The sequence below is a fragment of the Synechococcus sp. LTW-G genome, from assembly GCF_054459035.1.
This window is the reverse complement of sequence record NZ_JBTKYW010000001.1, coordinates 53,388-106,826: the sequence shown is the minus strand read 5'-3', so window position 1 is coordinate 106,826 and position 53,439 is coordinate 53,388. Positions and strand designations below refer to the sequence as shown.

At 62.1% G+C, this 53,439-nt stretch carries 62 protein-coding genes and 1 tRNA gene (2 of these 63 running past the window's edge); 34 read left to right on the top strand and 29 right to left on the bottom strand.

Annotation, left to right across the window (positions count from 1 at the left end):
* Positions 1-42, bottom strand: partial view of a M61 family metallopeptidase gene (locus ACXIQ9_RS00635; RefSeq protein ID WP_459014952.1) — the start only. It extends 1,689 nt beyond the left edge of the window; only the first 42 of its 1,731 coding nucleotides appear in the window; its start codon is at positions 40-42; its stop codon lies beyond the left edge, outside the window.
* 10 nt (positions 43-52) lie between these two features.
* On the bottom strand, positions 53-397 hold the full coding sequence (locus ACXIQ9_RS00630; protein ID WP_010317057.1) for a DUF1257 domain-containing protein: 345 nt from the start codon (positions 395-397) through the stop codon (positions 53-55).
* A 39-nt stretch (positions 398-436) separates the two neighbouring features.
* Between ACXIQ9_RS00630 and purN the strand changes: the two genes are divergently transcribed.
* Positions 437-1,075 carry a phosphoribosylglycinamide formyltransferase gene (purN, locus tag ACXIQ9_RS00625; RefSeq protein ID WP_459014950.1) on the top strand — a complete coding sequence of 213 codons (639 nt, stop codon included), beginning with the start codon at positions 437-439 and terminating at the stop codon, positions 1,073-1,075.
* Here the strand turns inward: purN and argC are convergent.
* Positions 1,066-2,130: an N-acetyl-gamma-glutamyl-phosphate reductase gene (gene argC, locus ACXIQ9_RS00620; protein WP_296415084.1), complete on the bottom strand. Its 1,065-nt coding sequence runs from the start codon at positions 2,128-2,130 to the stop codon at positions 1,066-1,068. The genes purN and argC overlap by 10 nt on opposite strands.
* A gap of 118 nt (positions 2,131-2,248) precedes the next feature.
* Between argC and ribBA the strand changes: the two genes are divergently transcribed.
* Entirely contained in the window at positions 2,249-3,838 is a 1,590-nt protein-coding gene (ribBA, locus tag ACXIQ9_RS00615) for a bifunctional 3,4-dihydroxy-2-butanone-4-phosphate synthase/GTP cyclohydrolase II (RefSeq protein ID WP_424162946.1), read from the top strand.
* Positions 3,839-3,872: 34 nt separating this feature from the next.
* Here ribBA and ACXIQ9_RS00610 read toward each other — a convergent pair whose 3' ends face one another.
* Positions 3,873-4,313: a peptidylprolyl isomerase gene (locus ACXIQ9_RS00610; RefSeq protein WP_010317065.1), complete on the bottom strand. Its 441-nt coding sequence runs from the start codon at positions 4,311-4,313 to the stop codon at positions 3,873-3,875.
* Positions 4,314-4,382: 69 nt separating this feature from the next.
* Between ACXIQ9_RS00610 and ACXIQ9_RS00605 the strand changes: the two genes are divergently transcribed.
* Entirely contained in the window at positions 4,383-5,294 is a 912-nt protein-coding gene (locus ACXIQ9_RS00605; RefSeq protein WP_459014947.1) for an S-methyl-5'-thioadenosine phosphorylase, read from the top strand.
* Here ACXIQ9_RS00605 and murQ read toward each other — a convergent pair.
* Genes murQ through dnaK form a run of 4 tightly spaced genes read right to left on the bottom strand, consistent with a single transcriptional unit; the run spans position 5,291 to position 9,898 of the window.
* Positions 5,291-6,208 (bottom strand): N-acetylmuramic acid 6-phosphate etherase, encoded by a 918-nt coding sequence (gene murQ, locus ACXIQ9_RS00600; RefSeq protein WP_459014945.1) that lies wholly within the window; start codon positions 6,206-6,208, stop codon positions 5,291-5,293. The genes ACXIQ9_RS00605 and murQ overlap by 4 nt on opposite strands.
* A complete protein-coding gene (locus tag ACXIQ9_RS00595) occupies positions 6,205-6,645 on the bottom strand; it encodes a DUF3110 domain-containing protein (RefSeq protein WP_296420912.1) in 441 nt (146 codons plus the stop codon). Before ACXIQ9_RS00595 ends, murQ begins: the two co-directional genes overlap by 4 nt.
* 29 nt (positions 6,646-6,674) lie before the next feature.
* Positions 6,675-7,631 (bottom strand): DnaJ domain-containing protein, encoded by a 957-nt coding sequence (locus ACXIQ9_RS00590; protein WP_459014943.1) that lies wholly within the window; start codon positions 7,629-7,631, stop codon positions 6,675-6,677.
* A 17-nt stretch (positions 7,632-7,648) separates the two neighbouring features.
* Positions 7,649-9,898 (bottom strand): molecular chaperone DnaK, encoded by a 2,250-nt coding sequence (dnaK, locus tag ACXIQ9_RS00585; RefSeq protein ID WP_459014941.1) that lies wholly within the window; start codon positions 9,896-9,898, stop codon positions 7,649-7,651.
* A 93-nt stretch (positions 9,899-9,991) separates the two neighbouring features.
* Here dnaK and pstC point away from each other — a divergent pair, with 93 nt between their 5' ends.
* Genes pstC through pstB form a run of 3 tightly spaced genes read left to right on the top strand, consistent with a single transcriptional unit; the run spans position 9,992 to position 12,696 of the window.
* On the top strand, positions 9,992-10,945 hold the full coding sequence (gene pstC, locus ACXIQ9_RS00580) for a phosphate ABC transporter permease subunit PstC (protein WP_247478518.1): 954 nt from the start codon (positions 9,992-9,994) through the stop codon (positions 10,943-10,945).
* 3 nt (positions 10,946-10,948) lie between these two features.
* Entirely contained in the window at positions 10,949-11,830 is an 882-nt protein-coding gene (pstA, locus tag ACXIQ9_RS00575; RefSeq protein WP_010317072.1) for a phosphate ABC transporter permease PstA, read from the top strand.
* 32 nt (positions 11,831-11,862) lie between these two features.
* A complete protein-coding gene (gene pstB / locus ACXIQ9_RS00570; protein WP_371820530.1) occupies positions 11,863-12,696 on the top strand; it encodes a phosphate ABC transporter ATP-binding protein PstB in 834 nt (277 codons plus the stop codon).
* A gap of 51 nt (positions 12,697-12,747) precedes the next feature.
* On the opposite strand, the gene ACXIQ9_RS00565 is transcribed toward pstB, so the two are convergent.
* Positions 12,748-12,834: transfer RNA gene (locus ACXIQ9_RS00565), tRNA-Ser, on the bottom strand.
* Between the two features lie 118 nt (positions 12,835-12,952).
* Here ACXIQ9_RS00565 and ACXIQ9_RS00560 point away from each other — a divergent pair.
* From ACXIQ9_RS00560 to ACXIQ9_RS00535, 6 genes are all read left to right on the top strand, one after another.
* Complete coding sequence (locus tag ACXIQ9_RS00560; protein WP_296415096.1) at positions 12,953-13,318, top strand: 2Fe-2S iron-sulfur cluster-binding protein; 366 nt, start codon at positions 12,953-12,955, stop codon at positions 13,316-13,318.
* A complete protein-coding gene (locus ACXIQ9_RS00555) occupies positions 13,315-14,217 on the top strand; it encodes an inositol monophosphatase family protein (protein WP_459014938.1) in 903 nt (300 codons plus the stop codon). The genes ACXIQ9_RS00560 and ACXIQ9_RS00555 overlap by 4 nt, the downstream gene beginning before the upstream one ends.
* A 28-nt stretch (positions 14,218-14,245) precedes the next feature.
* Positions 14,246-15,412 carry an ATP phosphoribosyltransferase regulatory subunit gene (locus tag ACXIQ9_RS00550; RefSeq protein ID WP_247478525.1) on the top strand — a complete coding sequence of 389 codons (1,167 nt, stop codon included), beginning with the start codon at positions 14,246-14,248 and terminating at the stop codon, positions 15,410-15,412.
* Between the two features lie 54 nt (positions 15,413-15,466).
* Positions 15,467-15,691 (top strand): indolepyruvate ferredoxin oxidoreductase subunit alpha, encoded by a 225-nt coding sequence (locus tag ACXIQ9_RS00545; RefSeq protein ID WP_010317082.1) that lies wholly within the window; start codon positions 15,467-15,469, stop codon positions 15,689-15,691.
* A gap of 81 nt (positions 15,692-15,772) precedes the next feature.
* Positions 15,773-15,955 carry a hypothetical protein gene (locus ACXIQ9_RS00540; RefSeq protein ID WP_029626309.1) on the top strand — a complete coding sequence of 61 codons (183 nt, stop codon included), beginning with the start codon at positions 15,773-15,775 and terminating at the stop codon, positions 15,953-15,955.
* A gap of 69 nt (positions 15,956-16,024) precedes the next feature.
* Positions 16,025-16,291, top strand: a complete 267-nt coding sequence (locus ACXIQ9_RS00535) for a hypothetical protein (RefSeq protein WP_247478527.1) — start codon at positions 16,025-16,027, stop codon at positions 16,289-16,291.
* Between the two features lie 274 nt (positions 16,292-16,565).
* Here the strand turns inward: ACXIQ9_RS00535 and ACXIQ9_RS00530 are convergent, their stop codons facing one another.
* Positions 16,566-17,402 carry a DUF3598 family protein gene (locus ACXIQ9_RS00530; RefSeq protein ID WP_459014935.1) on the bottom strand — a complete coding sequence of 279 codons (837 nt, stop codon included), beginning with the start codon at positions 17,400-17,402 and terminating at the stop codon, positions 16,566-16,568.
* A 153-nt stretch (positions 17,403-17,555) separates the two neighbouring features.
* Here ACXIQ9_RS00530 and htpG point away from each other — a divergent pair, with 153 nt between their 5' ends.
* From htpG to ACXIQ9_RS00500, 6 genes are all read left to right on the top strand, one after another.
* Positions 17,556-19,457 carry a molecular chaperone HtpG gene (htpG, locus tag ACXIQ9_RS00525; RefSeq protein WP_459015770.1) on the top strand — a complete coding sequence of 634 codons (1,902 nt, stop codon included), beginning with the start codon at positions 17,556-17,558 and terminating at the stop codon, positions 19,455-19,457.
* Positions 19,458-19,612: 155 nt separating this feature from the next.
* Entirely contained in the window at positions 19,613-21,076 is a 1,464-nt protein-coding gene (ggpS, locus tag ACXIQ9_RS00520; protein ID WP_459014933.1) for a glucosylglycerol-phosphate synthase, read from the top strand.
* A gap of 5 nt (positions 21,077-21,081) precedes the next feature.
* The gene (locus tag ACXIQ9_RS00515; RefSeq protein WP_459014931.1) at positions 21,082-22,338 is read left to right on the top strand and encodes an ABC transporter substrate-binding protein; all 1,257 of its coding nucleotides are present in this window, start codon (positions 21,082-21,084) and stop codon (positions 22,336-22,338) included.
* On the top strand, positions 22,339-23,229 hold the full coding sequence (locus ACXIQ9_RS00510; protein ID WP_459014929.1) for a carbohydrate ABC transporter permease: 891 nt from the start codon (positions 22,339-22,341) through the stop codon (positions 23,227-23,229).
* On the top strand, positions 23,229-24,020 hold the full coding sequence (locus ACXIQ9_RS00505) for a carbohydrate ABC transporter permease (RefSeq protein WP_010317097.1): 792 nt from the start codon (positions 23,229-23,231) through the stop codon (positions 24,018-24,020). Before ACXIQ9_RS00510 ends, ACXIQ9_RS00505 begins: the two co-directional genes overlap by 1 nt.
* A gap of 31 nt (positions 24,021-24,051) precedes the next feature.
* A complete protein-coding gene (locus ACXIQ9_RS00500; RefSeq protein ID WP_459014927.1) occupies positions 24,052-25,095 on the top strand; it encodes an ABC transporter ATP-binding protein in 1,044 nt (347 codons plus the stop codon).
* 6 nt (positions 25,096-25,101) lie between these two features.
* Here the strand turns inward: ACXIQ9_RS00500 and ACXIQ9_RS00495 are convergent, their stop codons facing one another.
* Complete coding sequence (locus ACXIQ9_RS00495; RefSeq protein WP_296421520.1) at positions 25,102-26,622, bottom strand: hypothetical protein; 1,521 nt, start codon at positions 26,620-26,622, stop codon at positions 25,102-25,104.
* A gap of 79 nt (positions 26,623-26,701) precedes the next feature.
* Between ACXIQ9_RS00495 and stpA the strand changes: the two genes are divergently transcribed.
* Together stpA and ACXIQ9_RS00485 are read left to right on the top strand one after the other, a co-directional pair.
* Positions 26,702-27,907 (top strand): glucosylglycerol 3-phosphatase, encoded by a 1,206-nt coding sequence (gene stpA, locus ACXIQ9_RS00490; RefSeq protein ID WP_459014925.1) that lies wholly within the window; start codon positions 26,702-26,704, stop codon positions 27,905-27,907.
* Positions 27,908-27,969: 62 nt separating this feature from the next.
* Positions 27,970-29,718: an alpha-amylase family glycosyl hydrolase gene (locus tag ACXIQ9_RS00485; protein ID WP_296421522.1), complete on the top strand. Its 1,749-nt coding sequence runs from the start codon at positions 27,970-27,972 to the stop codon at positions 29,716-29,718.
* Here the strand turns inward: ACXIQ9_RS00485 and ACXIQ9_RS00480 are convergent.
* A complete protein-coding gene (locus tag ACXIQ9_RS00480; RefSeq protein WP_459015768.1) occupies positions 29,628-31,190 on the bottom strand; it encodes a glycerol-3-phosphate dehydrogenase/oxidase in 1,563 nt (520 codons plus the stop codon). The two genes, ACXIQ9_RS00485 and ACXIQ9_RS00480, sit on opposite strands and share 91 nt — an antisense overlap.
* Entirely contained in the window at positions 31,171-32,685 is a 1,515-nt protein-coding gene (locus ACXIQ9_RS00475; protein WP_296415116.1) for an FGGY family carbohydrate kinase, read from the bottom strand. Before ACXIQ9_RS00475 ends, ACXIQ9_RS00480 begins: the two co-directional genes overlap by 20 nt.
* A gap of 100 nt (positions 32,686-32,785) precedes the next feature.
* Here ACXIQ9_RS00475 and ACXIQ9_RS00470 point away from each other — a divergent pair, with 100 nt between their 5' ends.
* From ACXIQ9_RS00470 to ACXIQ9_RS00460, 3 genes are all read left to right on the top strand, one after another.
* Positions 32,786-33,826: a mechanosensitive ion channel family protein gene (locus ACXIQ9_RS00470; protein WP_296415117.1), complete on the top strand. Its 1,041-nt coding sequence runs from the start codon at positions 32,786-32,788 to the stop codon at positions 33,824-33,826.
* A gap of 63 nt (positions 33,827-33,889) precedes the next feature.
* Positions 33,890-34,126: a 50S ribosomal protein L28 gene (rpmB, locus tag ACXIQ9_RS00465; protein WP_010317109.1), complete on the top strand. Its 237-nt coding sequence runs from the start codon at positions 33,890-33,892 to the stop codon at positions 34,124-34,126.
* Positions 34,127-34,158: 32 nt separating this feature from the next.
* The gene (locus ACXIQ9_RS00460) at positions 34,159-34,713 is read left to right on the top strand and encodes a peroxiredoxin (protein WP_371820488.1); all 555 of its coding nucleotides are present in this window, start codon (positions 34,159-34,161) and stop codon (positions 34,711-34,713) included.
* Here ACXIQ9_RS00460 and ACXIQ9_RS00455 read toward each other — a convergent pair.
* Positions 34,702-34,878: a hypothetical protein gene (locus tag ACXIQ9_RS00455; protein ID WP_459014922.1), complete on the bottom strand. Its 177-nt coding sequence runs from the start codon at positions 34,876-34,878 to the stop codon at positions 34,702-34,704. The genes ACXIQ9_RS00460 and ACXIQ9_RS00455 overlap by 12 nt on opposite strands.
* Before the next feature lie 188 nt (positions 34,879-35,066).
* On the opposite strand from ACXIQ9_RS00455, the gene ACXIQ9_RS00450 reads away from it, so the two are divergent.
* The 3 genes from ACXIQ9_RS00450 to ACXIQ9_RS00440 are packed head-to-tail and all read left to right on the top strand — an operon-like array spanning position 35,067 to position 38,394.
* Entirely contained in the window at positions 35,067-36,506 is a 1,440-nt protein-coding gene (locus tag ACXIQ9_RS00450; protein WP_424162875.1) for a circularly permuted type 2 ATP-grasp protein, read from the top strand.
* Positions 36,500-37,537 carry an alpha-E domain-containing protein gene (locus tag ACXIQ9_RS00445; RefSeq protein WP_459014920.1) on the top strand — a complete coding sequence of 346 codons (1,038 nt, stop codon included), beginning with the start codon at positions 36,500-36,502 and terminating at the stop codon, positions 37,535-37,537. The genes ACXIQ9_RS00450 and ACXIQ9_RS00445 overlap by 7 nt, the downstream gene beginning before the upstream one ends.
* Entirely contained in the window at positions 37,522-38,394 is an 873-nt protein-coding gene (locus tag ACXIQ9_RS00440; RefSeq protein ID WP_247478557.1) for a transglutaminase family protein, read from the top strand. The genes ACXIQ9_RS00445 and ACXIQ9_RS00440 overlap by 16 nt, the downstream gene beginning before the upstream one ends.
* A 4-nt stretch (positions 38,395-38,398) precedes the next feature.
* On the opposite strand, the gene ACXIQ9_RS00435 is transcribed toward ACXIQ9_RS00440, so the two are convergent.
* From ACXIQ9_RS00435 to ACXIQ9_RS00405, 7 genes are all read right to left on the bottom strand, one after another.
* Complete coding sequence (locus tag ACXIQ9_RS00435) at positions 38,399-38,875, bottom strand: redox protein (RefSeq protein WP_459014917.1); 477 nt, start codon at positions 38,873-38,875, stop codon at positions 38,399-38,401.
* A 119-nt stretch (positions 38,876-38,994) separates the two neighbouring features.
* Entirely contained in the window at positions 38,995-40,197 is a 1,203-nt protein-coding gene (locus ACXIQ9_RS00430) for a glycosyltransferase family 2 protein (RefSeq protein ID WP_459014915.1), read from the bottom strand.
* A complete protein-coding gene (csaB, locus tag ACXIQ9_RS00425) occupies positions 40,188-41,234 on the bottom strand; it encodes a polysaccharide pyruvyl transferase CsaB (protein ID WP_459014913.1) in 1,047 nt (348 codons plus the stop codon). Before csaB ends, ACXIQ9_RS00430 begins: the two co-directional genes overlap by 10 nt.
* Before the next feature lie 43 nt (positions 41,235-41,277).
* Complete coding sequence (locus tag ACXIQ9_RS00420) at positions 41,278-41,424, bottom strand: hypothetical protein (protein WP_247478564.1); 147 nt, start codon at positions 41,422-41,424, stop codon at positions 41,278-41,280.
* A gap of 127 nt (positions 41,425-41,551) precedes the next feature.
* On the bottom strand, positions 41,552-41,863 hold the full coding sequence (locus tag ACXIQ9_RS00415) for a thioredoxin domain-containing protein (RefSeq protein ID WP_424173992.1): 312 nt from the start codon (positions 41,861-41,863) through the stop codon (positions 41,552-41,554).
* A gap of 24 nt (positions 41,864-41,887) precedes the next feature.
* The gene (locus ACXIQ9_RS00410) at positions 41,888-42,070 is read right to left on the bottom strand and encodes a hypothetical protein (RefSeq protein ID WP_247478567.1); all 183 of its coding nucleotides are present in this window, start codon (positions 42,068-42,070) and stop codon (positions 41,888-41,890) included.
* Positions 42,071-42,322: 252 nt separating this feature from the next.
* The gene (locus tag ACXIQ9_RS00405) at positions 42,323-43,108 is read right to left on the bottom strand and encodes a PAS domain-containing protein (protein ID WP_459014910.1); all 786 of its coding nucleotides are present in this window, start codon (positions 43,106-43,108) and stop codon (positions 42,323-42,325) included.
* 56 nt (positions 43,109-43,164) lie between these two features.
* Between ACXIQ9_RS00405 and ACXIQ9_RS00400 the strand changes: the two genes are divergently transcribed.
* Positions 43,165-43,965 carry an ABC transporter ATP-binding protein gene (locus ACXIQ9_RS00400; RefSeq protein WP_459014908.1) on the top strand — a complete coding sequence of 267 codons (801 nt, stop codon included), beginning with the start codon at positions 43,165-43,167 and terminating at the stop codon, positions 43,963-43,965.
* 83 nt (positions 43,966-44,048) lie between these two features.
* On the opposite strand, the gene ACXIQ9_RS00395 is transcribed toward ACXIQ9_RS00400, so the two are convergent.
* A complete protein-coding gene (locus ACXIQ9_RS00395) occupies positions 44,049-45,596 on the bottom strand; it encodes an alpha/beta fold hydrolase (RefSeq protein WP_459014906.1) in 1,548 nt (515 codons plus the stop codon).
* A gap of 29 nt (positions 45,597-45,625) precedes the next feature.
* Here ACXIQ9_RS00395 and ACXIQ9_RS00390 point away from each other — a divergent pair, with 29 nt between their 5' ends.
* Positions 45,626-46,063, top strand: coding sequence for an NUDIX hydrolase (locus ACXIQ9_RS00390; RefSeq protein WP_459014904.1), 438 nt, complete (start codon positions 45,626-45,628; stop codon positions 46,061-46,063).
* Here ACXIQ9_RS00390 and ACXIQ9_RS00385 read toward each other — a convergent pair.
* The 5 genes from ACXIQ9_RS00385 to ACXIQ9_RS00365 form a co-directional block, all read right to left on the bottom strand.
* A complete protein-coding gene (locus tag ACXIQ9_RS00385; RefSeq protein ID WP_459014902.1) occupies positions 46,033-46,659 on the bottom strand; it encodes a hypothetical protein in 627 nt (208 codons plus the stop codon). The genes ACXIQ9_RS00390 and ACXIQ9_RS00385 overlap by 31 nt on opposite strands.
* Positions 46,652-47,143 carry a WbuC family cupin fold metalloprotein gene (locus ACXIQ9_RS00380; RefSeq protein WP_459014900.1) on the bottom strand — a complete coding sequence of 164 codons (492 nt, stop codon included), beginning with the start codon at positions 47,141-47,143 and terminating at the stop codon, positions 46,652-46,654. The genes ACXIQ9_RS00385 and ACXIQ9_RS00380 overlap by 8 nt, the downstream gene beginning before the upstream one ends.
* A gap of 177 nt (positions 47,144-47,320) precedes the next feature.
* Complete coding sequence (locus ACXIQ9_RS00375; RefSeq protein ID WP_459015766.1) at positions 47,321-48,073, bottom strand: sulfite exporter TauE/SafE family protein; 753 nt, start codon at positions 48,071-48,073, stop codon at positions 47,321-47,323.
* A 17-nt stretch (positions 48,074-48,090) separates the two neighbouring features.
* Positions 48,091-49,062, bottom strand: coding sequence for an SDR family NAD(P)-dependent oxidoreductase (locus tag ACXIQ9_RS00370; RefSeq protein ID WP_459014898.1), 972 nt, complete (start codon positions 49,060-49,062; stop codon positions 48,091-48,093).
* Positions 49,063-49,144: 82 nt separating this feature from the next.
* Positions 49,145-49,333: a hypothetical protein gene (locus ACXIQ9_RS00365; RefSeq protein WP_010317193.1), complete on the bottom strand. Its 189-nt coding sequence runs from the start codon at positions 49,331-49,333 to the stop codon at positions 49,145-49,147.
* Between the two features lie 112 nt (positions 49,334-49,445).
* Here ACXIQ9_RS00365 and ACXIQ9_RS00360 point away from each other — a divergent pair, with 112 nt between their 5' ends.
* The 5 genes from ACXIQ9_RS00360 to ACXIQ9_RS00340 all read left to right on the top strand — a co-directional run bounded on the left by ACXIQ9_RS00360 (position 49,446) and on the right by ACXIQ9_RS00340 (position 52,380).
* Positions 49,446-49,604 carry a hypothetical protein gene (locus ACXIQ9_RS00360; protein WP_010317195.1) on the top strand — a complete coding sequence of 53 codons (159 nt, stop codon included), beginning with the start codon at positions 49,446-49,448 and terminating at the stop codon, positions 49,602-49,604.
* Between the two features lie 8 nt (positions 49,605-49,612).
* Positions 49,613-50,188 carry a PCC domain-containing protein gene (locus ACXIQ9_RS00355; RefSeq protein WP_459014895.1) on the top strand — a complete coding sequence of 192 codons (576 nt, stop codon included), beginning with the start codon at positions 49,613-49,615 and terminating at the stop codon, positions 50,186-50,188.
* A gap of 148 nt (positions 50,189-50,336) precedes the next feature.
* On the top strand, positions 50,337-50,747 hold the full coding sequence (locus tag ACXIQ9_RS00350) for a hypothetical protein (protein WP_232197301.1): 411 nt from the start codon (positions 50,337-50,339) through the stop codon (positions 50,745-50,747).
* Positions 50,744-51,289, top strand: coding sequence for a rhomboid family intramembrane serine protease (locus ACXIQ9_RS00345; protein ID WP_459014892.1), 546 nt, complete (start codon positions 50,744-50,746; stop codon positions 51,287-51,289). Before ACXIQ9_RS00350 ends, ACXIQ9_RS00345 begins: the two co-directional genes overlap by 4 nt.
* Positions 51,286-52,380: a zinc peptidase gene (locus tag ACXIQ9_RS00340; RefSeq protein WP_459014890.1), complete on the top strand. Its 1,095-nt coding sequence runs from the start codon at positions 51,286-51,288 to the stop codon at positions 52,378-52,380. Before ACXIQ9_RS00345 ends, ACXIQ9_RS00340 begins: the two co-directional genes overlap by 4 nt.
* Positions 52,381-52,383: 3 nt before the next feature.
* On the opposite strand, the gene ACXIQ9_RS00335 is transcribed toward ACXIQ9_RS00340, so the two are convergent.
* The gene (locus tag ACXIQ9_RS00335; protein ID WP_010317200.1) at positions 52,384-52,542 is read right to left on the bottom strand and encodes a hypothetical protein; all 159 of its coding nucleotides are present in this window, start codon (positions 52,540-52,542) and stop codon (positions 52,384-52,386) included.
* 80 nt (positions 52,543-52,622) lie between these two features.
* Positions 52,623-52,823 carry a Nif11-like leader peptide family natural product precursor gene (locus tag ACXIQ9_RS00330; RefSeq protein ID WP_010317201.1) on the bottom strand — a complete coding sequence of 67 codons (201 nt, stop codon included), beginning with the start codon at positions 52,821-52,823 and terminating at the stop codon, positions 52,623-52,625.
* A 253-nt stretch (positions 52,824-53,076) separates the two neighbouring features.
* Between ACXIQ9_RS00330 and ACXIQ9_RS00325 the strand changes: the two genes are divergently transcribed.
* Positions 53,077-53,439, top strand: partial view of a bifunctional orotidine-5'-phosphate decarboxylase/orotate phosphoribosyltransferase gene (locus tag ACXIQ9_RS00325; protein ID WP_459014887.1) — the 5' end (the start) only. It continues 1,113 nt past the right edge of the window; the window shows 363 of its 1,476 coding nt (coding positions 1-363); it begins with the start codon at positions 53,077-53,079; its stop codon lies off the right edge, out of view.

Sequence of the window (53,439 nt, the reverse complement as noted above, 5' to 3'; positions counted from 1 at the left end):
AGGGTTGCTCAGATCAAGCTGGACCTGAACCAATCCCGTCATCGTTCAACCGTCAGCTGATCAATTCAACTGAAGCGTTCGACAGCTCCGCGGCAGCGGTCTGAAGGGCCTGGAGAGCGGCGTAGCTGCGGGTGATCTGTCCGACGAGCTGCTGAACGGAGTGGGATCGTCCGAGCCGCTGCAGATCGCCCACCAAAGCCAAACGTCCATTGGACTGACGGCACCAACCCAATTGCTGCTCGGGGTTCACCTGCACCCAGAGGGTGACCGCCTCCTGCTGGTCGGCAAAACCCTGGAGCCGGCCGCCCCAGTGGACCGCGTAGCCGAGCTCCTGGAGAGCCTGGGCCAGAAGGCGCTCATCCGTAAGGACCGTTGGCAGGATGGAGAGATGGGACATGGCCAGGACTCCACTTTTCCAGACCCTAGCGGGAGTGGATTGGCCGTCCAGTGGCCTTTGCCACCGGAGCATCCGATCGTCACCAAACCGCCCCTGCGCTTGGGGGTCATGGCCTCCGGCTCGGGCAGCAACTTCGAGGCCCTGGTCCAGGCCTGCCGCTCCGGGCAACTCTCTGCCGAGGTCAGCCTGCTGATCGTGAACAAGCCTGAGGCGGGCGCCTTGAGGCGGGCCGAGGTCCTGGATGTCCCCGCACAGGTATTGGACCACCGGAACTACCCATCGCGGGAGGCGCTCGACCGCGCGCTCGTCACCTCCTTTCGTGCCGCGCAGGTGGACCTGGTGGTGATGGCCGGTTGGATGCGAATCGTGACGCAGGAACTGATCGAGGCCTACCCAGAACGGCTGATCAATATCCATCCGTCGCTGTTGCCGAGTTTCCGGGGGGCGAAAGCGATCCGACAGGCCCTCGAGGCCGGCGTCACCCTGACGGGCTGCACGGCCCATCTCGTCGAATTAGAGGTGGACACAGGGCCGATTTTGGTGCAAGCCGCCCTTCCTGTTTTGGAAGGAGACTGTGAGGCAAGCCTTTCCGAGCGAATCCATCAGCAGGAACATCGGATCCTGCCCCTGGCCGTCAGCCTGGCTGCCCAGCGCCTTGGGCTTTGCGCTCAGGGATAGAAGGGCAGCAGCGGGAGTCCCGTTTCAGCGGGCAGGCCCGCCATCAGGTTCAGGCACTGGACCCCTTGACCGGCTTGGCCTTTGACCATGTTGTCGATGGCGCTCATCACGATCAGCTGACCGGTGCGCTGGTCCACTTGAACCGACAGCAGCGCCCTGTTGGTCTGGCGCACCCATTTGGTCGAGGGATAGGTGCCGACCGGTAGAACCTGTACGCAGGGGGCGTGGCGATAGGCCGCCTCGAGCAGCGTTGTGCAGTCCTCCGCGGTCAGTCCTGGATCGCGCAGTCGGCCATAGACCGTGGCGAGTAGACCGCGCACCATCGGCGTGAGGTGTGGAGTGAACTGCAACTGAATGCTCGTACCCGCGGCCCGGCTGCAGAGCTGCTCGATCTCACTGGTGTGGCGGTGCCCCACGACGCCGTAGGGGGAGATGCCTTCCGAAGCCTCCGCCAGGAGGAGATGCTCCTTCGCGGCCCGGCCGCCGCCACTGGTGCCGGTCTTGGCGTCGATGACGATGCCGCTGGTCTCAATCAGGCCCTGCTTCAAGAACGGGGTCAAGGCCAAGAGGCTGGCGGTGGGGAAACACCCAGGAGCCGCCACCAGGCGAGCCGCAGCAATGCGCTGCTGATCCCACTCCACCAGGCCGTAGACGGCTTCCTGGCAAAGGTCCGCGTCAGTTCTGGGGAAGCTGCTGGCCTCGGAGGCATAGACCTCCTTCCACTGATCCAGGGAGCTGTAGCGATAGTCAGCGGAGAGGTCGACCACCTTGACGCCACGCTCGAGTAGCGCAGGGGCGAGGCGGGAAGCCAGGCCATTGGGAAGGCTGAGGACCGCGAAGTCAGCGGCCTCGGCAATGGCATCCACCTCCGGGTTCTGCACCACCGGATCGCCTGGCAGTGGCAAAAACGGAGTGAGCTGACTCCAACGCTTGCCGCTGCTTCGCTCGCCCCCCAGGAAGCTAACGGTCAATTCCGGATGGCCCTGGAGCAGCCGGAGGGTCTGCAAACCGCCGTAGCCCGAGGCCCCAATCACGGCGACGCGCTGACTTGCCATGGCTTGCACAGGGGAAGGCCGATCGTACCGGGCTCTATAAAAGTGTCAGTGCACCTGGCCGTCGGGCCCGCCTTCCCTGAACCAGCCCCTGACTCAGGACTCGTTTGTCTTCGATTCCATCGCCGACGGTCTGGCCGCGATCCGCAATGGCGAAATGGTCGTGGTGGTGGACGACGAAAACCGGGAGAATGAAGGGGATCTGATCTGCGCTGCCCAATTCGCTACACCGGAGCAGATCAACTTCATGGCCACCGAGGCGCGGGGCCTGATCTGTCTGGCGATGGAGGGTGAGCGTCTCGACGCGCTCGACCTGCCACTGATGGTCGATCGCAACACCGACAGCAATCAAACGGCCTTCACCGTCAGCGTGGATGCAGGCCCCGAGAACGGAGTCTCCACAGGCATCTCAGCGGAAGACCGGGCCCGCACGATCCAAGTCGCCATCCACCCGGGGACCCGTCCGAACGACCTGCGCAGGCCGGGCCACATCTTCCCCCTGCGGGCGAAGCAAGGGGGAGTGTTGAAGCGTGCCGGGCACACCGAAGCTGCCGTCGACTTGGCACGGATGTCGGGTCTCTATCCAGCAGGCGTGATCTGTGAGATCCAAAACGCCGATGGCTCCATGGCCCGGCTGCCGCAATTGGCGGAGTACGCCAAGCGCCATGGCTTGCGCTTCATCAACATTGCGGACCTGATTCGCTACCGGCTCGATACGGAGCGCTTTGTTCGGCGCCAGGCCGAAGCCATGCTCCCGAGTGCCTTCGGTCAGTTTCGGGCGATTGGCTATCGCAACGAGCTCGATGGTTCGGACCATGTGGCCATCGTTAAAGGCAACCCAGAACACTCGGCAGGTCCCGTCTTGGTTCGGGTGCACAGCGAGTGCCTCACCGGCGATGCCTTCGGCTCCCTGCGCTGTGATTGCCGCCCGCAACTGGAATCCGCCCTGCGGATCATCGAGGAGGCCGGCGAGGGCGTCGTGGTCTATCTCAGACAGGAGGGCCGGGGCATCGGCCTGATCAACAAACTCAAGGCCTATTCCCTGCAGGACGGCGGCTTGGACACCGTCGAGGCCAACGAACGACTGGGCTTTCCGGCGGACCTGCGCAACTACGGCGTCGGAGCGCAAATCCTCAGTGATCTAGGGATTCACCGTCTCAAGCTGATCACCAACAATCCGCGCAAGATTGCAGGCCTCGGTGGCTACGGCCTTGAGGTGGTGGACCGGGTGCCCCTGGTGATGGATCCCGGCCAGCACAACGTCAATTACCTGCAAACCAAACAGGCGAAATTGGGGCACTTGATGGACACCGCCGCCGTCCAAGGACCAGCGGCAGTCCTGGCCTGGAAGCCGAGTTCGGGCCAGGACGAGGCCAACAGTGCAAGCTTGTTTCAGCAGCTCTCCGACTGGGCCGAGCAGCAAGGATTGGAGTTGGAGCGGGAAGAACACTCCCGGGTGTTGGCCCTGATGGATCAGCCGGAATTGGCCGTTCTCGTGAACGGCGGAAATTCTGAAGGCCTGCGACAGATCCTGAGAACCATGGCGGACTGGCCGGAGACCCAAAGCGTGAGCCTGTTGTTGGCGCCCGATGCGCAGCGCAGCTCACATCCGAGCAACACCCTGGAAGCGCAGCGCAGACCTCTCCAGGAATTGCGCTCGGGTCAGGCGGGAGTCCCGTTTGAAAGCGGAGCCCTGCTGCGCTGGTGTTGAGGGAGTGGGGCTGCTGGGCAGCCCCGACAAGCGATCAGCCTTGGATCGTGACTTTGTTGATCCGGCTGCCGTTCTTCAGGGCCAGGACCACGTCCATGTTTCCGGTGTGACCGAAGACGGTGTGGACGCCATCGAGGTGAGGCTGGGCCTCATGGCAGATGTAGAACTGCGAACCACCGGTGTTCTTGCCGGCGTGGGCCATGGCCAGGGTGCCGGCCTGGTGCTTCTGAGCGTTGATCTCGCAGTCGATCTGATAGCCAGGACCACCGGTGCCGGCCATGCCGCGGGCACCCTCACGGCTGTTCGGGCAGCCCCCCTGGGCCATAAATCCGGGGATGACACGGTGGAAGGCCAGGCCGTCATAGAAGCCGTCCTTGGCCAGTTTCACGAAGTTGGCCACGGTGTTGGGCGCGTCGGCTTCGAACAGTTCCAGTTCGATCGTGCCGGCGTCGGTCTCCATCACGGCTTTGGTCACGGTGAGATCGTCAGCAAACCGCCTCAGTATGGGCGCTCCGGTAGAAGTGATGGGATCTGATCAGTGGTGATGTCCGTCCCCCATTCCGTCGATCTCAGCCAGGCCCGTCTTGGGGTCCTGGGCGGCAGTGGGCTCTACGCAATGGAGGGATTGGAGGATGTCCAGGAGCTCACCATCGAGACCCCCTTTGGTCCTCCCTCGGATCAACTGCGTCTGGGCCGACTGGGGGGCATGGAGGTGGTCTTCCTGGCGCGCCATGGCCGCCATCACACCTTCCTGCCGACGGAGGTTCCCTACAGGGCCAACATCTGGGCCATGCGCTCCCTTGGGGTGCGTTGGATCCTCTCCCCATCAGCGGTGGGCTCACTCCAGCAGGAGATCCCCCCGTTGGACATGGTGGTGCCCGATCAATTCATTGACCGCACTCGGGAGCGACCGAACAGCTTCTTTGGCAACGGCGCTGTGGCCCATGTGGCCCTGGCGGATCCCTTCTGCCCCAGCCTCAGCCGCCTGTTGGCGGATGTCGCCGACAGCTTGATGCCGGAGGGCAGGACCCTGCACCGCGGCGGAACCTATCTCTGCATGGAAGGTCCCGCCTTCTCCACCCGGGCCGAGTCCAACCTCTATCGAAGCTGGGGCTGTTCGGTGATCGGGATGACGAACCACACCGAGGCCAGACTCGCCCGAGAAGCAGAAATCGCCTACGCCACCCTGGCGATGGCCACGGACTACGACTGCTGGTATGCCGACCACGACAGCGTGACCGTCGAGATGGTGATCGGCAATCTCAAAGCCAATGCGGCCCTCGCCACCCAGATCGTCAGGACCACGGCGGAGCGGATCGCAGCCCTGAGGCCCGCCAGTGCGGCGCACCACGCCCTGCAGGATGCACTGATGACCCCCGCCGATCAGGTTCCTGCGACGACTCGAGTGAAGCTCAATCTCTTCACTGAGCCCTATTGGGGACCGTTCAAGGGTTAAGCCAAGAGGGCCTGGCGGAGGTTGCCGCCACTGCGCTCGAGGACCTCGGCTGCCTGCGCGGCATCCAGCGAGCGGCGTGCCATCACCAGGGCCAACTTCACCGAGCCAGCACTGGCTTCAAGCAGATCTCGTCCCTGCTCGCGGCTCACGTTGGCGAGATCCGAGAGGATGCGAAGCGCACGATCCTCGAGCTTGCTGTTGGTGACGGCGACATCGACCATCCGGTTGCCGTAGACCTTGCCCAGGCGGACCATCACGCCGGTACTGAGGATGTTCAAGGCCATCTTCGTCGCGGTCCCGGCCTTCAGACGGGTGGACCCGGTCAGGACCTCGGGGCCGGTGAGCAAGCGAATATCGATGTCACAGGACATCGGGACCTGCTCCGCAGGAACACAGGCCATGGCGATGGCCAGTGCGCCAAGGGAACGGGCATGGGCCAGCCCACCATGGACATAGGGGGTCGTGCCCCCTGCTGCAATGCCGACCAGGGCATCGCCCGAGCCAAAGCCGCGCGCTTCGAGGTCAGATCGTCCGGCGTCGAACAGGTCCTCCAGACCCTCAGAACTGCGCAAAAGGGCCGGAGCGCCACCGGCCAGAACCCCCTGCACTAACTCCGGGGCACTGCAGAAGGTGGGGGGACATTCCGCTGCATCGAGGACTCCAAGCCGGCCCGAAGTACCTGCACCGAGGTAGAAGAGGCGCCCGCCCGCCTGAAGCCGCTGCGCGATTGCATCGATCGCTTGCGCAAGGGCAGCAGCGGCGCCAGCCACAGCCTCTTGGGGCTTGCGGTCCTCAGCAACAAAGACGCCAACAAGGTCTTCAGTACTCAGCGCATCGAGTTCGCTACTGGCGGGATTGACCTGTTCAGTCAGCAGGTGCCCCCGCTGCACATCCTCAAAGGCGCCTGGGCTCACAGCAGACCCTCAAGGCGCCGGCGAAAGGCTTCTAATTCGCTGTCACCGGTACTGATCGGCTCTTCCGTCGGAGCCAAGGGAGCCTCGGCGGTTTGCGTGGTCTCCTGACCTGGCTCGGGTTGATCCCGCCAGGTTGTGGTGTCCATATTTTTCTCTGGAGGAGCAATCAGCAGGCGCTCCTCGGCGGTCTGCGGCAAGAAGCCACTCGGGACAAAGCGCGCTTCGTAGCCAGCGCTGGAGCAGAACTCCTCCATTTCGCGACGCTCGATCGCTTCAACGCTTGGGGTGGGGAAATCCTGCGCCTCCAGCAATCCGGCATAGCGCTCGGCATCGTCACGGTCCTCAAAAAGCAGAACGACGGTGGAACCATTGAGTTCCAGAGAGTGAATGCCCTCGTTCTCGCTGCCAGCGTCAAAGAGCAGAACGTGAACCGACATCCAACGCGCACGGGTCAATCACCAGTGTCTCACTGATTCACCGAGCGTTCGCGCTCACCTTCAATTTCCTCTGCGAGCTGTTGCAGCCGGCGGTACAGCGCCTCCTCCGCCTCAGTCAGCCCCTGAGGAACGACCAGGCGGATTTCAACAAGTTGGTCTCCCCGCTGCTCCATCCGCGTCAAGCCGCGGGATCGCAAACGCAGCAAACGACCACTGGAGGAGCCGGGAGGGATGCGCAGCTGCACGGGGCCGTCAAGGGTCGGGACCACAGCGGTGCAGCCCAAGGCACCCTCGGCGGGGGAGAGCTCCAATTGGTAGTGAACCCTTAGACCATCAATGCGCAGGCCCTGGTCGGTGCGCACCCGTAGCTGCAGGAAATGATCTCTGCCCCCCGGGGCGACCCCGGCGAGGCGTAGTCGCCAACCGTCCCCTGCCATTGGCGGAGTCCACACCTCGATCGCCGTTCCATCGGGAAGGTCCAGCTCCACCCGTACGCCCTCGAGGGCCTGCTCAGGGGTGAGATTCACCACCGACTCGAGCTCCTCGCTGGCCACCACCGGAGGGGGCGGCGGTGGCACGGGTGGCGTGACCTCGCCAGTGCCGTACTCCCGAAAGGGCTCCGGTTCCGGAGCGGAGAAGTCCTCATCAGCGTCCTGGTGACGTGGACGTCTGCGCTCTCGATGAAAGAGAACATCGAGATAGTCCTCGAAGTCAGGAAAGCCCGTCGCAAAGGGATCCAGTCCGGCCGAGGCGGCCGTCGCTTCGTCGAGACCGGCTTCCCACTGTTGACGCCGTTGCGGGTCACTCAAGACCGCATAGGCCTCGTTCACCGCCTTGAACTGCTCTTCGGCATGGGGATCATCCCCGTTTAAATCGGGGTGCCAGCGGCGTGCCTGTTGACGAAACGCTCGCTTGAGCGAAGAGGCGTCAGACCCTGGCTCCAGTCCCAGAACGGCCCAATGATTAATGCTGCCCGGTTCGGACATCACAGGACTCACCTCCGTCAGTCCTCAGCCCAGGGATCTCCCTCGTAGGAGCCGTGATTCGGTGTCGTCGGGGTGCTGGTGGGCCTGCGGTCAGCAAAGCGCTCCTCACGGGGCTGCTGGCGAGGCTCGTCATAGGCATCCTCGTAGGGATCAGCGGGTTGATAACGCTCCTCGAAGTAGCCATTGGACTGGTCATAACGACGGGCCGGTTGCAGCTCCCTCTCCCGGGGGCTTGGAGGCTCTTCCCAGCGCGGGCGGGGGGGATCAAACCGATCGAGGCTTGGACGATCCCAACGATCTTCCTGCCAACCGCCGCCGTAGCGGGGCTCGCTCCAGGGATCGCGGGAGCGTCCTGGGCGGTCCCAGTCATCCCAGTCGTCTTCAGCGAAGAGCTCGTCCTTGAGGGAGCCCAAGGTGTTCTTAATGCCCTGGATTGGGTTGGAGTCCTGTTTGCGTTCGCTCGCGAGTCGGCGGTTCAGTCCATAGATGGCCTCCTGAAGCTGACTCACGCTGATGTCGAGTTCGCTGAGGTCTCCATCAGCCAACATCTCCTGGACGTCGCGCATGGCGACCTCAACGGCTCGCTGCTGGCGTTCGGCGCCATAGGGACCGAGCTCGAGAGCAGCGTCTCTGAGCCTGCGCTCGGCTTGTCCCACCAAGGTCTGAGCGCGATTGCGCCGATCGATCTCGGCCCGTTTGCGGCGGTCTTCACTGGCCTTCTCCTCGGCCTCAGCAATCAGGGTTTTGATCTCGTCTTCACTGAGATTGGAGCCGCCCTGGATGCTGACGCTCTGCTGACGGCCGGTGGTCCGATCCGTCGCCGAGACCTGGAGTAATCCGTTGGCATCGATGTCGAACGAGACCTGCACTTGAGGCACGCCCCGCGGTGCTGGGGGAATCCCGGACAGCTTGAAACGACCAAGACTCTTGTTTCCATCGGCCATCTGACGCTCGCCCTGGAGCACATGGATCTCGACGGAACTTTGGTTGGCTTCCGAGGTGCTGAAGAGATCGCTCTTGCGAACAGGAATAGACGTGTTGCGCGGAATCAGCACCTTCATCACTCCACCGATGGTTTCCAAACCAAGGGAAAGGGGAGTGACGTCATTGAGCATCAGATCCCGGAGTTCGCCGGTCAGGATTCCGGCCTGTACAGCGGCACCAATCGAGACGACTTCATCGGGGTTCACCGACTGGCAGGGCTCCAGCGGTACGAGGGTTCGCACCATCTGCTGCACCATTGGCATCCGCGTTGATCCGCCAACGAGGACCACATCGTCGATGTCCTCCGCGGCAAAACCGGAATCGCGAAGCGCCCTCTGAACCGGTCGAAGCAGGCGATCCAGCAGATCGGGGCAGAGGCCCTCAAAGGTGCTGCGCTCGAGGGTGGTCTCGATATGGAGAGGGCCGTCCTGACCGGTGGCAATAAACGGAAGAGAGATCGGTGTGCTTTGAACACCACTGAGTTCGATCTTGGCCTTCTCAGCCGCCTCAGTCAGGCGCTGAAGTGCCTGGCGATCCCGGCGCAAATCGATCTCATGCTCCTTTTGGAAGGCATCGGCCAACCAATCAACAATGCGGCGATCCCAGTCGTTCCCGCCGAGTTGCGTGTCTCCACTGGTGGCCTTGACGTCAAAGACCCCCTGGGCAACACGCAGGATTGAGACGTCAAAGGTGCCACCGCCGAGATCAAAGACCAGCACGCGCTTGACGGTGCTTCGGTCAAAGCCATAGGCAAGTGCCGCTGCAGTGGGCTCATTCAGGATCCGCTCGACCGAAATGCCGGCCAAGCGCCCAGCGTCACGGGTGGCCTGGCGCTGGGCGTCATTGAAATAGGCCGGGACCGTAATCACCGCGGCCTCAACCGGTTCACCCAGATAGGTGCTGGCGTCATCCACCAACTTGCGCAGCACGCTGGCAACCAGCTCTTCAGGGGCGTACTCCCGTTCCGTGGCGGGGCAGACCACCCGGACATTGCCCTGATCGTTGGCTCGAACCGTATAGGGAACGCTCAGGCTGCCGTCATCCAGCTCATCCCACTGGCGACCAACGAAACGCTTGAGGTTGGCGAAGGTGTTTCTTGGGTTGAGAACCAGCTGACGGCGGGCCAACTGACCCACCAGCAGCTCCTGGTCCTTGCTGAAGCCCACAACAGAAGGGGTGGTACGCCCCCCCTCGGCACTGGCGATCACCTGCGGACGCCCACCTTCCAGCACCGCAACCACGGAGTTGGTGGTTCCCAGGTCGATTCCAACGATCCGTGCCAACTGCGTTCCTGCGCCCTGGGGCCATCCACGTTGTGCCCCAAAGCTAACGGCAGTGGGGGCTGAGGGATAGATTCCTAGGAGGTTACGAACCCCATGGCCAGGAGTCCGCGCCTTGAGCTCTTCGCCTTGCGGCGTCGGTCTGCCGCTGAGAGGGCGACCGATCGGGGATTCCAGCAACTCGCCGTTGCCCTGGCTGGGGCGGTGGGTCTGTTGGTCTTCGCGATTCTTCTGACCGTCTTCACGGGGGCCTGGGAGGCCATACAGACCTTTGGGCTCTCCTTCATCACGACCTCGGACTGGGATCCGATCAGTGAGCACTACGGCGCCTTCACCGCCATCTACGGAACGCTGGTCAGTTCAAGCGTGGCGCTGCTGATCGCCGTGCCCCTTGGTGTGGGCACTGCCATTTTTTTGACTGAAAACATCATTCCCAAGGCCATCCGCGAGGTCCTGGGGGTGATGGTCGAACTGCTGGCGGCCATTCCCTCAGTGGTCTTGGGGCTTTGGGCGATCGTCGTGATGGAGCCCTTCCTTCGCCCTTTCCTGACGGATCTGCACCGCTACCTGGGCTGGATACCGCTGTTTTCGACAGAACCCCAGGGCCCAGGCATGGCGCCAGCGTCCCTGATCTTGGTGGTGATGATCCTGCCGATCATTACGGCCATCTCCCGGGACGCCCTACGGCAGGTTCCCGATGGCCTGCGCCAGGCGGCCTATGGCATCGGTACCACCCGCTGGGGAGCAATTTTCCAGGTCATGCTGCCGGCTGCCATTTCTGGCATCACCGGAGGAGTGATGTTGGCCTTGGGGCGGGCCATGGGCGAGACCATGGCGGTCACGATGATCATCGGCAACTCCAACAACTTCAGCTTCAGCCTGCTTGCGCCAGCCAACACGATTTCTTCAATGCTGGCCAACCAATTCGGTGAGGCCGATGGCATTCAGGTGTCGGCCCTGATGTATGCGGCCCTGGTTTTGATGCTGATGACCCTGCTGGTGAACCTATTGGCCCAGCAAGTGGTGAAGCGACTGAGCCTGAAGTACTGAGCCATGACCCTTTCTCAATACGGAAGCCTTCGTTACCGCAACGGCCTGGCCCGCAATCTTTGGAATCGGATCTTCACCACGGTTGCAGCACTCTTCACCGGACTGGCGGTCCTTCCGCTCGTGCTGGTGCTGGTTTATGTGCTGCTCAAGGGCGGCTCGCTGATCAATTGGCAGCTCCTCACTGAATTGCCACCCCCTCCGGGGCTCGATGGCGGCGGCATTGGTAACGCGATCGTTGGCACCCTGTTGATTACGGCCTTGGCCAGCTTGATCGCCATTCCCGTGGGCGTTGGCGGCGGCATTTACCTGGCGGAGTATTCACGCTCTGGCGGCTTCGCCCAGTTCGTGCGTTTTGGCACGAATGTGCTTTCTGGCGTGCCGTCGATCATCTGCGGCGTCTTTATCTATGGACTCATCGTCAGCACCAGGGTCATTGCTGGCCAGAGCTACAGCGCCGTTGCGGGGGGGATGGCACTGGCTGTGCTGATGATTCCCACGGTGATCAAGACCACCGATGAAGGACTGAAGCTGGTGCCCCAGGAACTCCGCTGGGGTGCCATGGGCGTTGGGGCTTCGAAGGTCGTGACGATTACGCGGGTCACGCTTCCTGCGGCCTTCGCACCGATCGCGACGGGTGTTGTCCTGGGGATCGCCCGGGCAGCGGGCGAGACAGCACCGCTGATCTTCACAGCTCTTTTCTCACCGTTCTGGGCCGATGGGGTACTCAACCCAATCGCCTCGATGTCGGTGCTGATCTACAACTACGCGATCATGCCCTACGAGGCCCAAATCTCCTTGGCTTGGGCGGCCTCCTTCGTCTTGGTGATGATGATCCTGTTGGCCAATCTGCTGGCCCGCTGGATCGGGCGCCTCTCCAGCACCTGATCTAGGCCCTTCCCTCTGCTTTCTCAACACGTCTGAGCACCACGATCGTGATCTCCTCCCCCCCGGCCAGCCCCAACGTCAGCAGCAACGGGGTTTGCCTATCCCTGCAGGATGTCTCGATCAGCTACGGCAGCAAGGAAGCCGTTCGGGGGGTCTATATGGAGATCCCGCGCGGCCAGGTCACGGCCTTTATTGGCCCCTCCGGCTGTGGCAAGAGCACGGTGCTTCGGGCCCTTAACCGGATGAACGACTTGATCGACGGCTGTTCGATCAAGGGTCGCGTCGTCTTCGATCAACAGGACATCTATGCCCGGCACGTTGATCCGGTCGAAGTTCGCCGTCGGATTGGCATGGTCTTCCAGAAACCCAATCCGTTTCCGAAAAGCATCTACGAGAACATCGCCTTTGGTGCCCGCGTGAATGGTTACCAGGGCGATATGGACGAACTCGTAGAGCGCTCCCTGCGCAAAGCGGCTCTCTGGGATGAGACCAAGGACAAACTCAGAGAAAGTGGCTATGCCCTCTCAGGCGGCCAGCAGCAGCGCCTCTGCATCGCAAGGACCATTGCCATTGAGCCCGAGGTCATCTTGATGGATGAACCTTGCTCAGCTCTGGATCCGATCTCCACGTTGAAGATCGAAGAAATGATGCATGAGCTCAAGAAGAACTACACGATTGTGATCGTGACGCACAACATGCAGCAGGCCGTTCGCGTCAGCGATTACACCGGTTTCTTTAATGTCAGCCAGCGCAGTGACCGCGAGAGCAAGGTTGGAGCGCTCGTTGAATTTGCAGAGACGGAGCAAATCTTTAATGCTCCTAAAGAACAGGCTACCCAGGACTACGTCACCGGCCGTTTTGGCTGAGTTCGTTCAAAAATTGGCATGAAAAAGCCGCTCAGAGAGCGGCTTTCCAAACGGAGAGGGAGGGATTCGAACCCTCGATAGAGTTGCCCCTATACAGCATTTCCAGTGCTGCGCCTTCGACCACTCGGCCACCTCTCCGTGAGGGGCTTTTCGCAGCTCCATCTCTGGATCCAAAGACCACAGAAGACGTCGCGGCTGCGCGGGGGCAACGACGAGAATGTAGCAGTCACTGCTCCCCCCGTTGGATTGCTGCTCCATGCACAGTCACCCGATCACGGTTCATTGGCGCCAGGAGAACCGCACGATCCAGCTGAACGTGCCTGAAGGGGAGTACATCCTCAAAAGCTTTGAACAGCAGGGAGAACCCCTGCCCTTCAGTTGCCGCAACGGGTGCTGCACCGCCTGCGCCGTGCGGGTGCTCGAGGGCCAGATCGACCAGCGTGAAGCCCTGGGCCTCTCGAAGGAGGTCCGAAGCCGTGGCTACGGCCTCCTCTGCGTGGCCAGGGCCACGGGACCCCTGGAAGTGGAGACCCAGGATGAGGACGAGGTCTACGAACTGCAGTTCGGACGCCACTTCGGCCGCGGCAAGGTGCGGGCAGGACTGCCCCTGGATGAGGAATGACCCCAGCGATGACGACACGATTGACCGATCAAGCAGCCCAAGGGTCGGGTCTGAGTTCAGCTGAGCTGGAACGCCTGAGTGCCGTGGCCAGGCAGGCGGCTGCGGCAGGAGCAGCCGAGCTGAAGTCCCTGTTTGGACGACTGGAGCGGATCCGCGAAAAGGGCCGCGCCGGTGATCTCGTGACCGAAGCCGATGTGGCTGCCGAGCAGGCGGTGCTGAGGGTTCTTTCAGAGCAGACCCCCGACCTGGGGGTCCTGGCTGAGGAGAGCGGAAGGAAGGAAGGTAAAGACAGCGCCCTGCAGTGGTGCGTCGATCCCCTCGACGGCACCACGAACTACGCCCATGGCTATCCCTTTTTTGGCACCTCCATTGGTCTGACCTGGCGCGGCCAGCCCCTGCTGGGTGCCCTCGCGGTGCCAGCCCTCGAGCGGCTCTATTGGGCCGCTCCTGGCCTTGGCGCCTGGTGCAACGACGAGGCCATACAGGTCAGCAGCTGCAGCAGCCTTGGAGAGTCCTTGTTGGTCACGGGCTTTGCCTATGACCGCCACACCCGCTTGGACAACAACTACGCGGAATTCGCTTACTTCACCCACCGAACCCGCGGTGTCCGCCGGGGTGGTGCAGCGGCCGTTGATCTGGCGTTTGTGGCCCAGGGTCTACTGGATGGCTATTGGGAGCGCGGTCTCTCTCCATGGGACCTCGCCGCAGGCATGGCCCTGGTGGAGCAGGCCGGTGGCGTGGTCTGTGCCTACGACGGATCCCCCGCTGAATTAGCCAGTGGAAAGCTGATTGCCTGCACGCCTGAGCTGCAACAGGCCCTCGTGGATGGGCTTGCTCAATGCAAACCATTGGCGGGCAGCAGCTTTGGTGCGCCCGAGCTGGATCAGCCCACTCCATAGGATCGGGCGACTTCGACCTGGCCTTGCGATGGCACTTCAACCGGCTGCCGGAACCAGGGATCTCAATCCCCGTGAGGTGGACGGCAACCGTTGGCTGTCCGAGCAACTGGGCCAGGTCTATCGCCTCTGGGGATACGTCGAAGTCAGTCCCCCGAGCGTCGAGCGGCTGCAGACCTTGGAGGCCGGTGGTCGGATCAATGATCGGGAAGTGGTTCGTCTTGCCAGCGATGACCCCTTAGGTCTCCGTCCCGAGATGACTGCCTCGATTGCCAGGGCCGCCTGCACACGCATGGCGGAGCTCCCCAGGCCGCTGCGTCTCTGGAGTTGTGGCACCGTCTTTCGCAGCGTTCAAAGCGACACCGGCCAACAGCGCCTTGAAGAGCAACTTCAGAGCGGCGTTGAACTATTAGGCGGTCACGCCAGCGTCGCCGATGCTGAGTTGCTGCGCCTCCTGCTCGCCTGCATCGCCAAGGTCGGCATCGGGGCAGAGCATCGGCCAAAGCTGCTGCTGGGCCACCACGGTGTTCTCTCCGCCCTGCTCAATCAGGTTCCGCCGGAGCAACGCAACGCCGTCAGAAAGGCCCTGATCAGTTTTGATCCGCTCGCCCTGGCCGGCCTGCAGCTGCCAAGCGAGCAACGCCAGAGCCTTGAGCAATTGATGCGTCTACGTGGCGCTCCGGATCAGGTCCTAAGGCAGCTGGAATCGATGCTCGGCCCCTCCAGTGACCTGGAGCACCTCAGCGCCAGCCTCCAGTTGGTGGCCTCCGCTGCAACCGAGGCCCATGTTGAGCTGCAGCTCGACCCCACCTTCCAACCCCACTTCGACCTCTATGACGGTCTGGTGCTGAAGGTCGTCTGCCAGGGCGTCGATGCTCCAGTCGAGATCGCCAGTGGTGGTCGTTACGACGCCCTGGTGGAGCGCTTTGGTGGTGCGGCCTCAGGCCTCGGGTTCAGCTTCGACCTCGAGGCAATCCAGGGACTGCTTGGAACAGAGAACACTGCACCGCAGCAACGGGCCGTCACGCTGCTCAGCGTTCGAGACCTCAGTCAGCTTCCCGCGGCCTTTGCCGCCCAGGCTGAACAGCATGCCAAGGGTCAAGCCTGCATGCTCCTGGATCGCCCCTGTGGCTCAGAGGCTGAGGCACAAGCCGAAGCCGCAGCACGCGGTTGCCAAGCCGTGATCTGGATGGGCTGAGACAGCACCCCCAGCCCAACTCCTTAAGATCCAGCCCACCCCAGCAACCTGCCGATGGCTCACACGATCGTCACCGACGTCTGCGAAGGCGTGGCCGATTGCGTTGATGCCTGCCCTGTGGCCTGCATCAACCCAGGAACGGGAGCCAACGCCAAGGGAACCGAGTTCTACTGGATCGACTTCGACACCTGCATCGACTGCGGCATCTGCCTTCAGGTCTGCCCCGTTGCCGGTGCCATCGTCCCCGAGGAGAAGCCAGAGCTCCAGCGCGCCGCCTAACCCTTAGGTCAGGGCTTAAGCATTTCTTTGGTTTTTGGCCAGGTGCCGCGCTTGAGTGGATCCATCTGCGGTGGTTTTGCCGTGTCCCTTGAACCAGGCGCGCTGGTCAAATTGAGCGCGAAACCGGATTGCATCTTGCAGCTGGTCAATCTTGATGAGGTCAGCGGTTCTGCCTGGGTCAGACCCTGGCCCCTGCTTCCCAGCCATTCCGCCACCTTCACGGTCTGCCTGAGCGATCTGGATCAAGCCCAGCCGGTTGGTTAAAAGAGTGTGAGGAGATACGCCACTGCTTGAGGTTCTCCTCAAAGTGGAATTTCCTCCGGGAAGAGAAATATGAATTGGCGAATCCTGAACGAACCTCAACGACTGCAGCAAAGGATCTACCGCCTGATCGACGGGCTCTGCGAGCCGCACCGCCAACTTGACGCCCTGTACCCCAGCCTCGAGGCCGCAATCGAGGATGCCATCGGCTGGCTGCAGCAGAGCAGCATTAATCCCCTCGAGCATCCGGTAGGAGTCGAGGTCGCCACGGGCACCGGAGATTGGCGCACGCTGCGCTCCCCAGAACCGTTGCTGTGCCGCTCGGCTGTGCATCAGTAGGGGCAGCCCCAAGGCGGCGGATGAGCAGAGATCCCTACAGCGGACGCGTGAAGCCCGGGGACTACCACTGTCCCTACTGCGCCCCTCGGCCGACGCGAGCTGTCCAGGGGCCCAACGGACAGCCCCATTGCGCCTATTGCGGTGATCCTCTCCACAGGGAACCCCATGGCAGGGGTCGTCAGCTCGCTGCCGTTCTGGTGATCAGTGGCTTCCTGGCCCCTCTACTCAGCCTCCTCTGGCTGGCTCTACAACCGACGCAACCGCCCAGACGTCCTCAGCCCGCAGAACGCGTTGCCCTGATCTGGGTGGCTGAGAGCCAGGCACCGGACGCGTCGTAGCGACGGATCAAGCGCTGCATGCTGTTGGGCGTTGGCATCCAACCGGCCTCAAGCTGAAAGGCAGCGCGATGGCTGACCTGGACGGGACGCAGGTTGAAGCCGGCATCCGGGAGCAACTGCAGCTGCAGCTCCTGCTCGCCGCCAGCGGTTCCGAGGCAGGGGCCCTGCAGGACACCGCTGATCTCCTGTTCCTGGGGACCGATCTGGGTGCGGAGCGAAAACCCCTGGGCGCCCTCTTGGCTGATCTGGAAGGAGGCCTCATCAAGGCTGGGTTCTGGCCAGTCGGCACTGATGGTGGAAGCCTGACCGCTCCATTGGCCGGCCAGGCGATCGAGGCTCGCGGAGGGTTGCTCTTCTCCGTGGCCACCCGAGCGGAATTCGCGGATCAGAACCAGCTTGCTAAAGCGACCGTCATTGCCGTGCAGTTGCACCAAACGGTGGCGCCGGTCGCCATCCACAAAGCCGAACTCCCCACCAAATTCGGCACCTGGGGACACCTGCAACGTGCCCTTGCAGAACGTCCCATTCTCGAAAAACACGACCTGTTTGCCGAGGTTTCGGTAGTCCTGCGCCATCTCATGGATAGGGACACCGTCGTAACCCTCCGGGCCAAAGCGGCGCAGGCTGAAGCGCACTAAACGCTCCTCCTCTCCTTCCTCCAACCGCAAAATCGATGGGGTCGTGTCGGCGATCGATCCATCGGCGGCTAAGCCGCAAAACGTCCCTCGCCACTCGCCCAGGTTGCGTAGGAAGTTGTCCCACTGACTGGACATGAGCTCAGGCGTAACGCGAGTCGGAAGCTAGAGGCTGAGCATCGAGGTCGTGAGCAGCAGATCTAGGGGGGTCGGTTTCCTGCCCACCGCTGCCCCTTGGCGTCAGCCCCTCGCTAGGGAGATTCTGGTGATCACGTTGTGATCAGAGCCGTGGTGCTTCAGGCGGAACAGGGTCAAATCCAGATCCATACCGAGAACATCTTTCCGATCATCAAAAAGGCCGTCTACAGCGGCCACGAGGTGTTCCTGCGGGAACTGGTCAGCAATGGCGTCGATGCCATCAGCAAGCGCCGCATGGCGTCCATGGCTGGCGACTGCAGCGAGGGAGCGGAGGGGAAGATCAGCATCCGCATCGACCGCGAAGCCAAGACCCTCACCATTTCCGACAACGGCATCGGCATGACCGCCGATGAGGTCAAGCGCTACATCAACCAGGTGGCCTTCTCGAGCGCCGAGGACTTTCTCGAGAAGTACAAGCAAGAGTCCGACGCGATCATTGGCCACTTCGGACTGGGCTTCTACAGCAGCTTCATGGTCGCCAAGCAGGTGGAGCTGGTGACCCGCTCCGCCCGGGGAGAGTCCGAGGCCGTTCGCTGGAGCTGTGATGGCTCCCCGAACTTCAGCCTTGAAGCAGCCGAGCGCTCCGAGCCCGGCACGGACGTGATCCTCCATCTGATGGAGGAAGAGGAGGAATACATCGAGCCGGCTCGGATCCGGACGCTGATCACCACCTACTGCGACTTCATGCCAGTGGAGGTGCAGCTTGAAGGCGAGACCGTCAACAAACGCGAAGCCCCCTGGCGCAAGAGCCCTCGCGAGCTCAGCGATGAGGACTACATCGAGCTCTATCGCTATCTCTACCCCTTCCAGGGGGACCCCCTGCTCTGGGTGCACCTCAACACCGACTACCCCTACAACCTGCAGGGGATTCTTTATTTCCCCAAATCCACCGGCCGTGCGGACTGGGAAAAGGGCGAGATCAAGCTCTACTGCAACCAGGTCTTCGTCAGCGATTCGATCAAGGAGGTCGTCCCCCGCTACCTCCTGCCCCTGCGAGGTGTCATCGACTCACCGGACATTCCGCTGAACGTCAGCCGATCGGCTCTGCAAACCGACCGGCGGGTGCGCTCCATCGGCAACTTCGTCGCCAAGAAGGTCGGTGACCGCCTGAAGGAACTCCATCGGGACGAACCGAAGCGTTACGCCGAGATCTGGGAATCGCTGGCACCCTTCATCAAGATCGGTGCCATGGAAGACGAGAAGTTCGCCGATCAGGTGGCCGAGCTCGTTCTCTTTGGCACCACCGCCCCTGCGGCCGAGGGAGACAACGCTGATCCGATCGCAGCTGAGGGGGGTAAGGCCTTCACGACCCTGGGGGGCTACCGCTCACGCCTTGGCAGCGACAACGACAAGCGCATCCTCTATTGCACCGATGAGGCCGGTCAGGCCGGCGCCCTCGCCCTCTGGAAGAGCCAGGGAGCTGAGGTGCTGTTGGCCGACACCTTCATCGACACCCAATTCATTCCCTGGCTGGAATACCGCCATGAGGAACTGAAGTTCCAGCGGGTCGACAGCGAACTGGATGACTCGCTTCAGGAGAAGGACAACGAGATCAGCGACGCCGAGGGCAAGGACAGCTCAGAGAAGTTGAGGGACCTCTTCAAGGCAGCGCTCTCCAACGACAAGGTCACGGTCCAGGTCCAGGCCCTCAAGGGTGAGAACGCCCCTGCGGCCCTGATTCTTCTGCCTGAGCAGATGCGCCGGATGAATGACATGGGCGCCTTGATGGAGCAGCGCCTCCCCGGTCTGCCAGACCATCACGTGCTGCTGGTCAACCGCAAGCACCGTCTGGTCGAGGGATTGATCAAGCTCTCGGCCGGTTCGGTCATCACCGGAGCGGGCTCCAGTCCTAGCCAGGCTTTGGCCGACAACCTCAGCCGCCATCTCTATGAAATGGCGCGACTGGCCGTCGGCGGACTCGAGCCCAATGAACTCGCCGGGTTCCAGCAACGCAGCTGCGATCTGATGGGACAGCTGATGGAGCGCGGTGTCTAGGACGCCTGCCCTCTTGAGAGGCCCTTGGGTTTGACATCCCTTGGGCTCTAGGGGATGGTGGAGATTGCCTGTCTGGGCTGGCTAACCCTTCGCAGCCCAGGGCCGACCCTGCAAATGGCACGGCCTGATGGACAGGTGATCCCTGCCGCTTCCGCATGCCGAGCTCCTTCGTCCTCGTCTATCACCGTTCCCCTTTTGACGAGGTGATCGAAGCGGACGGAACCAGGCAGTGGCGAGACCAGAAGAGCCCCAACGGCATCATCCCAACCCTCCGCAATCTGTTCCGCTCCCATCCCTCAGGCACCTGGATTGCCTGGCGAGAGAACGAGGATCCAGGGGCCGAAGATGAAACGCTGACGATCGAGGAGCCGATTGCCATTCGGCTCAGGCGGATTCCGCTGCGTCAGGAGCAGATCGGCAGTTTTTATCACGTCACATCCAAGGAATCGATCTGGCCGATCCTGCACAGCTTTCCCAGCTTTTTTGAGGTCAATAACGCGGACTGGCAGACCTTCAGGGAGGTCAATCAACGCTTTGCGGAGGCGGCCTGCAATGAAGCGGCCCCTGGGGCTTCCATTTGGATTCACGACTACAACCTCTGGCTAGCGCCAGGGTTCATCCGGGCCCTGCGCCCCGACGTCAAGATCAGCTTTTTCCATCACACGCCCTTCCCCAGCAGTGATGTCTTCAGCATCCTGCCTTGGAGGGAGGAGATCGTCGAAAGCCTGCTCTGCTGCGACGCCGTGGGCTTCCATATCCCGCGCTATGCCGAAAATTTCGCACGGGCGGCGTCCAGCTTGCTGCCGGTCAAGAAGGGACCGAAAGCGTCGATTGCCGACCATTTCATGCCCTGCGGCAGCGCCCTGGCCCAACCCGATGCAACCCCCTGGCTGGAGCACAACGGCCACCGCGTCAAGCTCGTAGCAACACCGGTCGGCACCAGTCCGGATGTAATTCGCTCCATCCGGGATTCCAAGCCCGTTCAAGATCTGATCAAGGAGATCGAAAGCAATACCAAACGCGGCCGCACGCTGATCCTTTCCGCGAGTCGCGTCGACTACACCAAGGGCAACGAAGAGCTCCTGCGGACATTTGAACGGCTCCTGGAGCGCAACGAGGCCATCCATGGCCAAGTGGTTTTGGTCTTGGCCTGTGTGGCAGCCAACACCGGCATGAAGGTCTATGAGGACACCCAACGGGGCATTGAAGAAACGGTCGGTCGCATCAACGGTCGTTTCAGCAAGATCGATTGGGTGCCCATCCGGTTGACCACCCAACGCATTCCCTATGAGGAAATGGTGGCCTGGTTTGCCGCATCGGACATCTGCTGGATCACGCCGCTTCGTGATGGGCTGAACCTGGTGGCCAAGGAGTATGCGGCGGCACGCAAGGGCCAGGGCGGAAGCCTGGTCCTCTCTGAGTTCACCGGCGCATCGGTGGTGATGAAGGGTGCGGTGCTCACCAACCCCTACTCCCATCGGCGCATGGATGAGGCCATCGACCTGGCGCTCAGCCTCTCGGGCGAGGAGCAACGGCAGCGGATGGCGTCCATGGCCGCCTCGGTGGACCAGCTCAGCGTCGACCACTGGGCCAAGGAACAACTTGAGGCCATTCAGTAGCAGCCATGGGACGGAGAGGTTGGCTGGTGGGACTGAGCTGTCTCTTGGGCAGCCTGCTGATCAGCCTTGTGCTCTGGGCTCAACCCCGCAAAGAGCCGGTTTCGATCCTGATGCCGGCTCCCTTCGCGGATGCCACGGTTGAACTTGTCGAGGCCTTCAACCGCGAGCACCCCAACATTGACTTGACGGTGACCCGGGGACCCCTGGAAACAGAGGCCGTCTCAGACCTTGCCATCAGCAGCCTCTTGCTTGGCAACAGTCCCTACGACGTCCTCCTGATGGACGTCACCTGGACGCCGAAATACGCCAAGGCCGGCTGGCTCGAACCCCTCGATGGCTGGCTCGGAGACGATGCCCTGAGCGATCTCGCCCCAGGAGCTGAGCTTGGCAATGCCTTTGATGGCCACCTCTGGCGCTTCCCCCTGGTGGCTGACATGGGTCTGCTGTTCTGGCGCACGGACCTCATGGACGCACCTCCCAGAACACCCGCCGAGCTGGAAGCCATTAGCGCCTCACTGCAACAGCAAGGTCGGGTGCGCTGGGGCTATGTCTGGCAAGGCCGCCAATACGAGGGACTGAGCTGCACCTATCTGGAGGTTCTCCGTGGTTTTGGGGGCCGCTGGCTCCGTGACGGCTCACCTGCACTCGACAGCCCGGAGGCGATTGCAGCCAGCCAATGGCTCCGCAGCCTCGTCAATCGCGGGGTCACGCCTCCCTCGGTGGCCAACATGGCCGAACCAGAAGCACTTCAGGCTTTTGAAAGTGGGGACGCCGCCTTCATGCGCAACTGGCCCTATGCCTGGGCCGAACTGAACAAGCCGGGCTCAATGCTGGCCGGAAAGGTCGGGATCACCACCATGGTCAGCCTGCCCGGGGAACCCCACGTCGCGACCCAGGGCAGCTGGGGGCTGGCCGTGCTCTCGGGTTCGAACCACAAGCAAGCGGCCGTTGAGGCCCTGCAGTTTTTGACCAGCACAGCAGCCCAAAAAGAGCTCAACCTCAATTGGGGCTATACGCCGACGCGCCTGAGTGTCTTTGAAGACCCTGAGCTGATCAGCGCCAATCCAGTCCTGCCGGAGTTGCAAGCGGCCCTGGCTGCTGCGGTGCTCAGGCCGGTGACGCCGATCTACGCCCAGCTCAGTGACCTGCTCTACCGCGAGGTCAACACGGTGATCGCTGGGGAGATTGCTGCGGAACCAGCCATGCAGACCCTGCAGCGCAACAGCGTTCAACTGGAGCGCTCCACGGGAGGAGTGCAGTAAATGTTCCGCTCACGCCAACAGCTGTGGCTCATGCTGCCGGCCCTGGCCGCGCTAACGCTGATCTTCGTCCTGCCCATCGCTCACTACCTCTGGTTGAGCGTTCACACCCAGACGGTCTTGACCGAGTTGAAGCCCATCCCGGCAGGGGCTGCCCAATGGATTCGGCTCTGGAACGACAGTCGCTTCTGGCAGGACGCCTGGCAGACCCTTCGCTTTGCGGGGTTCTCCGTGACGACGGAAATGGTCCTGGGGCTCGCCATCGCTTTGCTCCTGAACCAGCCCTTGAGAGGCAAAAGCAGCATGCGGCTGATCAGCCTCCTCCCATGGGCTCTACCAACAACGGTCATGGCCCTGGGCTGGCGCTGGATCTTTAACGATCCCTATGGCCCGATCAACCAAGCCCTGCATTGGATCGGAGTGGCTCCCGTCGCCTTTCTGGCCAACCCCTCCATCACCTGGATGGCGACGGTCTGGGCTGACACCTGGAAGACCACTCCGTTCGTGGCGTTACTTCTATTGGCCGGTCTGCAGAACATTCCGCGTGATCTCTATGAGGCGGCGCAATTAGAGGGGGCGTCGGCCTGGCAGTCCCTCTGCCGGATCACCATTCCGCTGTTGACCCCCTATCTACTCATCGCCCTGGTCTTCCGCTTGGCCCAGGCGCTGGGGGTCTTTGATCTGGTGCAAGTCCTGACCGGTGGTGGCCCCGCAGGCAGTACGGAAAGCCTCGCCCTCTACGCCTATCTCAATGCGATGCGCTTCCTGGACTTTGGCTACAGCGCCACGGTGATGCTGGGTGCCTTTGCGGGACTGCTGGTGTTCTGCTCTGGCCTGGCGGGTCTCTGGTGGTTCACGAGCAGCCGCCTATCGATCAAGGGAGGGGAGCCCTAATGGCACGCCTGGTCCTCCTGGTCTGGAGCCTCGGGCCGATGCTCTGGCAGCTCTACACCTCCTTCAGGCCCACCGCAGCCCTAACCGGGGCTGGCGGTGGAGGCTGGACCCTCGCGCACTACCAGCAGCTCCTCAACGGAAATCCACCGTTTCTGACCTATCTGCTCAACAGCGCGATCGTCGGCTTCAGCAGCACGTTGTTGACCCTGCTCTTGGCCATCCCCTGCGCCTACGCCCTGAGCCGGATGCAGGCCCACCGGGCTCGCAATATCAGCGTCTTGGTGGCAGCTGCCGCTGCCTTCCCAGCGGTACTGCTGTTTTTAGCCCTATTGCAGGTGGCGCGCGACTTTCATCTGGCGAACAACCTTCTGGCCCTGAGCCTTCCCTATGCCGGCCTGTGTTTGCCGCTGGCCATCCTTCTGCTGCAGGCCGCTTTCCGCGATATCCCCGTGGAGTTAGAGGAGGCGGCCCTGATGGAGGGCATGAACCTTTGGCAGCGCCTGCGCTGGGTGCTTCTCCCCTTGATGGCACCGGCCATCTCCTCGGCAGCACTGCTGATCTTCATCTTCTGCTGGAACGAGTATCCGATCGCCCTGACCTGGTTGAGTCAGTCCGACCTGCTCACCCTCGCCCCAGCGATTGCGCGTATCGCCGGCTCCTCGATTTTCACCGTTCCCTATGGAGCCTTTGCCGCCGCCACCGTTCTAGGTAGCGCGCCATTGCTGCTGATCATGTTGCTGTTCCAACGGCAGATCATCAGTGGCCTCACCCAAGGGGCCATCAAGGGCTAGCCCTGACCAATCACGATCGCTTCACCGCTTGATGACTGCCTCTAGCTCTGCTCGCACAGGTCTTGTTCTCAACCAGCTCTCTCGCAGGGTGGGACAGCAGACCCTGCTGCAGAACCTCAACCTGGAGGTGGCTCCCGGGGAAATTCTGGCTCTGCTGGGGCCCAGTGGTTGCGGCAAAAGCACCACCCTGCGTTGTATCGCAGGCCTCGATCAGGTCAGCAGCGGCAGGATTGAACTGGCTGGAGAGACCATCACAGCCCTTCCACCGGCTCAGCGGAACGTGGCGATGGTGTTCCAGAGCTACGCCCTCTATCCCCACCTCAGCGTGGCCAAAAACTTGAGCCTGGGACTGGAGCTCAGGCGAGTTCCCCGTTCGGAGATCGACGGAGAGGTCCAGCGGGTCTTGGCCCTGCTCCAACTCGATGGCTGCCGGGATCGAAAGCCAGCCGAACTCTCCGGAGGACAGCGCCAGCGGGTTGCCCTCGCTCGGGCGCTCCTACGCAAGCCCGCCCTGTTTCTGCTGGACGAGCCCATGAGCAACCTCGATGCCCAGCTCAGGGAAGAGCTGCGCGGCGAACTGCGCGGGATCTTGCACAGCACTGGAGCTCCGGTGGTGTACGTCACCCATGACCAACACGAAGCGATGGGCCTGGCGGACCGCATCGCGGTTCTGAAGGCGGGGGATCTGCAGCAGGTGGGATCAGCCACAGAGCTCTACCAAGATCCAGAGAACCAATTCGTCGCCAGTTTTCTGGGGAGCCCTTCGATCAACCTCTTGCCGCTTCACCCCGGTGAACTCGTCGGTCTGCGGCCCGAGCATTTAGCGGTGGCTGAGGCCGGGGCCCCACAGGACGAACAGGAGGTCGCCGTGGAGGTGCAACGGCAGCATTTGGAGTGGCTTGGCGATCGCGTCATCAGCCACTGGAGAGTGCGGGACACCAGTGTGAAGGTGCTCTCCGATGCCCAAAGCGTCAGCGCAAAGCTGGCACAAGCCAACGATCGGCCCCTTCAGCTGCGCTGGAGGCGGGAACATGAACTCCACTTCGAGCAGGCCACTGGCCGCCGAATCCGCTGATCTGAACTAGTCCTCCCAGACCGTTTCGATCACATTCATGGCCTGCAGATAAGCAGGGATGTCATCAGCGCTGGCGGACTCATCGTCCACAAAGCTGTCGCCACCGCCCGAACGGCGAGCCAAGTCCGCGACAACGGCACTCACCACGACATCCATTGCCGCTGAGTTGTCGAGATTTTGAAGCGCCTCCGCATAGCGCCTGCTGTGGGTGGGACGCACAGACTCTTGGCAGTAGTTGCTGAGTTCACGGCTCTCGGTCATCACCGAGAAGGCCGATTGTTTGGAGTTTTGCCGGCCAAAGATGGCCATGTAGAGCAGGTTGATCAGCGAGGCGTCATGCAACGGAATGCCGTACTGGCGGACGATCTGGGGCCAGTAGCGCAGGGAGCGCAGGCCCTCGAGTCCCCCTTTGGACAACCCCGCGTCTTCGCACCAGGACTCGAATTCTTCGAGATTCGCCGGGCAGCGACCGCACTCACGCATGCGATTCGCGAGCACGGCCCCCGCCTGGAAATTGCGAGTCGGACTGCCGGCGGTGGGCAGCATCATGCTGCCGCGCACATCGGCAACCATCGCCGTCAACTGCGAGAACGTGTGATCGCGGACCTTCTCCATGTCACCATCGCGCACTAGGGCGGCCTCAATCCTCTGGACGCCATAACCCAATTCCGTCAGGGCAATCGGCTGGCGGTGGTAGAGCCGTTGTCGGTCGGTTCGCGCCATCGAGACGGTGGCCGCTTGATCGAGACACTGCTCCAGCAGCAGGGTCAAGAGGGTCGGAAGAACGCCTGGGTTGTCCCTGTGGAAGGTGTAACCAAAGCCCGCAAAAATCGAGGCCATGTTTTTTGCGGCCTTGATGTATTGCCCTTCGATGTTGTGCACCCCAGCAGATACCTGAAGGTTGGGGGAAAGGCGATCCAGTAGTCGCGCCCCCAACAGGGCCGTCAGGGCATTGGGATGGCAGAAATTTGCCGTGAAGCTATCCAGGGGATTACGCAGGGCTCCATGGCGATGAAAGCCGGTGAAGAAGGCCAAGTTGGGTGCTTTCTGGCACAGCACATAGGCCTCATTGGAGATCGGATCGTGGGTGAACGAACCGGCAAGACAGGCCAGGACAACATGCTCCCGCCCCAACTCTTCGCGCAGCCTGAGGGCCTCCTGGAGGTCCTCCTCGATGTGGTTGCTGTTGGCGCTAAGAACGACTAATTCACAGTTCTGGAGCAAATAGCCCAGGTCGTTGGGCTTCAGCTGGCCGGCCTGCCCGTGGGTGCCCATCCGCTCCATGGTGGCGCGGTGCTCCGGGTCCATCCCTGAGAGCTCCTCGCTCTTGAAGGCTCCGAGAATTTGACGGCCGGGACGCGCGGCCAGAAGCAACCGCGAGCCATCGGTTTGCATCGCGCAGTTGTAGGCCAGCGAAGCGGGATACAAGCCAACGCTGTAGAAGCCGACCTTTCCCTCCTCCAGTGCCAGCAGGCGGCGGCGGATCCGTTCAGGGTCCAGGTTGGATTCGAAAAAACCGTTCTGCAAGATCACATCGGGGCCCTTTCCCCATCCTTACGGGCCAGGGGGACCCATGGGAGGGTGGAACCCGTTCGACGAGGAACCGATGGCGCGTCTCTCCCTGATCGAACTGAAGCAGCAGATGAGCGCCGACCCGAACGTCCTGATCGTTCAGGATCTCGACGGTGTCTGTATGCCGCTGGTGCGCGATCCGTTAACCCGGGTCCTACCGGTGACGTACATCCAGGCAGTCGCCAAGCTGGGGAATCGATTTCGCGTCCTCACCAACGGCGAGCACAGCAGCACCCGCGGTGTGAATCGACTCGTTGAAAGCGCCCTAGCGCCAGGACGAGATCCGGCCGCTGAGGGTTTGTATCTCCCAGGCTTGGCGGCGGGCGGGGTGCAATCCCAAACCCGCCATGGCTTGATCAGCCATCCGGGAGTCACGCCAGCGGAACTCCAGTTTCTGAAGGCCGTCCCCACGCTGCTTAGCCAAGGGGTGGGGGAGATCATTCGCCAGATCGCTCCGGATGCTCAAGCGGAAGAACAGGAGCGTCTTGCCCAGGCCGCCGTGCTGGATAACGAACTCTCGCCAACACTGAACCTCAATGTTCTCTTTGCTGGCCTGTGCCCGGAAGTCGAAGAACAACGTCAGCTGCAACGGCTCAGCCTCGGATTGCTCCAGAACATCGAGAGGCAAGCGCAGGAGCAGGGGCTGGCCGATTCGTTTTTCGTTCACCTGGCACCAAACCTGGGCCAGCACAAGGGACAAGAACAACTGAAGTGGGCCAGCCCTGAGCACCGCGGGACCAGCGACTTCCAATTCATGCTCCGCGGCGCTGTCAAGGAGGCGGGCCTCTTGGTGCTCCTCAACCAGCACATCGAACGGAGCACGGGCAAAGCTCCCCTCGGAGCAGACTTCAACGTGCGCTCCGCCCCCAGAACAGCGGAGGGGCTGCTGGCGTTGGCAGAGGACTGCATCGACCCAGAAACCATGCCCACGTTGATCGGCATTGCCGACACGATCACGTCTGAATGGGTCGTTGAGGGCGACCAAGCCGGTTGGCGCCGTGGGGGGAGCGACCGTGGCTTTTTGACGTTGTTGCAGCAGATCGGACAGACCTTTGAAACCCCCAATCGAGTGGTCTTGATCGACAGCAGTGGAGGGGAATTGGACCGCCCCAGCCTCCAAGATCCAGAGCTCAAAGGTCTGAGTGATCCGGAGGATCCCTTGCGGCTGGATGTGCTTGTTCCGGGGGGGCCAGAGGCCTATGTGGAGTGGTTTGTTGATTTGGCAGACAACGTCTTTTAAAACGTTGGGCTGACAGCGGCAGCAGAACGGCCTATCCAAGGAGGTAGTCGCCGTTTGTTCCGATGCCAGAGGGGGCCAGCAGGACACAAACCTGGCCTCCAGCTCCGGGACAACATCCCTGGTGGGATGGAGCGGTGATCTACCAGCTGATCCCCCGTTGCTACAGCGATTCCGATGGGGATGGCATCGGTGATTTCGGGGGCCTAACCAAGCGACTGGGCTATCTGCGTTGGCTCGGGGTGGATGCGATCTGGATGACCCCGATCTATCCCTCGCCGCTCAGGGACGGTGGCTACGACATCACAGACTTCACCGACATCCACCCGGAGCTCGGGGATCTCGATGCCTTTCACCGCCTGATCGAAGCGGCCCATGCCCATGGGATCCGGGTGGTGATCGACCTGGTGTTGAACCACACCAGTCAGTTGCATCCCTGGTTTCAACGGGCCCGCTTTGCGGAGCGGGGCAGTCCAGACCGTGACTTTTATGTCTGGAGGGATGACCCGGACGGCTATAGCGATGCCCCAGTCCTCTTTCGACACTTCGAGGACTCCAATTGGTCCTGGGATCCGATAGCGCAGCAGTACTACCTGCATCGCTTTCTGCATCACCAACCTGATCTCAACTACGACAACCCAGCCGTCCAGGAGGCGGTACTCCAGGTCGTTGATTTCTGGTTGGCACGCGGCATTGATGGATTTCGCCTCGACGCCATTCCGTTTTTGTTTGAGCGCGAGGGGACCCGTTGTGAAGGACTACCGGAAACCCATGCCTTCTTGAAGACCCTGCGTCAGCGCGTCGATGCCTTTTGCGAGGCCAACCCCGGTCGAGACGTTCTGCTCCTGGCAGAAGCGATTCAGCCGGTCCAAGAAGCCATGCCCTACCTGGAGGATGGAGAGTTGCACGCGGCCTTCAACTTTGCCTTGACGGCCCATCTCTTCGCCTCGGTCGCCCATGGGGAGACCAAGGCCCTGAATCGCTTCCTTCAGGAGATCAGCAGCCTGGACTGCGGCCGCAGTTGGGCTCTACCGCTGCGAAATCACGATGAGCTCTGGCTGGGCGATGGCCACCTAGTGCCCGACGAGGTCATTCACTGGGTGCGTCATGGTCTGCCTGCTGCCCATGGCCATTGGCTGAACTGGGGAATCAATCGACGGCTGGCACCGCTCTTAAACGGAGATCCCAGACCCAACATGGCCCTTCATGCCCTGCTTTACAGCTTGCCGGGCATGCCCTGCGTCTATTACGGCGATGAACTCGGGATGGGGGATTGGCCGGGACTGAGGGACCGTGACCCCAACCGAACGCCCATGGCCTGGAGCCCGGATCGCAATGGCGGTTTTTCCAGTGCTCCCGATCCCCTGCTGGTGCTGCCGCCCATCACCGCACCTGGATACGACTACCGCGTGATCAATGTTGAAGTTCAAAAGTCTCTAAAGGGGTCGCTGTTGAACTGGCATCGGCACATGCTGGTCAGCCGAAAACTGCTGCCTGCCCTGAAGCACGGCGACTTTGAACCCCTGCCGAGCCATCACCCGAGCGTCGTCAGCTTCATTCGCCGCTGCGAAGCCATGACCGTGCTCGTTGCGGTCAATCTCAGTGGTACGGGCGCATCCACCGAAATCGATCTGAGCCGATGGGAAGGAGAGCGGATTCGGGAGCTGCTCTGGGGCTGTGAATTCCCAGAGGCCAGCTCCGAATGGTTTGTCTACCTCCAGGCCTATGGCTTTGGCTGGTGGCTGATCGGCGACATGGAACTGGCGAGCAACAGCGACTCGGCCGCTGGAGTCAGCCGCTCCGCTTCCGCCTGATCCAAAAAGCCAATGCGACTGCGCCGCTGCAGCAGATCATCTGCCGAGCGGGCCCACTCCAAGCGGATGTTGTAGCGCCACTCCGCCAGGCAAACGGGAACCACGCTGCTGAGCGGTTTCCGCTCAGACAGCTCCATGGCCTCGTTCAGGACCGCCTCTGCTCGAAGGCCATAACTGGAGATGAGGTGGTCAATTTGCCGGGCCTGGAGTTCGCCGTCCGGCAGTAGACCCTTTAAGTGCTGAGCGAGCTGGGCGAGCTCAGCGTCGGTTTGCTCGGGGGACTGAGCGGCTCCAAGCAGGGGCAGGGGCTCAGGGGCCGGGAGGGTTCGATTCAACTGTTGGGCGATGGCCTGGAGGGCATCGACCGCCAACACCCGGCAGGTGGTCCACTTGCCCCCAAGCAAGCTGATCAGCCCACAATCGAGCTGTTCGACTTCGTGCTCGCGAACCACCTTGCTGCTGCCGCGCTCAGAGTCCGGCTGAATCAGAGGGCGACCGCCGGCCCAGCGGCTGGACACCGAGAAGCTGGGTTGCCCTGGGAACCACTGGCGTAGGTGATCCAACAGGAACGCCTCCTCCGCATCGGAGACGGAGGTGGCTTCATCGACTGGACAAGGTGAATCGGTGGTCCCAACCAGTGTTCTGCCTTGGAAGGGGAGCACGAACATCACGCGGCCATCGCTGGTTTTAGGGATCAGCAGGCCGACGCCCTCTGGACACAACGGCTCGCTGAGCACAAGGTGCACCCCCCGGCTGACCAGAAGGCGTGGACTGCACTGCGGGTCGGCCAGCAGCCTCAAGCTGTCGGCCTGGATGCCTGTGGCATTGACCACACAGCGGGCTGACCAGTGCTTCAGCGCACCATCGGCCTGACGCGCTGTGACACCCGTGAGCTGGCCCTGCTCCTGCTCGAAACCAACGACCGTGCAGTCCCGCTGAACCACGGCTCCGGCCGCCTCAGCCGTGAGCAAGAGCAACAGATTCAGGCGCGCATCATCAAATTGACCATCGCTGTAGAGAACGGCTCCATGGCGCTCGGGGTCCAGGCCCGGTAGGGAGCGTTGCAGTTGCTGGCGGTTGATGCCACGACTGGGCTCGAGGCCGGCCGCTCCCGCGAGGAGGTCATACATCCCCAGCCCCATCCGGTAATAGGCCTGCTCAATGGGCCCCTGGGTCGGTAGGGCAATGCGCAGGGGTTGGGCCAAAAAAGGAGCCTGATCAATCCAGTACTGGCGCTCCGCCAGGGCCTCCCGCACCAATTTCAGTTGGGCGGCATCGAGCTGCTTGAAGGCCAGCTCCAGGTAGCGAACGCCGCCATGGAGCAACTTCGTGCTCCGGGAACTGGTGCCCTGGCCTGGATCACCCGCCTCCAGTAACGCCACTCGCAATCCGCGGCGAACGGCCTCGTAGGCCAGGGAGGCTCCACTGCTCCCCCCACCAATGATCAACAGATCAAACGGTTGCATCGCCATGCCACTCCAAACAACGTTCAACCGCCTGGTCCCAGCGGCGTAACCAGCGCTCCCGTTGCGCCTCCGTTTGCTGAGGGCTCACCTGGGTCGAGGAAGCCCTCACCGAGCTGGCAATGGCCTCGAGATCGTCGACCACTCCAACGGCCTCACCGGCCATCAGGGCCACCCCCAAGGCGGTGGACTCCAAATTGGCCGGACGCACCACCTCAACGCCGGCGCTGTCGGCCTGGGCCTGAAGCAGGACAGCGGAGGCCGCCGCCCCGCCATCAACGGCGATGGTGCGCAGGGGAGCGCCAAGGGCCTCGGCCGCACCGCGCAGCAGTCCGGTGACGGCTAAGGCAATCCCCTCGAGGGCAGCCCGGGCGATCTGCGGTGCACCGGTGTCACGGGTCATGCCGATCAACAACCCTCTGGCATTGGGGTCCCAATGGGGAGAGCCCCAGCCGGTGAAGGCCGGCACGAGCATCAGCTCGCCCGCACTGGCCACCTTGGAGGCCAACCCGTCGACCTCGGCGGACTCACGAATGATCCCGAGGCCATCGCGCAGCCACTGGATGACCGTTCCTGCATTGAACAAGCTGCCTTCAATGCAGTAGGTCGTGCTGCCGTCGGCGTTGCTCCAACCCACGGTGCTCAGCAGGCCACCAGCGGCGCGCTGAGGTTGCTGCCCGCAATTCACGACCAGAAAGGCACCGGTTCCGTAGGTGCACTTGGCCTGGCCAGGTTGCCTGCAGAACTGGCCATAGCTGGCGGCCTGTTGATCACCGAGCATCGCCGTGATCGGCACACCGGCAAAGGGAAGGCCCTCAGCGATCACCCCAAACGAGCTGCGGGTGGGTCGTAAGTCGGGCAACGCCTTCAGGCTCAGACCAACGCGTTCAACCGCCTCCGGCAGCCAACAGAGCTGCTCTAGGTCCAGCAGCAGCGTGCGACTGGCATTGCTGATGTCTGTGGCGTGCTGCGCTCCGCGGGTCAGCTGCCAGAGCAACCAGCTATCGACAGTGCCAAAACAGAGGTCATCGCCAGCCAGGGCCTGCCGGGCCTCGGGATAGGCCTGCAGCATCCAAGCGATCTTGCTGGCGCTGAAATAAGGATCCAGAACAAGTCCCGTCTGGCGCTGCCACTGATCCGCCGCCGCCTGGCGCTTCCAATCTCCGCAGATCGATGCGGTCCGACGGTCCTGCCAGACCAGGGACGGGCCGAAGGGTTCGCCGGTGCTGCGTCGCCAGAGGGTGGTGGTTTCGCGCTGATTGGTGATGCCGCAGGCCCTGACTGCTGCCCGTTGCCCTGGACTGAGGCGCTGCTCCAGTAGAGCCATCGCCTCCAGCTGGCTCTGCCAGATCGCGGAGGCGTCCTGCTCGACCCAACCATCATCCGGGTAGTGGATGGCAAGCGGCACCTGGGCCGAGGCCACCGACTCGCCGTTGGAGGACACCAGAACGGCGCGAGAACTGCTGGTGCCCTGGTCGAGAGCTAACAGATAGGACTCAGACACAGGCAAAAGGGTTTCCCCACTCTTACGGGCTTCAAGCGGATCTGTCAGGGGCTTGACGCAGCACGAGACAGTGGAAACAGCTCAAAAGTCGCGTCTGCCGATGACCTCGCTCTGGAGTACTGCGCCTGCAGTGGCGGCCCTACTCGGCGGTGGGTTGCTGTCCCTTCTGGCAGCAAGGATCTTCGGGATCTTCTTCGGTCGTCTGACACGGCGAACGCGAAGCGAAACCGATGACTTCATCGTTCAGGTCATCACGGACACGATCCCAATCCTCGGCTGGGTCATCAGCGCCAGTTGGGCCTGGTGGCTGCTGCCGACCTCTCCGGAGGCGGATCGGGTGGTCTTCACCATCTCGAAACTCATCCTGGTGGTGTTCCTGGTGCGGCTGGTCAACCGCATCAGCCTGCGGTTGCTGCAACGCTCCGCGGCCCACAGCGGAGATCCAGCGGTCGGCAACATGCTCCGCGCCCTCGCGCCGATGTTGCGAGCGTTGGTCTGGTGCGTCGGCGCTGTCCTCTATCTGCAGAACATCGGTGTCCAGATGGCTGCGATCTGGGCTCTGCTGAGCGCCGGTGGCATCGGGGCAGGCTTGGCCTTAAAGCAGCCGGTCTCTGAATTCTTCGAATACATCACCATCCTTCTTGACAAGCCCTTCCAACCCGGTCAATTCATCCAAGTCGGAGAGGTCTGGGGAACGGTGGAGAGGGTGGGGGTGCGTTCGACCCGTCTGCGCAGCATCAACGGCGAAGCGATCGTCATGAGCAACAGCGCCCTGACCAGCTCGGTGGTGGCGAACTATGGGGAGATGCAAGAGCGGCGGCTGATCTATCGGCTGGGGGTGACCTACGACACCAGCCACGCCGTACTGGAACGGATCCCTGGCCTGTTGAAAGCGATCGTGGAGCAGGGGGGCGATGCCCGCTTTGACCGGGCCCATTTCGTGGCCTTCAACAGCAGCAGCCTTGATTTTGAGTTGGTCTATTTCGTTCCTTCGAACGACTACGTCCAGGCGATGGAAGCCCAGCAACGGATCAACCTGGCGATCGTCCAACGCTTCGCCCAGGAGGGCATTGAGTTTGCCTTCCCGACGCAAACCTTGCACCTGCACAACTGCACTGAGGCCTTGGGTTCTGGGGTGTGACCCGACTTGCTATGGTGGGTGCTTGGGCAATTTGCCCGAAGTTGTGTTTTTAGAAGATCGGTCATGTCCCGGGTCTGCCAACTCACCGGCAAGCGCGCCAACAACGGCATGGCCGTCTCCCACTCGCACATCCGCACGAAGAAGCTCCAGCAGGTGAACCTGCAAGAGCGCCGTCTGTGGTGGGCTGAAGGCAACCGTTACGTGAAACTGCGGGTCTCCACCCGTGCCCTGAAGACCATTCAAAAGAAGGGCCTGGGCGCCTACGCCAAGCAGCTGGGCATCAACCTGGCCAAGATCTGAGCTTCAATCCTGGGAGTTCTCCCAGGATCAAGTTGAACCGCCGCAACCTGCTTGTTTCGTTTGGTGCTGCGGCCTTAGGCCTGCTGGGACTCCCCCGGCAGGCCTTTTCGATGGGAGGGACCCTGCCCGATCTCGATCAACCGGCCCCTGGCTTTGGGCTCTCCGGCGTGGTTCCAGGCGAGGGGGGGGCCGTCGAAGCCGTACGCAGCCTGAGCGATTTCAAAGGGAGCTGGGTGGTGCTCTACTTCTATCCCCGAGATTTCACGGAGGGGTGCACCTTGGAGGCCAAAGGCTTTCAACGGGATCTGCAGCTGTTCCATGCCCGCAATGCCGAAGTGGTCGGAATCAGCGCAGACGACACGGACTCCCACAAAGAGTTCTGCGGAAGCGAGGCGTTGACCTACCCGCTGCTCTCTGATCCCGGAGGAGAAACCAGTAAGCGCTACGGCAGCTGGATCCCGCCCTTCTCCCAACGTCACACCTTTTTGATTGACCCAGAAGGGGTTCTTAAAGAGCGCTGGTTAGGGGTACGGCCCCTAGGCCACAGCCAGGAGATCCTGAAGCGGCTGGATGAGCTACAGGCCTAAGGCTGCGCGCTGCTCCAGCAGCCTCAGGTGGGCTTGACCTGCAGGGAGGCTGTCGCAGAACAGGCAGTTGTCCTCAAATCGCACTTGATAAAGCTCGCCTTCGCTGGAGCGCAGCTGATAGATCACTCCCCCTTGGGAATCGACCAGCACAGGGACCTGGGCCATGGGTCTTCAGGAGCAACGAGCAGAGGCTGGCTCGGCGATCGAACCCTTGCCATAGGTGCATCAACTCATCATCCGTAGCGACCACTACAAGTGATGGGGGTGGCCACGAACCGGGGTGGACTTTGGTAGCGAATGGAACCTGAAGGGGTCTGACTGCTCTGCATGCTTGCCCCAATTCCACTCGAGCAATGTTTACCGAGTACAGGCCAAAGAAGGGATATGACGAATACTTCAGTGCCGCCGAAGGCCCTCGCTCCGGCCTCAAGCCCCTGGTGAACTCCCTGGGTGCACTCGGGATCGAGAAACTCAACCGCAATCACGCCGCCGCTGGAGTCCTACTGAAGCGACTCGGGGCCACCTTCAGGCTGAATGATTCGGGAGGACGCGTGGGGGAACGGATCCTTCCATTCGACCCGCTGCCACGCTTGATTCGCTCGAAGGAGTGGGAGCGTCTAGAGCGAGGACTGTCCCAGCGCCTAGAGGCGATTGATCAATTTCTGGGTGACATCTACGGCGAGCAACGCATCATCCGAGATGGGGTTATTCCGCGGGAGCACGTGGAAAGTTCCCTGGGGTGGAGGCGCGAGCTTCAAGGGTTCAAGCCCCCCTTGGGCAAATGGTGTCAAATCTCCGGGCTTGATCTGATCCGTGATGGAGAAGGAACCTGGCGCGTCCTGGAGGACAACCTGAGATGTCCTTCTGGTGTCGCCTATTTCCTGGAGAACAGGAGGGTGATGAAACGGATGTTCCCGAGCCTGTTTAGTGGCCGGGTCGTCCAGCCGATTGATCGCTACCCCTCCCAGCTGCTGCAGACCCTGAGGGAGCTGGCGCCCTGGACCGACTCCCCCCGGGTCGTCCTGCTGACCCCCGGGGTGTTCAACAGCGCCTATTTCGAGCACAGCTATCTGGCTCAACAGATGGGCATTCCCCTCGTCGAGGGCAGGGACTTGGCCTGTGAAGACGGACGGGTTTGGATGCGCACGACCCGTGGATTGGAGACCGTCGATGTGATCTACCGGCGCATTGATGATGACTTCCTCGATCCCGCCGTCTTCCGCAGCGATTCAATGCTGGGGGTCCGCGGACTGATGGAGGTCTATGCCCAGGGACGGGTGGCGATTGCCAACGCTCCTGGAACTGGAATTGCCGACGACAAGCTGATCTACGCCTATGTGCCGGAGATGGTGCGCTACTACCTCGGGGAGGAAGCCATCATCCAAAACGTCCCCACCTACCTCTGCTCTAAAGCTGAAGATCGCTCCTATGTACTAAGCCATCTACGGGAGCTGGTGGTGAAAGCCGTCTCGGAAGCTGGAGGCTATGGGATGTTGATCGGACCCCATGCCAGTGACGAGGAGATTCAAGACTTCGCGACGAAGATCGAGGCCAATCCGCGCAACTTCATTGCCCAACCCACCCTGGAGCTCTCCACCGTCCCCTCCCTCAGTGACGGCGAGCTCTACCCCTGCCATGTGGATCTGCGGCCCTACATCCTGCGGGGCAAAACCACCTGGGTCACACCAGGCGGGTTAACCCGCGTGGCCCTCAAGCGGGGATCACTGGTGGTGAATTCCTCCCAGGGCGGCGGGTGCAAGGACACCTGGATCGTGGAGGACGCCCCATGCTGAGCCGCGTCGCGGATTCCCTCTATTGGATCAACCGCTATGTGGAGCGGGCCGAGAACATCTCCCGCTTTGTCGAGGTCAGTGCTGCCATGGCGCTGGACTGCCCCCCTGGTAGCGCAGAGCCCTGGCAACCCCTGATCGATGCCAGTGGTCATCGCTCTCTGTTTGATGCGCTCTACCCCGGTGGAGCTGAGCAGCAGGTTCTTGAATTTCTCATCCGCGCTGAGGCCAACCCCAACAGCATCGTCAACTGCATCGCGCTGGCCAGGGAAAACGCCAGGCAGATCCGGGACGTCATCACCAGTGAGATGTGGGAGCAGCTCAATGGTCTCTACTGGACCCTGGTCGAGAACGACGGGTTTTGGGAGGAGCCGACCCCAGAGCAGCTCAGGGAGATCCGGCGTGGCTGCCAATTGTTTTACGGAATTACCGATGCCACCCTCAGTCGGGATCTTTCCTGGCAGTTCAGCCGACTCGGTCGGCTGATTGAGAGGGCGGATAAGACCACTCGCATCCTTGATGTGAAGTACTTCCTTTTGCTCCCGAGCCCTGATGACGTCGGCGGGGTACTCGACGAGTTGCAGTGGATGTCTCTGCTGCGCAGTGCTGGCGCTTATCAGATGTTCAGGCAATCCAACGTTGGGGTGATTTCACCGGAAGCGGTGGCGTCCTTCCTGCTGCTCAATCCCCTCTTCCCGAGGTCGGTGCGCTACTGCCTCGAGCGGATCCATGAGACGCTTCAGGTGATCGGGCGCGATGCCGCCGCCGGGACGCCCGACGACCTCGAGTGCATGGTGGGTCTGACGCAGGCCCGCTGGAGTTTCAGCAAAATTGAAACGCTGATCGCAGGTGGCCTCCATGAGGCGATTGATGGTCTTCAGCAGGACCTCAACCAGCTGCACAATCTGATTCACGCTCGCTACTTCGTGCTTCCGGGCGGACTGAGCCCCGAAGACACAACCGTGATCCCCGTGAGCTCCACCTCCCTGTCCACCACCGCTTCCGGTCAAGACCTGGCATGCGCGCCCGCTTAATTCATCGCTTCGACTACCGCTACAGCCAGCCCGTGCTGCTGGGACCCCATCGTTTTTGCCTGCGGCCCAGGCCCCATGGGTTTCAGCGTCTAATCGATTTCAAACTGAGCATCGAGCCTGAGCCGAGCCAGCTCTATGAGCTGATGGCAGCAGGTGGCGACACCATCACCCGGGCACGGTTTCTCCAGGAAACCGATTGTTTTCAAGTGGTGGCCACGAGCGAGGTTGAGACGTTCACACCACCCCTGATCGAAGCCTGCCTGGACGAAACGATGTTGAACCTGCCGCTCGCCATCGGCAGGCTGAACCCCGATCTCATGAGCAACCTCCAAGGTTGGTTGCCCAACGGGCAACATGATGCCGCCGCTGTCGATCTGGCCCAAGAAGCCCTCACAGGCAGTGATGGCAGCTGCCTGAGCTTTTTGCAGCAGCTGATCGAGATCATTCAGGACCGCGTCAAATACACCGAGCGCCATCAAGGCCCCGCTTGGCCTGCGGGCCGGACACTGAAGGAGCGGATCGGCTCCTGCCGTGATCTCGCCATGCTGATGATCGAGTGCTGCCGCAGCGTTGGACTTCCAGCCCGGTTTGTCAGTGGCTATCACCTTGTGGAGCCCAAACCTGAGCGCTACGACCTGCACGCCTGGACCGAGGTCTACCTCCAGGGAGCAGGCTGGCGAGGGTTCGATGCCAGTGGCAAGGGGGCGGTGGATGATCGCTACATCCCCGTGGTGACCTCTTCGAAATCAGATCTCACGGCGGCGGTCAGCGGCACGTTTTCAGGGCCGACGGGGGTTCAAAGCACGCTGAATTGGGAGATCCAGGCCGAAATCCTCTGCTCGGCCCAGTCCCGTTGAACGCCTACCAGCTGACGCCATGCAACTTGGGCAACGGCGCTGAGCGAAAGGTGGTCGCAAACAGACGAGGAATGAGTCGACTGTTGTAGACGCGAAACTCGCGGGCAACGCTGGCACCCGGATCACGGATTGCCTGATTCAGTACGACCGATCCCTCCTCATCCGAGATCGAACGGTGGAAGGTTCCGGGCGGAATCCGGAGAATGTCACCACCGGTTTCAAGACGAACAATGTGATACGGATAATTCCAGCCGAAGTTCACCAAGTAGAACAGGCGACCCCCGGTCAGAGCGAGCAGATTGTCCTCTTGATGGGGGTGGAGATAGAACTGCCAGGCGCCCGTGTTGGGCTCATCCGGTGGACTAACGGCCGGTCCGCTATGGATGACCAGATCCCGCGCGTTGGAGTTGTCGACGGTGATATTGAAGAAACGAACCGCAGGGGTATCGCGGAACTTCTCGTAGGGGATCAGCTCAAACATCTGAGCTTGGGTCGCTGTTCCTGACGACATGCTGCGTCCGTGGGATAGCCCAATGAACCGCACTCCCTGGTCTCCAGGGCGTGTACAGCACTACGCAATTCAGGATTAGCGCCTAAGCGTCAGCCCTCGAGCTGGCGCCCACGCCAGGTCCAACCACGTCCGGTGGTCGTCTTCCAAATACTGGCGGGCACGATGGCCGCAATCAGCAACGCCCCAAGCCAACTCAACCACCAGAATTTGATCGGTGTGCCAAAGCGCCAGGCACTCCACAGACGGATCGCCAAGACCAGGGCGATGGAGCAGCCCACAGCCCAAATCGCCATTTGCTCAATCGGACCGCCAAGCCATCCCTGCAGCAACAGAGCAACGGCGCTGAACCAGGGAGCGGCAAACAGCAGCAACACCACAGCGACACTGCCAACGGCTTTGAACCAGTTGCGATCAACCCCCAGAAACCAGTTTTTGGTCCAGCCTTCCCACAGCGCTGCCAAGGAGCGATACATCTGCAGGTCGACAAGATCAACGCCAAGCAGATAGCGCAGACTCAGGCCGGCCTGCTTGACCGCTCGGGCCAGGGCCAGATCTTCGACCACCTCAGCGGCAACAGCGCGATGGCCTCCAATCGCCCGATAGCTGGAATGGCGAAAGAGCATGAAGGGACCAGCCGCAAACGCCGTTGGATCGTTGGGGTCGTTGCTGCGCCGAATCGGAAAACCCAAGCCCAACAGGGTGGCCACAATCGGCTGCACCAACCATTCCGCAAGACAACTGCACTGCAGCCGGGGAGCCAGGGTGAACAGATCGCTGCTTTGACTGCAGGCCTCTTGAAGGGCAGCCTCAATCACCCCGGGCTGCAGGCGCACATCGGCATCGAGAAACAGCAACCATTGCCGCGATGCCGTCCCATCGGGCCAGGGCAACTCCGAACCGATGGTTGCTGGCCAATTCTTGCCGGACCAGCGTTCACCACTCGGTCGCGCTCCGGCCTGCACAATCCGCCAGTGGAGATCAGAACGGCTGCAGCTCGTGCGGCACAGCTCAGCTAAGGCCTGGGTGTCATCGCTTGAGGCGTCATCAATCACGACGAGTTCGATCGGCCAGTCAGGCGGGCAGGCCGCAACGATCGCCCCAAGGCATCCCTCGATGTTGTCGTGCTCGTTGTAGGCGGGCACGAGAATCCGCAGCCACCCGCAGTCTTCGGGGCACTGCTGCGAATCCGTCTTGTTCAGCCTTGGGGCACGGCCCAGTTGCAGCTCCAAAGCCAGCAGGAGTACAAGCAAGCAGAGACAGCTCGTAGCCGCCAGATCCAGGATCAGCGACATAGGGCGGCACGCAGGATGCGTCGATGCAGCTCCACCGTCGAGCGGATCGATGCAATCACCCTGCTCGCCGGAGGACAATCCAAGCTGCTGCGCCAGAGCGTCAAGCACTCCTCAGCAGTCCGGCCGCGCTGGCGCAAGTCCAAGGCCTCAGACTGGAGTTGATCAGCGCAGGCCTGGACCTTGGGGTCGTAACTCAGGGCGCTGACCGGAGCCCCGGAGAGGGCCGCCAGAATCAAGGCATGCAGGCGCATCGCCAGAACCAGACCAGAGGAGCGAAACACGGCCATCGCCTCCCTGGGATGGCTCGCGCTGAGTTGGCGACTGCGCGTCGATAAGCTCTCGGGCATCAACCCCTCCCGGCGGAATTGCTCCAACAGATCAGCGTCCTGGTTGCGATGGAAAGGAAGCCACAACACCTCGCGGTCTGCCTCTGTGGATAACTGGTCCAGGGCCTGGAGATAAGGACTCCAATCACTGCCCTGGAGCAAGGGCGTTGGCCGCCAGCAGACCACGATTGGTCCACCACGGCCGAGCCACTGCTGCTGCGGCAACATCCAAACCGCATCCGCAGCGTGCTCGCCGTCGCACCCCAGACGGCGAGCCAAGGTCGCCGATTCAGGATCACGCCAACTCACGGCAGTCGTCATCTGGAGCAGCAGACGCACCAGGGCCCGCGTTCGCTTGCGTTGAAGTGGACCGAGTCCCTGGGCCCAGAGCACAACCGCCTTGCCCTGGAATCGGGCGGCGGTCATCAAGCTGGCGTAGTAGATCAGGCTTTTAAAACTGGTGCTGTCCTGCAGCAGGCTTCCGCCGCCCAAGACCAGGGCATCGCAGGCTCTCAAACAGGAAAGAACGGCCTTGAGGTCACGGCGCTGCACCGTCTCGACGCCGTGCAACTGCCGCACCTGGTCCTGGTCAAACGCGGTGACGACAGGCGTCCAAGCTTCAGGCAGCTCCCCAAGGACAGCCTGCAACAAGGCGTCATCGCCAAGGTTGTGTTCGCCGTAGTAGCCGCAGAGCAGAACGGACTGAGGCACACCACTGCATAGCGCGATCACCAGCTTCGCATCGGCTGAAGGACTAGGCGGCTGCGATCAGGCGCTGCCTCAGCAGCGGTAATTCTTGGTCAATCCGTTCACGGGCGTGATCCAGGGAGGTGCAGGTCCCGAGGGACAGACCGCTTCGGTGCTGAATCGCGTAGCAACGGGTGTGATCGGCTTGATCCATCAGAGCAATCCGGCAGCCCCGATGGAACCAGGCTGGTGACGGCTGCGACTCCACCTTCAAGCACCGCTTGTCTAAGCCAATAGAACGTTTCCGCGGGTAGGGATCAAGCGATCCCCTGGAAGAAAGTTCAAAGATTGGGCAGGAGTGCCGCGAGTTTGGTGCGGAAGTCACCCTTGGGCATCCCGCCTTTGAGTTCACCGTGGATCATGAACTCACCGTCGGGGTCTTCCACCACGAGGTAGGTCGGCCAGCCCATTCCTTCCTTGTTGGGATACTGCGCAAGCAGGACCTTTCTATATCTGCGATAGGTCTCGGTGTCCTGCAACATCACGCTGACAAAGCTGCACCCCAGTTCTTCAGCAACCTTGCCGTCGTAGTGGCTCATCCGATGGCAGGTGCCGCAATCCTCGGAACTGAACTTGAGGACTGTGGTTGCCATGGCGAGGACTGCAGTGCCGGCAACTTAATGGCACTGATCGAGGCTGATGTCGCCGAGGAAACAAAGATCGAGAAGACGTTGCAGTGCAGCCGCCCGCGACGGAAGACCCCACTGTTCCTTCAGGGCATCCAAGCGAGCCAGGTGAACTCGGCGAAGATCGCAGCTGACCTTGATCCGCTCATCACCCAGAAAAGGAAGGCTTTGCATCTCCCAGGCCTATCGCTGTCGCAACGATGCCCGCGATCAAGGCGATGTCAACGAACGGCGGGGATGGTCAGGTAGGCCGGAGCAAAGCTGCAGGCCAAGGCGAGTTGCCGCAGCGGTAGGCCAAAGACCGTGCTGACGAAATCGATGGCAACGCGCGAGAGCAACGGAACACCGCTTGTGCCGCAATTGTAAAGAGACGTGAAGCAGCCCTCAGCTTGCAGGGTGTCAGGTCAGCAATCGGCCGGGGCCCCTTCAGCGATCGAGCTTGTCAGCCAGCGCCCTGGCCTCTTGGGCAAGTTGACGCTTCAGCAGCACGCGATCAGTCACGTCCCGCTGGACCGAGACCCAGTGGGTGTACCAGCCCGAGGAATCGGCCAGGGGCGCCACCTTGAGCTCAATCCAACAGGTGGATTGATCGCGGCGGTAGTTGATGACCTCCATGGACGCTGGCTTCCACTGATCCATCGCCGAGCGCAGGGCAGAGGTGCTCTCCTTCGAAGTCTCTGGACCCTGAAAGAGCCTCGGACTCCTGCCGAGCACCTCGTGAAGCGCGTACCCGGTCTGATCCAGTAGTGACTGGTTGGCGTAAACGATGACAGGACCCGGGGCGTCCAAGGGTTCAGCCAAGGTCACCAAGACGGCATCTTGCGCCGTGTCCAGGACCCCCTCGAGCAAACGGCGGTAGGCGTCTTCGTTGGTTTCCTCGGGGGCCGCATCGAGGCGTTGCGCCCGGCGCCTGAGGATGCCAACGCCAAAGCCAGAGTCACAGGCAAACAGACGGAGGCGGGTGGCCAGCTCAACCCCCGTTGGATGGGGCAGAGGCAGCACATGGTCCCGCGGCCCCTCAGCTAAACGCCGGTGTTCCTGGACGATGAGATCAGACAACTGCGGCCAGCACTCGCCAATCGCGCGGCCGCACCACTCCTGGGAGTGGTGGCCCAAGCGCTGTTGAGCCGTGCGGTCGACGTGGGAAACCAGGCCATTGGCCCCGCAGAGCACCAAGCCATCTCCGGGCTCCAGCAGGAAAAAAGGCTGCATGGGCCTGACCCTAAAGAGCCGGCCCGTACCGATGCTGGAAGCAGTACCTGATGTTCATGAGCGCGACCCCCTATTTCGAGGCCATCTCCGTTGAGGCCTGGCTTGGTGCCAGGCGAGTGTTCAACGATCTGACCCTGAGCTTGCAACCAGGGGAACCCACGGTGCTTCTGGGACCCAATGGTGCGGGCAAAAGCGCCTTGATCAAGTTGATCAATCGTCAGCTCTACCCCGTGGTGAAGGCGGGCTCTGAGCTGAAGCTGTTTGGCAGCAGCACCGTCAACCTCTGGGATCTGAGGCAACGCATCGGCCTGGTCTCCAGTGACCTGCAGAGCGGCTACATCCCAACGGTGCCAGCGGAAGAGGTTGTTCTCTCCGGCCTCTTTGGCTCAGTCGGGCTAGGCCGTCCCCAACGCCCAACACAGCAGCAACGGGCAGAAGCGCTGAACCAGCTCGAGCAGCTTGGACTAGCGGACTTGCGTGGTCAGCCCTTCGGTCATTGCTCGGATGGGCAGCGACGGCGCTTGCTACTCGCCCGGGCATTGATTCATCAACCCGAGGTGCTGGTCCTCGATGAACCGATCAATGGCCTGGACTTCAAGGCCAAACATCAACTCCTGAACAGCCTGCGGGAACTCAGCAGGACAGGAACCACGTTGCTACTGGTGACGCATCAACTGGAGGCAGTGATCCCTGAGGTCCAACGCGCTGTCCTAATCAAACGCGGGCAAATCGTGGCCGATGGTCCTGCCCCGGAACTGCTGACGAGCGCAAGCCTCAGTGACTGCTTTGACACCCCGATCACTGTTTTGGAGGAAGGGGGTTGGCGCCAAGCCGTGCCGCGAGACAGCGAGGCATAAAAAACAGCCCATGCAGGGCTGTGTGAGGAGGCTTCAGCGCCATCGAAGCGAAGTCAGTGGCGACGGGCGATGGGTAGATCGACTCAGCTGTTCGATTGGATCGCGGTCGAGACGTCCTTGAGGGGAATCAAAGGATGGCCCCAAGGGCCTGTGCCAAGCAGTGGCGGCGCACCGGCTGACGGGGAGAGCGCGGGGCCCGCTTGATAGGCCGCCTCAACCCAGGCCAGCAGCAGCGGACCCAGCACCCCTCCATTGGCCTGCTGACCGGGGCGCAGATTGAAATGATCGCCCCCTTTCGCCAAAACCAATTGGTGCCCGAAGGGCACGGCCTGGCGCATCGGTGTGATTGCCTCGGGGTCAGGTGGCACAACCCAGTCATGGGTGCCACTCACGACCAGAAGACGTGCACTGGCGTTGCGCAGTTGCGGAACCGAAAACAGCAGTGACATGGGCGGCGAGACGGCCACGGCTGCAACGACCCGCGGATCGCGAAGGGCGGCCTGATCCACGCCATCGAGCCAGCTGCACTGCAGGGTCCAGCTCAGATTGCGCTGTGGATCACTGGTTTGCGGGCATCGCTTCTTGAGCGTTGTCGCCTGGGGCACCAGACCCGCCTGCTGCAACGCCGTCGTCGCCCCCCAGGAGTGACCAATGACAACCACAGCGTTGGCGTTGACCCCAGTCATACCGCTGAGTTGACCAGCAGCCACCGCATCTGTCACCGCGCTGAGATCGCGAAAGCGCAGGGCCAGCTCAATGGGCTTCGGGGGAGGAACCGCTCCCTTCAGCATCAGGGCCTGCTCCTTGTTATCACTGCCGGGGTGGCGGGGCAGGGCCACGGTGTAGCCCCTGGAGGCCAGCACAGCCCCCCAGGACGCGAAGTTCTTGGGACTATCCCAGAGCCCATGGGAGATCAACACCAATCGCCCATTGCCCCCTTGCGAGGGTTCAACGAGCACCACCTCCAAGGGCTGTGTGCGATGGGGCACCGCAAGACGCACCTGCCGTTGTCGTACTGCTGGAGATGACGACAGTGCAGGAGCCGTTGGCAGCAGGTCAGGTGGGGTCTGGGCGAAGAAGCTGTTGGCCTGGACGCGTTGGGCCAACATGCGCCCCAGGATTGCTTTGACCTGGCCGAGGTTGAAGCGCACCCGCTGGCCAGGAAGGGCCTGGATTAATTCGACCAGGGTGGGCTCACCACCAGTGGCGTTCGCCCTTGCCCGATCCAACGCCTGACGAAAGGTTTGCCCCGTCAGATCGGGATCTCGCCCCTCGATTGTGCCGAGGGATGAGACCACCAAAAATGCTTGCTCGAGCAGAGGTGAGCCGACGGACCCATCGGCTAAACGAATCATCGAGATCGGAATCGGTCGCTGGAGGACCTGCATCAGCAGCTGACTCACCGCTCCGTCCGAGGCCCGATCCAATTCCGCCAGGTCGCTCCGGCCCGCCATGAGGGCACTGGGACTTTTCAGTTCGCTGACCTTGACGCTGAGGCTGGAGCGCAACAGGGGAAGCTCAATCAGAACCTCCTCAATGGCGCGGGCCGGCGCTGTCCAGAGGGGGACAGCGGCGGCGGCAAGAAGCGCAAGGCTGAGCCGCTGCAACCAGTGGAAACTCGACACAGGCATGGCCCCGTTGCTCCGACCATCATCCGCGCATGACCCAAGTGCAGGTGGCTCTGGCCGTTCTCGAGCACAACGGCAGCTGGTTACTGCAGCTGCGGGATGACCTTGCAGGCATCGTCGCTCCCGGCTGCTGGGGTCTCTTTGGTGGGCACCTTGAGCCCGGAGAAGGCCCCGAGGAAGCGCTGCGCCGGGAACTCTGGGAGGAAATTCGACTGGAGATCGGCACGCCGGATCTTTGGTATGTCTCAAGCCAACCGGGAAAGATCAGACATGTCTTTCGTGCCCGCCTCGAGACGCCACTCCCGGCCCTGGAGCTGATGGAGGGTCAGGATCTCGCTCTCTTCTGCCCTAACGCCTTGCTATCCGGCGGGGCCTTCAGCCCAAAATTGAAGCAAACGCGGCCCCTCGCTGAGTCGACCCGCGAAGCACTGAGCCGCTATCAAACCGAGGAGTGCTCTTCGATGCGGTAGTAGCTGCGCTCATCGGAACAACAGACGTCGGCGTAGTAACGCTCAAGGACGTCGTAGGCCGCGTCATAGCTCTCGAATTCCTGACCAGCGAGCGGATCGCTGGTCGATCGATTGGCGGACTCCTCATCCAGAACGATGCGGAACACGGCCCGGCTCGGTTTCAGCTGCTCGAGCAATGCGCCGTAGGTCAGTCCCTCGCCAAAGGCGCGCATCAAAGGATTGAGACCCATCGTTTGGCGCTCGGGATGCAACTTGCTGACGGGTACCAACCAGAAGGACCACTCGGCCGGATCCAGCGGAGTGATTTGCCCTGAGAACAGGGCAAAGACCAAGGTGTTCGCCGCCGTGAGGGGGATGCGGAACTGGATGGGACTGGGCTCGTGTTGCTCGGGCGCGCTGTAAAAAGCCGCCGTGGTGATCGACAGCTGCCATTCCTCCATCGGCAGGACCAAGGATTGGAGATCGGCGCTGGGCCGCCCTGGTCCCTGGTCGAGCCCCAGCCCCTTCAGCAGCAACCAATGGCAGCCGGCCTCGCGGATCTCATCGGCCAGAAGGTTGGGGGTATTCCACTGCAAAAAGGCAGCCAGTTCAGACATCAAACGAACGCCTCCACTCCAGCTCCTGCTGACCGGATTCAAGCTCGCCTTCCTGGGGAAACCCAGCCAAAAAGTCTTTGTCGGCCAGCGGTTGATAGGGACCTTGCTTCAGTTCAAAAATCACCGAATCGGGGGCGAGGGCCACGAGCGAGTGAAAGAGGCCCTCGTCCAGCTGAAGGCCGCGAACGGGACCTGCTGCATCGAGTCGCTCCTGACGCAGGCATGTTCCGTTGGCATCGAACAACAGCACCCCGATCGAGCCCTGAAGCACCACAAAACACTCAAACCCCTCCCCCGTGCCTGGGCGGCAATGGCGATGGGGCCGGACGTAGGTACCGGGCTGCATGACATTCAAGAAGCGCTGCACCAGATCACATTCCTGATGCAGGTTGAAGTTCATCCGCAGGCGCTCACTGGCTCGCGCCCGTAGAGCCACCGCATCAAAAAGGTCTTGATCAATGAGTTGGAGCCCAGGGGAGGTCATCGACGAAGCAAAGCGCAGGGCAGCAGGTAGCGAGTCACACCGACAGGCCAGTGGATCTCAGCGACTGTTGTGGGAGATGAGATGCGGCCATGCCCGATTGGACTCGACCACTGATCGCCGTCAGTCTGACCAGCTTCAGCGTCGGCCTGTTCACCGCCCTCGGCGGCTGAGCTGAGTTCAGCTCAGTGCCTTCAGCAGCAGCGAGCACCCCATCACCAGGCAGAGCAGTTCAAAGGCACGCTTCACCAGCGCTGCCCCCTGACGAAGGGCGACATGGGCCCCCAAATAGCCACCAGCCAGTGAGCCGATCAGCAGCATCGGCAACCAACTCCAAGCAATCTGCCCTTGGACACCGAGGGTCAGGGCCCCCGCCCCATTCCAAAACAGGCCGACCAAGATCAGCGTATGGGCGACGGCCTTGCCGTAGTCCAGTCCGAACCAGCGCACCAGCCAGAGGGTGACGAACAGGCCCGTCCCCGAGGTCAAGGAGCCATTCAGGAAGCCAATGGCGAAGAGCACCAATGCCCCTAGGGCTAATCGCTCTGTTGTCCAGCTCTGGCCGCCAGAGGAAGCACCGAGCTGAGGGCGACAGGCTGAATACACCCCTAGGGCGATGGTCAGAAGACCCAAGAGAAGGGTGGAGAGTTGGGGCGGTAGCGCCAGAACCGTGCGGGCCCCGAGCCAGACCCCTGGGAGTCCACTGAGCAGGATCAACGCCGAGAGCCGTGCATTCAGGCTGCTCTCTTGCGCATGGCGCAAACTGGCGCCAACCCCCAGGGAGACGCTGGCGACCTTATGGGTCGCCAAGGCCACTGGGAAGGGAAGGCCCATCAGGATCAAGGCGGGCAGCTGAACCAGTCCAGCCCCGCCTCCAGCCAACGCCGAGAGGGCATTGGAGAGCAGGGCCACTGCCAGCAGCCCCAGTTGCATCCCAATCTCCGTGATGCTCAAGGCCTGCTCCGAAATCGGCGCGAGAAGGCCGCGCTGAGGGTGTTAGCCCAGGGCAGCGGCAGGTAGTGGGCCAAGGCCGCGATCAGACGATTCAAGCGTCCGGGGACCACAACGACCTGGCGGCCCTGGAGGGCGCGCTCGGTCCAGCGCACCAGCTGATCAACGGACATCCAGAACACCCCCGGCAGACGCTGCATGCGTTGCTCGACCCCCAGGACGGCGTGGAATTCGGTGTGGACGTAGCCCGGACAGAGGGCCATGACCCGAATCCCAGAGCCACTGTTCTCAGCCGCGAGGGACTGGGACAAGCGGATCAGGTAGGCCTTCACGGCGCTGTAGAGCGTGCTGCCGGGCAGTCCCGGAATCAGGCCCGCCAGAGAGGCGATGTTCAGGATCGTTCCCTGCTGACGCCGCTGCATCTCTGGCAATACCAGCCGCGTGAGCTCCGTCGGGACCTCCACCATCAACCGCAGCATCGACTCCAGCTGCATCCAAGAGGACGCCTCGAAGCTTCCCCGCAGCCCAAAGCCCGCGTTATTGACCAGCGTCTCGACCCAGAGTCCATTCGCCGCCAGTCGCCCCAACAACTGATCGACGGCCTGCGGTTGATTGAGATCCAACGCCACCGCTACAACCCTCGCAGCGGCGGATTGCGCCAGCTTGGCAGCCAGCTCGTCCAGACGGTCCTGGCGACGCGCCACCAGCACCAACACCTCTGAGTGCTGCGCGAAGGATCGAGCCAACGCGGCACCAATGCCACTGGAGGCGCCAGTGATCACGGTGCAGGGGCGGAACGTGGAATCAGACAGCGGAGCGACAGCCGCTCCGGAGTCAACGGTGACGGAGAGCCGCTCAGCGAGTTGCAAGCAGGCATCCATCTCCTGCCAAAGAAGTTCGCGCCGATCGGACGAGACCGAGAACGAACGGTGATGGAGATCCCTGCCGACGTAGCGGAGGGCATCAACCACCCTGCGGCGATCCCCTGGGGTGAGCGCATCAAGCGACCAAGACGCATCCCTCGCTGTTGTCACGCCCATTGAGCAGGAGGACCTACTCGTACATCCAATCGAAGGACTCAGGGTTCGAGGCAGACCAGGACTCCACCTGGGTGGAAGCGGGCTTGAACAGGAGGCGCACAAGGAGGCTGAGCTCCAGCCCCAAGGCCAAGCTCAGCGCCAGAAGGCCACCAGCTGCCACGAGCGCCTGGGGGTGCGCCACCACGGAAAAGGCTTGCTCCATCACCAATGACCTCGATCAATCGCCACTCCATCCCTAGCCACGGCTGTCTCAAGGGGGACTAGCGCAGCGCCAAAAAGGGACTTAAGATTAGCTTTAGGTTTGAGTTCAGGGAGTGAACGAGAACAATCCCGTCCTGCAGTCCATGCGTCAGGAACTGCACGAGCTCAAGCTCCGTTACGGCAACTCACCCACGGATTTCAACCGCTACCAGCTGGTGCGCCACGAACAGCGCCTAGCCCAGTGGGTCCCGAATGAAAAAATCGGCGCCTGACGACAGGCATGGAGCCTCAAGCGATTCACCTCGGCCCTGGCGCCGACCTTCGCAAAAGCCTTGAAGAGCTAGCCAAGCAGCAGCAGGCAGAAGGATTTGTACTGAGCATTGTCGGCAACCTCAGCAGGGTCGCTTTTGCTTGCCCCGGCAGTGACCAACCCACTGTGCTGACGGGAGAGCTCGAAATCATCAGCCTGCAGGGGACGATCTCCCCTCAGGGTGTGCACCTGCACCTGAGCTTCTCCGATGGCGAGTGCCAGGTTTGGGGCGGACATCTCGAGCATGGCAGTGAAGTGCTCAAAGGTGCCGATTTATTGGTGGGTCTGCTGAAGCAAGCCGCCCCCACGCGCGCTCCTTCCTCCACTGCTCAACCGCGAATCCGGCTTGCTGTTGCCGAGGGATGCCCCTGGTCGAACCGCGCGATGCGCATGCTGCGCAGCCTGGGAATTCCGTTCGAGCTGGCCCCACCGGAGGCGGGCTCACTGCCCCAAATCTGGATTGAGGGGGCGATGATCGGCGGGTACGAGGACCTGGCCGATTGGCACGGCCAAGGAAAACTTGATCGCTTCCGCACGGGCTTCTGAGACCAATTCCTGGCAGCTCCGAACGGGGGCCCAGTGTCAATTGGTCATCGGACGCTTCCCCCCGTTTTCGTACAACGCTTCGAGTGGTGGGGGCCCCGTCCTCCAATCCCCTGCCGATCAACAGGGGCGCCTCGCACTGAAGGTGCCCATGGCAGGGCTGACCATCCCCCCTTTGGACTGCCAAACAGCCCGGCTCTTGGGCCTTCCGCTGCCCCCAGGGATCAGCGTTCAGATCCAGCCAGAACAGCTCGAGGGCGAGCTGGACCCGAGCAGCGGCGCCCTGAGCCTGCGCTTCCGATCTCGCTTTCGCTTCACCCTGGGACCTGCCCGTCAACCCGTCTACCAAGCCTCAGATCTCGTCGTGGACACCGCACTGACCAGCGGGTCCATCGAGGGGCTGCGGCACCGCCGTCAAGGGCGACCCCTCGACCAGGACGGCAGGGGGCAACTGGTGGGGGTCGCCAGCATCGCCCCCTGCCAGGACGCATGGCTCAATGCCTTTCTTGGCCTGCCTGATGAAGCGCTGGCCGTCATGGAGATCCAGCTCCTGAGGGCATGACGCGGGATCTCAAGGCGGCGCTGCTGATCCCGCTGGCTCTGCTGGCATTGGCTTGGCTGCAGGAGGGAATCGATCAACTGCTCTTTCGCGGGCAGTGGAACTTGCCGATGCTTCCCGGTGGTCCGGCCTTGGGGATCCTGACCGCCCCCTTCAGCCACGGCGGTTGGGGACATCTCCTCGCCAATAGCGGCTTGTTTCTTCCCCTCTCCTGGCTGGTCTGCTTCAAGAGCAAGTGGGACTATTTGGCCGTCTGGGCCGCTGTGTTGTTCACGGCCATTCCGATCTGGCTGTGGTGGCCCAATGGCGCCCACGGCCTCTCGGGTGTGGTCTATGGATTACTGGGTTACCTGTTGTTGATTGGCTGGCTGGAGCGCAGACCATTGACCATGCTTCTGTCGCTGGCGGTCCTGCTGATCTATGGCGGAATTCTCCCCAGTCTTTTGCCGTTCTTCACCCCAGCTGGGGTGAGCTGGATCGGCCACGCCAGCGGCTTCGCAGGGGGGCTGCTCGCCGCGGCGGTGGTCTCGCGATCAAGACCATGACTCATCTCATCCCTCGAGCAGGCTTTGGCAAACCGCTGGGTGCGCTCCTCATCAGCCTCGCCATGGCCCTTGGCGCTTCGGCCCAGCCCTGGGCACCCGGCATGGAACCCCCACCGGTTCTGGAAGCCGCATCCGCCAAAGATGCCCTGAAGCTCGAGGCGTCCCGGCAAGCCAGCCAACGCCAGGCCTATCTCCGGGAGGCCCATGAGCTGCTTCACCGCCATTGGGGCACCAAGGTCAAGCCACAACTGCTCTTCGCGGGCGATCGCGCCGATGGTTGCGGGGTGAAGGAGGTGCGCCACCCCATGGCCTTCTATTGCCCCCCCAGCAAACAAATCGCCATGGCCCTGGAACTGCGCAAGAGCGTCAGAGCAGCCAAGGGCCAGAGCGATGCTGCCCTGCTCTTGCTGGATCTGGCCGTCTTGGCCCATGAGTGGGGCCATCACGTCAACCGAGAAAAGGGGCTCGGCCCCTTCAGTGGCGGCATGGGGCTCACCGTCAAACAGGAGGAACTCGCTGCCGACTGGCGAACCGGTGTCTTTCTCGGCTGGCTGATGAACGTCGGCGCACTCCAGGTGGACGACTTCTCCAATACGGCGAATCTGCTCTTTGAGATGGGCGACTACGAGCGCATCTCAAGGCAGCACCATGGCTATCCCAAGGATCGCTTTCAGGCCCTGACCCGGGGGTTGAGCAGCCAGCTCCAACCGGGGCAATCGGTGGGGAACTGGACCGTTGACACCAACGAAACCTTCAGCCGGCCACTCCCCGGGGAGCCAGGGGATTCCCTGCTGGGGGCACGGCGCTATGAGGTGCGGCGTTTCGAAATTGAGCGGGGCCAGCAGATCGCGACGAATCTGATCGGGGGGCTTCTCGGTGCGGCCAGCTGCGTCTGGGGCAGTCAGGATCAGTGCCTTGGGATGGCGATGCAACAGGGCAAAGGGAGAGCCCTGGGCAGCTACACCAAGCGCGAACTCACCCTCTGGTGCAACAGCGGCAGTTTTGATGTCAGTGCTGATGACTTCGACCCCCAACCCATCGGACGGGACGGCAAGGGGCAGGCCCAGGTGCTGGCGGCGAGGGACTGCTGAGCGTCAGCTGAACTCAAAGAGCAACTCCAGAGTCAGCTTCTCCGCCAAGGCTGAGTCGATCGCGCGCAGATGACCGATGGCCGTCGGTCGATCGGAGCTGGGCAGCGCCCTGAGGTCCGCGACCGCGAGTTCCAAACAACGTCGATCGAGCTCGAGATTCACGCAGGGAATGCAGCGAACGGATCGAACCGTGGGCTCTCACTGGCATCCAGCGCTGGGGGCCAGATCCCGAGCTATCCCCCTCAGCCTTGCAAGGACTTGAGCTCTTCGTCCTGGCGGTGCTGTAGCCAGGCCTGCTGCAGATCGACGCGGGTAATGCGATAGCCCAGGAGACGAGCCTGCAGCAAGAGACCGTTGTCATCGCGGCAGCGCCGCAGCAGGTGACGCAAGTGCGGACGGGTCTCCGCATCGACGACCAAGCGCTCAAGTTCTTGCCAGCTCATGAGGCTTGAGTGGGTTCCAAACCATCGCAAAGCCAAAGCCCAGAAGCCAGGCATCGGCAGCGAGTCTCGCGAGCCTCCTGAGGCTCAACTGCAGCGGCTCTGTCGCCAGAACCCCTTTGAGGCTGCCGTGCTTCAAGCCCCAGCCCCGACCTTGATGGGCACATGAGACTGCTCCGTTTTGCAACGAGCTGTGTCATGCCCTTTCCCAGGGCGCCAGGGATCCCTTAACAACGACTCAAGCCGCCAGCGGGCGATGGGCTTCTTCGTTCAACTCACTGAAGCCATCGCAGAGCGTCAGTCCCTGCTGATGACGGGACTCGACCCGAACCCCGAGATGCTGCAGAGCTGGGCTCTGCGCCGGGGGATGGGCAACCGTTCCTTCCTGAGTCAGGCCAGGCACTGGATTAAGGCGGTGGTGGAGGAAACCAGTCCCCACGTCTGTGCGATCAAGGCCAGCCTCGGCTTCTACCAAGCCCTGGGCCCACTCGGACTGGAGTTGCTGCTGGAGGTGCGCGATCTGGTGCCGCGCGATCTCCCCCTGATCATCGACGCCAAACACGGCGATCTGAATTCTTCAACGGCCCTCGCCCACTACCTGTTCAAAGACCTGGGCGTC

What these genes read in the sequence shown, in the direction of transcription:
- ACXIQ9_RS00630 (WP_010317057.1), bottom strand. Translation starts at nt 397, where the DNA reads ATGTCCCATCTCTCCATCCTGCCAACGGTCCTTACGGATGAGCGCCTT.
- argC (WP_296415084.1), bottom strand. Translation starts at nt 2,130, where the DNA reads ATGGCAAGTCAGCGCGTCGCCGTGATTGGGGCCTCGGGCTACGGCGGT.
- ACXIQ9_RS00605 (WP_459014947.1), top strand. Translation starts at nt 4,383, where the DNA reads ATGTCCGTCCCCCATTCCGTCGATCTCAGCCAGGCCCGTCTTGGGGTC.
- ACXIQ9_RS00595 (WP_296420912.1), bottom strand. Translation starts at nt 6,645, where the DNA reads ATGTCGGTTCACGTTCTGCTCTTTGACGCTGGCAGCGAGAACGAGGGC.
- ACXIQ9_RS00590 (WP_459014943.1), bottom strand. Translation starts at nt 7,631, where the DNA reads ATGTCCGAACCGGGCAGCATTAATCATTGGGCCGTTCTGGGACTGGAG.
- pstC (WP_247478518.1), top strand. Translation starts at nt 9,992, where the DNA reads ATGGCCAGGAGTCCGCGCCTTGAGCTCTTCGCCTTGCGGCGTCGGTCT.
- pstA (WP_010317072.1), top strand. Translation starts at nt 10,949, where the DNA reads ATGACCCTTTCTCAATACGGAAGCCTTCGTTACCGCAACGGCCTGGCC.
- ACXIQ9_RS00560 (WP_296415096.1), top strand. Translation starts at nt 12,953, where the DNA reads ATGCACAGTCACCCGATCACGGTTCATTGGCGCCAGGAGAACCGCACG.
- ACXIQ9_RS00555 (WP_459014938.1), top strand. Translation starts at nt 13,315, where the DNA reads ATGACCCCAGCGATGACGACACGATTGACCGATCAAGCAGCCCAAGGG.
- ACXIQ9_RS00550 (WP_247478525.1), top strand. Translation starts at nt 14,246, where the DNA reads ATGGCACTTCAACCGGCTGCCGGAACCAGGGATCTCAATCCCCGTGAG.
- ACXIQ9_RS00545 (WP_010317082.1), top strand. Translation starts at nt 15,467, where the DNA reads ATGGCTCACACGATCGTCACCGACGTCTGCGAAGGCGTGGCCGATTGC.
- ACXIQ9_RS00535 (WP_247478527.1), top strand. Translation starts at nt 16,025, where the DNA reads ATGAATTGGCGAATCCTGAACGAACCTCAACGACTGCAGCAAAGGATC.
- ACXIQ9_RS00530 (WP_459014935.1), bottom strand. Translation starts at nt 17,402, where the DNA reads ATGTCCAGTCAGTGGGACAACTTCCTACGCAACCTGGGCGAGTGGCGA.
- ggpS (WP_459014933.1), top strand. Translation starts at nt 19,613, where the DNA reads ATGCCGAGCTCCTTCGTCCTCGTCTATCACCGTTCCCCTTTTGACGAG.
- ACXIQ9_RS00515 (WP_459014931.1), top strand. Translation starts at nt 21,082, where the DNA reads ATGGGACGGAGAGGTTGGCTGGTGGGACTGAGCTGTCTCTTGGGCAGC.
- ACXIQ9_RS00510 (WP_459014929.1), top strand. Translation starts at nt 22,339, where the DNA reads ATGTTCCGCTCACGCCAACAGCTGTGGCTCATGCTGCCGGCCCTGGCC.
- ACXIQ9_RS00505 (WP_010317097.1), top strand. Translation starts at nt 23,229, where the DNA reads ATGGCACGCCTGGTCCTCCTGGTCTGGAGCCTCGGGCCGATGCTCTGG.
- ACXIQ9_RS00500 (WP_459014927.1), top strand. Translation starts at nt 24,052, where the DNA reads ATGACTGCCTCTAGCTCTGCTCGCACAGGTCTTGTTCTCAACCAGCTC.
- stpA (WP_459014925.1), top strand. Translation starts at nt 26,702, where the DNA reads ATGGCGCGTCTCTCCCTGATCGAACTGAAGCAGCAGATGAGCGCCGAC.
- ACXIQ9_RS00485 (WP_296421522.1), top strand. Translation starts at nt 27,970, where the DNA reads ATGCCAGAGGGGGCCAGCAGGACACAAACCTGGCCTCCAGCTCCGGGA.
- ACXIQ9_RS00480 (WP_459015768.1), bottom strand. Translation starts at nt 31,190, where the DNA reads ATGGCGATGCAACCGTTTGATCTGTTGATCATTGGTGGGGGGAGCAGT.
- ACXIQ9_RS00470 (WP_296415117.1), top strand. Translation starts at nt 32,786, where the DNA reads ATGACCTCGCTCTGGAGTACTGCGCCTGCAGTGGCGGCCCTACTCGGC.
- rpmB (WP_010317109.1), top strand. Translation starts at nt 33,890, where the DNA reads ATGTCCCGGGTCTGCCAACTCACCGGCAAGCGCGCCAACAACGGCATG.
- ACXIQ9_RS00455 (WP_459014922.1), bottom strand. Translation starts at nt 34,878, where the DNA reads ATGGCCCAGGTCCCTGTGCTGGTCGATTCCCAAGGGGGAGTGATCTAT.
- ACXIQ9_RS00450 (WP_424162875.1), top strand. Translation starts at nt 35,067, where the DNA reads ATGTTTACCGAGTACAGGCCAAAGAAGGGATATGACGAATACTTCAGT.
- ACXIQ9_RS00445 (WP_459014920.1), top strand. Translation starts at nt 36,500, where the DNA reads ATGCTGAGCCGCGTCGCGGATTCCCTCTATTGGATCAACCGCTATGTG.
- ACXIQ9_RS00440 (WP_247478557.1), top strand. Translation starts at nt 37,522, where the DNA reads ATGCGCGCCCGCTTAATTCATCGCTTCGACTACCGCTACAGCCAGCCC.
- ACXIQ9_RS00435 (WP_459014917.1), bottom strand. Translation starts at nt 38,875, where the DNA reads ATGTTTGAGCTGATCCCCTACGAGAAGTTCCGCGATACCCCTGCGGTT.
- ACXIQ9_RS00430 (WP_459014915.1), bottom strand. Translation starts at nt 40,197, where the DNA reads ATGTCGCTGATCCTGGATCTGGCGGCTACGAGCTGTCTCTGCTTGCTT.
- ACXIQ9_RS00420 (WP_247478564.1), bottom strand. Translation starts at nt 41,424, where the DNA reads ATGGATCAAGCCGATCACACCCGTTGCTACGCGATTCAGCACCGAAGC.
- ACXIQ9_RS00415 (WP_424173992.1), bottom strand. Translation starts at nt 41,863, where the DNA reads ATGGCAACCACAGTCCTCAAGTTCAGTTCCGAGGATTGCGGCACCTGC.
- ACXIQ9_RS00410 (WP_247478567.1), bottom strand. Translation starts at nt 42,070, where the DNA reads ATGCAAAGCCTTCCTTTTCTGGGTGATGAGCGGATCAAGGTCAGCTGC.
- ACXIQ9_RS00405 (WP_459014910.1), bottom strand. Translation starts at nt 43,108, where the DNA reads ATGCAGCCTTTTTTCCTGCTGGAGCCCGGAGATGGCTTGGTGCTCTGC.
- ACXIQ9_RS00400 (WP_459014908.1), top strand. Translation starts at nt 43,165, where the DNA reads ATGAGCGCGACCCCCTATTTCGAGGCCATCTCCGTTGAGGCCTGGCTT.
- ACXIQ9_RS00395 (WP_459014906.1), bottom strand. Translation starts at nt 45,596, where the DNA reads ATGCCTGTGTCGAGTTTCCACTGGTTGCAGCGGCTCAGCCTTGCGCTT.
- ACXIQ9_RS00390 (WP_459014904.1), top strand. Translation starts at nt 45,626, where the DNA reads ATGACCCAAGTGCAGGTGGCTCTGGCCGTTCTCGAGCACAACGGCAGC.
- ACXIQ9_RS00385 (WP_459014902.1), bottom strand. Translation starts at nt 46,659, where the DNA reads ATGTCTGAACTGGCTGCCTTTTTGCAGTGGAATACCCCCAACCTTCTG.
- ACXIQ9_RS00380 (WP_459014900.1), bottom strand. Translation starts at nt 47,143, where the DNA reads ATGACCTCCCCTGGGCTCCAACTCATTGATCAAGACCTTTTTGATGCG.
- ACXIQ9_RS00375 (WP_459015766.1), bottom strand. Translation starts at nt 48,073, where the DNA reads ATGCAACTGGGGCTGCTGGCAGTGGCCCTGCTCTCCAATGCCCTCTCG.
- ACXIQ9_RS00365 (WP_010317193.1), bottom strand. Translation starts at nt 49,333, where the DNA reads ATGGAGCAAGCCTTTTCCGTGGTGGCGCACCCCCAGGCGCTCGTGGCA.
- ACXIQ9_RS00355 (WP_459014895.1), top strand. Translation starts at nt 49,613, where the DNA reads ATGGAGCCTCAAGCGATTCACCTCGGCCCTGGCGCCGACCTTCGCAAA.
- ACXIQ9_RS00350 (WP_232197301.1), top strand. Translation starts at nt 50,337, where the DNA reads ATGGCAGGGCTGACCATCCCCCCTTTGGACTGCCAAACAGCCCGGCTC.
- ACXIQ9_RS00345 (WP_459014892.1), top strand. Translation starts at nt 50,744, where the DNA reads ATGACGCGGGATCTCAAGGCGGCGCTGCTGATCCCGCTGGCTCTGCTG.
- ACXIQ9_RS00340 (WP_459014890.1), top strand. Translation starts at nt 51,286, where the DNA reads ATGACTCATCTCATCCCTCGAGCAGGCTTTGGCAAACCGCTGGGTGCG.
- ACXIQ9_RS00330 (WP_010317201.1), bottom strand. Translation starts at nt 52,823, where the DNA reads ATGAGCTGGCAAGAACTTGAGCGCTTGGTCGTCGATGCGGAGACCCGT.